The sequence below is a fragment of the Nocardia sp. NPDC004278 genome (assembly GCF_053602975.1).
Genome location: NZ_JBSGEQ010000048.1, coordinates 1 through 53,462, shown reverse-complemented (window position 1 = coordinate 53,462; position 53,462 = coordinate 1). Strand labels below are relative to the sequence as shown.

Annotated in this window: 45 protein-coding genes; 33 read left to right on the top strand and 12 right to left on the bottom strand. The window is 67.0% G+C overall.

Annotated elements, in window-relative coordinates:
• Nucleotides 1-29: 29 nt before the first annotated feature.
• Nucleotides 30-695, bottom strand: a complete 666-nt coding sequence (locus ACWEO2_RS39810) for a GNAT family N-acetyltransferase (RefSeq protein ID WP_452410092.1) — start codon at nucleotides 693-695, stop codon at nucleotides 30-32.
• 171 nt (nucleotides 696-866) lie between these two features.
• Here ACWEO2_RS39810 and ACWEO2_RS39805 point away from each other — a divergent pair, with 171 nt between their 5' ends.
• From ACWEO2_RS39805 to ACWEO2_RS39690, 24 genes are all read left to right on the top strand, one after another.
• Nucleotides 867-1,307: an SAV_6107 family HEPN domain-containing protein gene (locus ACWEO2_RS39805; protein WP_355187261.1), complete on the top strand. Its 441-nt coding sequence runs from the start codon at nucleotides 867-869 to the stop codon at nucleotides 1,305-1,307.
• A 122-nt stretch (nucleotides 1,308-1,429) separates the two neighbouring features.
• Nucleotides 1,430-1,852, top strand: coding sequence for a DUF3040 domain-containing protein (locus tag ACWEO2_RS39800; RefSeq protein ID WP_452410091.1), 423 nt, complete (start codon nucleotides 1,430-1,432; stop codon nucleotides 1,850-1,852).
• Nucleotides 1,853-2,300: 448 nt separating this feature from the next.
• Complete coding sequence (gene mraZ, locus ACWEO2_RS39795; protein ID WP_330253784.1) at nucleotides 2,301-2,732, top strand: division/cell wall cluster transcriptional repressor MraZ; 432 nt, start codon at nucleotides 2,301-2,303, stop codon at nucleotides 2,730-2,732.
• 216 nt (nucleotides 2,733-2,948) lie between these two features.
• Complete coding sequence (gene rsmH / locus ACWEO2_RS39790; RefSeq protein ID WP_452410090.1) at nucleotides 2,949-3,926, top strand: 16S rRNA (cytosine(1402)-N(4))-methyltransferase RsmH; 978 nt, start codon at nucleotides 2,949-2,951, stop codon at nucleotides 3,924-3,926.
• Nucleotides 3,923-4,726, top strand: a complete 804-nt coding sequence (locus ACWEO2_RS39785) for a hypothetical protein (protein ID WP_452410089.1) — start codon at nucleotides 3,923-3,925, stop codon at nucleotides 4,724-4,726. Before rsmH ends, ACWEO2_RS39785 begins: the two co-directional genes overlap by 4 nt.
• 2 nt (nucleotides 4,727-4,728) lie before the next feature.
• Nucleotides 4,729-6,636, top strand: a complete 1,908-nt coding sequence (locus tag ACWEO2_RS39780) for a peptidoglycan D,D-transpeptidase FtsI family protein (RefSeq protein ID WP_452410097.1) — start codon at nucleotides 4,729-4,731, stop codon at nucleotides 6,634-6,636.
• A gap of 114 nt (nucleotides 6,637-6,750) precedes the next feature.
• Complete coding sequence (locus ACWEO2_RS39775; protein ID WP_452410088.1) at nucleotides 6,751-8,496, top strand: Mur ligase family protein; 1,746 nt, start codon at nucleotides 6,751-6,753, stop codon at nucleotides 8,494-8,496.
• Nucleotides 8,493-10,082 carry a UDP-N-acetylmuramoyl-tripeptide--D-alanyl-D-alanine ligase gene (locus ACWEO2_RS39770; protein ID WP_452410087.1) on the top strand — a complete coding sequence of 530 codons (1,590 nt, stop codon included), beginning with the start codon at nucleotides 8,493-8,495 and terminating at the stop codon, nucleotides 10,080-10,082. The genes ACWEO2_RS39775 and ACWEO2_RS39770 overlap by 4 nt, the downstream gene beginning before the upstream one ends.
• Nucleotides 10,079-11,155 (top strand): phospho-N-acetylmuramoyl-pentapeptide-transferase, encoded by a 1,077-nt coding sequence (mraY, locus tag ACWEO2_RS39765; protein ID WP_354958028.1) that lies wholly within the window; start codon nucleotides 10,079-10,081, stop codon nucleotides 11,153-11,155. Before ACWEO2_RS39770 ends, mraY begins: the two co-directional genes overlap by 4 nt.
• A gap of 49 nt (nucleotides 11,156-11,204) precedes the next feature.
• Nucleotides 11,205-12,650, top strand: coding sequence for a UDP-N-acetylmuramoyl-L-alanine--D-glutamate ligase (murD, locus tag ACWEO2_RS39760; protein WP_452410086.1), 1,446 nt, complete (start codon nucleotides 11,205-11,207; stop codon nucleotides 12,648-12,650).
• Nucleotides 12,647-14,188: a putative lipid II flippase FtsW gene (ftsW, locus tag ACWEO2_RS39755; RefSeq protein ID WP_452410085.1), complete on the top strand. Its 1,542-nt coding sequence runs from the start codon at nucleotides 12,647-12,649 to the stop codon at nucleotides 14,186-14,188. Before murD ends, ftsW begins: the two co-directional genes overlap by 4 nt.
• Complete coding sequence (gene murG / locus ACWEO2_RS39750) at nucleotides 14,179-15,297, top strand: undecaprenyldiphospho-muramoylpentapeptide beta-N-acetylglucosaminyltransferase (protein ID WP_452410096.1); 1,119 nt, start codon at nucleotides 14,179-14,181, stop codon at nucleotides 15,295-15,297. The genes ftsW and murG overlap by 10 nt, the downstream gene beginning before the upstream one ends.
• 95 nt (nucleotides 15,298-15,392) lie before the next feature.
• A complete protein-coding gene (murC, locus tag ACWEO2_RS39745; RefSeq protein ID WP_355189000.1) occupies nucleotides 15,393-16,832 on the top strand; it encodes a UDP-N-acetylmuramate--L-alanine ligase in 1,440 nt (479 codons plus the stop codon).
• Between the two features lie 111 nt (nucleotides 16,833-16,943).
• Nucleotides 16,944-17,543 (top strand): cell division protein FtsQ/DivIB, encoded by a 600-nt coding sequence (locus ACWEO2_RS39740; protein ID WP_354958025.1) that lies wholly within the window; start codon nucleotides 16,944-16,946, stop codon nucleotides 17,541-17,543.
• Between the two features lie 365 nt (nucleotides 17,544-17,908).
• On the top strand, nucleotides 17,909-19,147 hold the full coding sequence (ftsZ, locus tag ACWEO2_RS39735) for a cell division protein FtsZ (protein WP_354958024.1): 1,239 nt from the start codon (nucleotides 17,909-17,911) through the stop codon (nucleotides 19,145-19,147).
• A gap of 192 nt (nucleotides 19,148-19,339) precedes the next feature.
• Nucleotides 19,340-20,050: a peptidoglycan editing factor PgeF gene (gene pgeF / locus ACWEO2_RS39730; protein WP_452410095.1), complete on the top strand. Its 711-nt coding sequence runs from the start codon at nucleotides 19,340-19,342 to the stop codon at nucleotides 20,048-20,050.
• 62 nt (nucleotides 20,051-20,112) lie between these two features.
• Nucleotides 20,113-20,832 carry a YggS family pyridoxal phosphate-dependent enzyme gene (locus ACWEO2_RS39725; protein WP_452410094.1) on the top strand — a complete coding sequence of 240 codons (720 nt, stop codon included), beginning with the start codon at nucleotides 20,113-20,115 and terminating at the stop codon, nucleotides 20,830-20,832.
• Nucleotides 20,833-20,967: 135 nt separating this feature from the next.
• Nucleotides 20,968-21,744: a cell division protein SepF gene (locus ACWEO2_RS39720; protein WP_452410084.1), complete on the top strand. Its 777-nt coding sequence runs from the start codon at nucleotides 20,968-20,970 to the stop codon at nucleotides 21,742-21,744.
• A 124-nt stretch (nucleotides 21,745-21,868) separates the two neighbouring features.
• A complete protein-coding gene (locus ACWEO2_RS39715; protein ID WP_452410083.1) occupies nucleotides 21,869-22,159 on the top strand; it encodes a YggT family protein in 291 nt (96 codons plus the stop codon).
• Nucleotides 22,160-22,239: 80 nt separating this feature from the next.
• Nucleotides 22,240-23,103, top strand: coding sequence for a DivIVA-like cell division protein Wag31 (gene wag31 / locus ACWEO2_RS39710; protein ID WP_452410082.1), 864 nt, complete (start codon nucleotides 22,240-22,242; stop codon nucleotides 23,101-23,103).
• An 89-nt stretch (nucleotides 23,104-23,192) separates the two neighbouring features.
• Entirely contained in the window at nucleotides 23,193-23,393 is a 201-nt protein-coding gene (locus ACWEO2_RS39705; RefSeq protein ID WP_433679515.1) for a hypothetical protein, read from the top strand.
• A gap of 295 nt (nucleotides 23,394-23,688) precedes the next feature.
• Nucleotides 23,689-26,853 carry an isoleucine--tRNA ligase gene (gene ileS, locus ACWEO2_RS39700; protein ID WP_452410081.1) on the top strand — a complete coding sequence of 1,055 codons (3,165 nt, stop codon included), beginning with the start codon at nucleotides 23,689-23,691 and terminating at the stop codon, nucleotides 26,851-26,853.
• A 306-nt stretch (nucleotides 26,854-27,159) separates the two neighbouring features.
• Complete coding sequence (locus tag ACWEO2_RS39695) at nucleotides 27,160-27,729, top strand: C40 family peptidase (protein WP_452410080.1); 570 nt, start codon at nucleotides 27,160-27,162, stop codon at nucleotides 27,727-27,729.
• Nucleotides 27,730-27,782: 53 nt separating this feature from the next.
• Nucleotides 27,783-28,742: a hypothetical protein gene (locus ACWEO2_RS39690; RefSeq protein ID WP_452410079.1), complete on the top strand. Its 960-nt coding sequence runs from the start codon at nucleotides 27,783-27,785 to the stop codon at nucleotides 28,740-28,742.
• A 292-nt stretch (nucleotides 28,743-29,034) separates the two neighbouring features.
• Here ACWEO2_RS39690 and ACWEO2_RS39685 read toward each other — a convergent pair whose 3' ends face one another.
• A complete protein-coding gene (locus tag ACWEO2_RS39685; protein ID WP_354958015.1) occupies nucleotides 29,035-29,910 on the bottom strand; it encodes a UTP--glucose-1-phosphate uridylyltransferase in 876 nt (291 codons plus the stop codon).
• Between the two features lie 359 nt (nucleotides 29,911-30,269).
• Here ACWEO2_RS39685 and ACWEO2_RS39680 point away from each other — a divergent pair, with 359 nt between their 5' ends.
• The 3 genes from ACWEO2_RS39680 to ACWEO2_RS39670 all read left to right on the top strand — a co-directional run bounded on the left by ACWEO2_RS39680 (nucleotide 30,270) and on the right by ACWEO2_RS39670 (nucleotide 35,836).
• Nucleotides 30,270-31,817 (top strand): DNA polymerase IV, encoded by a 1,548-nt coding sequence (locus tag ACWEO2_RS39680; protein ID WP_452410078.1) that lies wholly within the window; start codon nucleotides 30,270-30,272, stop codon nucleotides 31,815-31,817.
• Between the two features lie 96 nt (nucleotides 31,818-31,913).
• Nucleotides 31,914-32,417, top strand: coding sequence for a hypothetical protein (locus ACWEO2_RS39675; protein WP_452410077.1), 504 nt, complete (start codon nucleotides 31,914-31,916; stop codon nucleotides 32,415-32,417).
• Between the two features lie 173 nt (nucleotides 32,418-32,590).
• Entirely contained in the window at nucleotides 32,591-35,836 is a 3,246-nt protein-coding gene (locus tag ACWEO2_RS39670) for an arabinosyltransferase domain-containing protein (protein ID WP_452410093.1), read from the top strand.
• A 52-nt stretch (nucleotides 35,837-35,888) separates the two neighbouring features.
• Here ACWEO2_RS39670 and rarD read toward each other — a convergent pair whose 3' ends face one another.
• On the bottom strand, nucleotides 35,889-36,821 hold the full coding sequence (gene rarD, locus ACWEO2_RS39665; RefSeq protein ID WP_452410076.1) for an EamA family transporter RarD: 933 nt from the start codon (nucleotides 36,819-36,821) through the stop codon (nucleotides 35,889-35,891).
• A gap of 34 nt (nucleotides 36,822-36,855) precedes the next feature.
• Here rarD and ACWEO2_RS39660 point away from each other — a divergent pair, with 34 nt between their 5' ends.
• Entirely contained in the window at nucleotides 36,856-39,279 is a 2,424-nt protein-coding gene (locus ACWEO2_RS39660; RefSeq protein WP_452410075.1) for an HAD-IC family P-type ATPase, read from the top strand.
• A gap of 79 nt (nucleotides 39,280-39,358) precedes the next feature.
• Nucleotides 39,359-40,177: a PhzF family phenazine biosynthesis protein gene (locus ACWEO2_RS39655; RefSeq protein ID WP_452410074.1), complete on the top strand. Its 819-nt coding sequence runs from the start codon at nucleotides 39,359-39,361 to the stop codon at nucleotides 40,175-40,177.
• A 51-nt stretch (nucleotides 40,178-40,228) separates the two neighbouring features.
• Here the strand turns inward: ACWEO2_RS39655 and ACWEO2_RS39650 are convergent, their stop codons facing one another.
• The 3 genes from ACWEO2_RS39650 to lspA all read right to left on the bottom strand — a co-directional run bounded on the left by ACWEO2_RS39650 (nucleotide 40,229) and on the right by lspA (nucleotide 42,570).
• Nucleotides 40,229-40,894, bottom strand: a complete 666-nt coding sequence (locus tag ACWEO2_RS39650; protein WP_452410073.1) for a hypothetical protein — start codon at nucleotides 40,892-40,894, stop codon at nucleotides 40,229-40,231.
• On the bottom strand, nucleotides 40,887-41,813 hold the full coding sequence (locus ACWEO2_RS39645) for an RluA family pseudouridine synthase (RefSeq protein WP_452410072.1): 927 nt from the start codon (nucleotides 41,811-41,813) through the stop codon (nucleotides 40,887-40,889). Before ACWEO2_RS39645 ends, ACWEO2_RS39650 begins: the two co-directional genes overlap by 8 nt.
• A 64-nt stretch (nucleotides 41,814-41,877) precedes the next feature.
• Nucleotides 41,878-42,570: a signal peptidase II gene (gene lspA / locus ACWEO2_RS39640; protein ID WP_452410071.1), complete on the bottom strand. Its 693-nt coding sequence runs from the start codon at nucleotides 42,568-42,570 to the stop codon at nucleotides 41,878-41,880.
• 89 nt (nucleotides 42,571-42,659) lie between these two features.
• Here lspA and ACWEO2_RS39635 point away from each other — a divergent pair, with 89 nt between their 5' ends.
• A complete protein-coding gene (locus ACWEO2_RS39635; RefSeq protein WP_452410070.1) occupies nucleotides 42,660-43,613 on the top strand; it encodes a hypothetical protein in 954 nt (317 codons plus the stop codon).
• Between the two features lie 124 nt (nucleotides 43,614-43,737).
• Nucleotides 43,738-44,205, top strand: coding sequence for a VOC family protein (locus tag ACWEO2_RS39630; protein WP_354960139.1), 468 nt, complete (start codon nucleotides 43,738-43,740; stop codon nucleotides 44,203-44,205).
• A gap of 64 nt (nucleotides 44,206-44,269) precedes the next feature.
• Here the strand turns inward: ACWEO2_RS39630 and ACWEO2_RS39625 are convergent, their stop codons facing one another.
• The 4 genes from ACWEO2_RS39625 to ACWEO2_RS39610 all read right to left on the bottom strand — a co-directional run bounded on the left by ACWEO2_RS39625 (nucleotide 44,270) and on the right by ACWEO2_RS39610 (nucleotide 49,947).
• The gene (locus ACWEO2_RS39625; protein WP_452410069.1) at nucleotides 44,270-44,725 is read right to left on the bottom strand and encodes a Rieske (2Fe-2S) protein; all 456 of its coding nucleotides are present in this window, start codon (nucleotides 44,723-44,725) and stop codon (nucleotides 44,270-44,272) included.
• Nucleotides 44,726-44,746: 21 nt separating this feature from the next.
• Nucleotides 44,747-45,331, bottom strand: coding sequence for a DUF6529 family protein (locus ACWEO2_RS39620; protein ID WP_452410068.1), 585 nt, complete (start codon nucleotides 45,329-45,331; stop codon nucleotides 44,747-44,749).
• Nucleotides 45,321-45,977: a hypothetical protein gene (locus ACWEO2_RS39615; protein WP_452410067.1), complete on the bottom strand. Its 657-nt coding sequence runs from the start codon at nucleotides 45,975-45,977 to the stop codon at nucleotides 45,321-45,323. Before ACWEO2_RS39615 ends, ACWEO2_RS39620 begins: the two co-directional genes overlap by 11 nt.
• Before the next feature lie 385 nt (nucleotides 45,978-46,362).
• Nucleotides 46,363-49,947 carry a BTAD domain-containing putative transcriptional regulator gene (locus tag ACWEO2_RS39610; RefSeq protein ID WP_452410066.1) on the bottom strand — a complete coding sequence of 1,195 codons (3,585 nt, stop codon included), beginning with the start codon at nucleotides 49,945-49,947 and terminating at the stop codon, nucleotides 46,363-46,365.
• A gap of 110 nt (nucleotides 49,948-50,057) precedes the next feature.
• Here ACWEO2_RS39610 and ACWEO2_RS39605 point away from each other — a divergent pair, with 110 nt between their 5' ends.
• Nucleotides 50,058-50,957 carry an alpha/beta fold hydrolase gene (locus ACWEO2_RS39605; protein WP_452410065.1) on the top strand — a complete coding sequence of 300 codons (900 nt, stop codon included), beginning with the start codon at nucleotides 50,058-50,060 and terminating at the stop codon, nucleotides 50,955-50,957.
• A complete protein-coding gene (locus ACWEO2_RS39600) occupies nucleotides 50,954-51,574 on the top strand; it encodes an NADPH-dependent FMN reductase (RefSeq protein ID WP_452410064.1) in 621 nt (206 codons plus the stop codon). Before ACWEO2_RS39605 ends, ACWEO2_RS39600 begins: the two co-directional genes overlap by 4 nt.
• Here the strand turns inward: ACWEO2_RS39600 and ACWEO2_RS39595 are convergent.
• Nucleotides 51,571-52,515, bottom strand: coding sequence for an extracellular catalytic domain type 1 short-chain-length polyhydroxyalkanoate depolymerase (locus tag ACWEO2_RS39595; protein ID WP_452410063.1), 945 nt, complete (start codon nucleotides 52,513-52,515; stop codon nucleotides 51,571-51,573). The genes ACWEO2_RS39600 and ACWEO2_RS39595 overlap by 4 nt on opposite strands.
• A gap of 117 nt (nucleotides 52,516-52,632) precedes the next feature.
• The coding region (locus ACWEO2_RS39590; protein WP_452410062.1) for an AMP-binding enzyme at nucleotides 52,633-53,462 on the bottom strand (830 nt) is incomplete at its 5' end.

Genomic DNA, 53,462 nt, shown 5'->3' with positions numbered 1-53,462 from the left:
AACAACTTAGACCAGAGATATTCCTCATGTCAACTATCCCCATCGCAACTATCCTCGGCTACGCTCGGAGTCGTGGACACGACAGACCTCTTCGACCCGAGAATCGCGAACGGCCTGGTATCCCCCGCGAAGACGAAATTCCGGATCACATCGGTGAATCCGAGTCGTCGATACAGCCGCCAGGCGCGATTGGCCTCGCGTTCCACCTCCGGTGTGGACAGCAGCACCGCGCTCTCGGTGCGGTTCGCGAGCAGCCTCGTCAGCAGCGCACCGCCGATGCCCCGGCCCTGTGCCGAGGGATGCACGTGCAGCTCGGTCAGTTCGAAATAGTCCGAAAGCAGTTCGCGCGCAGAGTGTTCCGGCCAGCCCGAGCGGCGCATCCCGCTGTGCACCTGCTGATGCCACCACTGGTGGGCGGCGCCGCGATAGCCGTAGGCGATGGCCACGATCGGCGCGGTCCGCAGGTCGATCTGCCCGGAATCATCGGGGATGACGGCGGCAACGGCCTGCCAGCCGGGCCGGGTGGTGTGCTCGGTCCACATCGGCGCTCGATGGTGTTCGGTGCCGTGCGGATATTCCATCGCCGCGACGTACACCGCCAGTGCATCGTGCAGCCGGGAGCGTAGCGCCGTGATCGGGAGATCGATGACGACGGGTGCGTTGGCGGGGGTGTGTTTGGGCTTGACGGCGGTCATGGCTCTCGTCGGTCCGCGGAAAGTTGTCGGTGGGTGTCCCTATATTCAATCTCAATTCAAACGTTCGAATACCTGTTCGATCCGCGCGGTGCTGGGAACTCGGCGTTCGCGCACAGGATAGGCCAGGTGAGCGGCGCTGAACGACTCTGAACGAACTCGGAGGGACGGCTGATGTCTGGTCGGATCGAACACCCGGGGCAACCCGGCAAGGCAGGCAAGCTGCTGCAGCGGGCGGATGGCTTGCTGATGCAGGCGGCGGGGGAGCGCGACCCGCGCGAACGTTTCCGGACCGCGTATCTCGCCGCGTTGCGCGGTGCCGGTGCGGTGCTGGCGTATACCGGGGCGGACGGCGCGCCCCGGGCGCGTTCGCGCAACGCGTGGGTACTGCTGCAGCGCGCTGCGCCCGAATTCGTCATGTGGGCCGACTACTTCAGTGCCCATTCGGAGATCAGGGCGGCGCTGGAGGCGGGGTTGGATCGCAACATCGATGATCAGCAGGCCGACGAGTTCTATTCGCGGGTGGGCGCATTCCTACACGACGTCGAAGATCTGCTGAATGCCGGTGCTCGTTTGCGCCCCGCGCCGGGGTGGTCGGGCGGCATGACCGCTTAGTTATCGGCGAGTAGGTGGTACGGCACTGATCGAACTCGTATCATTGGTGGCAGATAGCCGACCTTGGCTATCTGTCGCCTACCCGGAGGCGACAGCCACGTCCTAGTGCCGGGGGAGGTACCGTGCCACTCTCCGAGCACGAGCAGCGCATGCTCGAACAGATCGAGAGCGCGCTCTATGCTGAGGATCCGAAGTTCGCGTCGTCCGTCCGCGGCGGACGCCTTCGCTCGACCTCGAGTCGCCGCAGACTCCAGGCCGCGGCCCTGTTCGTCCTTGGTCTGTTTCTACTGGTCGCTGGGATCGCCGCTCCGGTGAAGCTCGGCGACTTTCCGATCATCAGCCTGATCGGATTCATCGTGATGTTCGCCGCAGGCGTGCTGTTGCTGCTCGGCAGCTCCAAGGGCATCGCCAAGGGCGGCCGGTCGGGCAATGCCCAATCCGGTGGCGCGAGCGGCGGATCGAGCGGACGTGGGCGACAGCGCAAGTCCGGTGGTTTCTCCGAACGCATGGAGGATCGGTTCCGTCGCCGCTTCGATCAGGAGTAGCGCGCTCGTAGCCGACATCTACATATCGAATGCGCCGCCGCACCGAAAGGGTGCGGCGGCGCATTCGCATGCGTGAGCCATCCGGCTGCTGGGTGATCTTCGCGAGCGGTTCCCCACAACGCCCCACGATCTACCCCCACCATGCCCCACCATCCACCCGCGCGGCCGCCCGTGATCGGCCGGAATGGGGTGCACCAGGGCGTTTGCTGGTTGTTGTCGGGCGATCGTTTCGCCGTGTGGCGCGTGTCGCCAGAACACGGAAAAAGTTCTCCACCACCGTGATAGCTGGGATGACCTGCGTAATCGATGACGCGGGGAGCCAGATCACCCTGAGTTTCGATTGAAAGTGGGGGAAAGTGGGGTAATGTGGAGCGCGCACTAGAGGAAGGGCATACATCCGAGGTGATCGTGCTCCCCGCGCGGCGGGGTTCATCCAGGAGGTAGCGGGATGTTTCTCGGTACCTACACACCTCGGTTGGATGACAAGGGGCGACTGACGTTGCCTGCGAAGTTTCGAGACGATCTGGCGGGAGGGTTGATGGTCACGAAGGGTCAGGACCACAGCCTTGCCGTATATCCCAAGGAAGAGTTCACCGCGCTCGCTCGGCGAGCCGCGGCGGCTTCTCGAAGTAATCCGCAGGCGCGCGCGTTCGTCCGGGCACTCGCGGCCGGAACGGATGAACAGCGTCCGGACGCCCAAGGCCGGATCGTGTTGTCGGCCGATCATCGTCGCTACGCGAACCTTTCGCGGGACTGCGTGGTGATCGGATCGGTCGACTTCCTCGAAATATGGGATAAGCAGGCGTGGGAGTCCTACCTCGCCGAGCACGAGGAGGACTACGCCGAAGCGAGAGACGAGTCGCTGGGCGGCATCTTCTAGCCCTGAGCGAACGAGTGCCACGCGGCCTCTGCCCGGACGCGCGGACCCTGACGTACTTCCCCGACGCCAGGTGCCGAGGCTCCGGTCAGAGACCCCGCGGCATTCGTATTTTCCAAAGCAGCTGTCTAACAAGGCGACCCGTGAGCGGGCGTAACGAGCGACCCATTGGCACGGCTCGGTGCGCAACGACGCGAGGCACGATTCCGGGAGGACGAGGTGAACCGTGAACAGGACGGCCCTCGCCATGTTCCGGTTCTGCTCCAGCGGGCAGATGCGCTGCTCGGCCCGGCATTGTCCGAACCCGGCGCCGTCTATGTAGACGCGACACTGGGTTTGGGCGGCCACGCCGAACATTTCCTACGGACGTATCCGAACATTCGTCTTGTCGGGCTCGACCGGGATACCAACGCACTGGCGCTGGCGGGTGCACGACTTGCCCCGTTCGCGGATCGAATCACCTTGGTACACATCCGATATGACGGAATCGCCGTCGCGCTGACGCAGGCCGGACTGCCGACCACCGGTTCGGTGAGCGCCATCCTGATGGATCTCGGTGTTTCCTCGATGCAACTCGACGAGGCCGAGCGCGGATTCGCCTATTCCGTCGACGCGCCGCTGGATATGCGGATGGACCCGACCACCGGCATCACCGCCGCGGATGTGCTCAATACCTACAGCCACGGCGATTTGGCGCGCGTGTTGAAAACCTATGGCGAGGAACGCTTCGCGGGCAAGATCGCCGCCGCGGTGGTGCGCCGTCGGCAGCAGAAGCCGTTCACCACCAGTGCCGAACTCGTCGAATTGCTTTACGCGACAATTCCGGCCGCGACCAGGCGGACCGGCGGTCATCCGGCCAAGCGGACCTTCCAGGCGCTGCGGGTGGAGGTCAACGGCGAATTGGATTCGTTGCGGGCCGCATTGCCCGCCGCACTCGACTCGCTGCGGATCGGCGGCCGGATTGTGGTCATGTCGTATCAGTCGCTCGAGGATCGGGTGGTCAAACAGGAGCTGTCGGCGCGGACCACATCACGGACACCGGTCGACCTGCCGGTCGAATTGCCCGGTATGGGACCGGAATTCAGGCTACTGACCCGCGGGGCCGAGAAGGCGACGGAACAAGAGATCGAAGAGAACCCGAGGGCGGCTCCCGTGCGGATGCGCGCGGCAGAGCGAATCGAGGAGGGGACAGGATGAGTGTGCGCACGCGTACCGCTGAGGCGCCGGGCCGGATCGCCCGCCGAGTTCAGGCCGCCGAGCGGGTGAAATCGGGTGCTGCACAACGGGCCTACGCCAAGCGCCGGATGCGCGCGGAACAGTCGGGGGATCACCAGGAGCTGCCGAAGCAGCGCGCCTCGGCGATGGCCGGGCGAATTCCGTTCGTGGCGGCCATCATTGCGATGCTCGGCTGCGGCCTCGCGCTCACCCTGCTGCTCACCACCCGCTCGGCGGAGGACAGCTATCAGCTCGGCGACGCCAGGGCGACCAATCGCAAGCTGGCCGACGAACGGGCGGCACTGCAGCGGGAGGTGGAGGCCGCCGATTCCGCGCCCGAACTCGCAGCGCGGGCCCGCGAACTCGGCATGATCCCGGCCAAGGATCCGGCCCGCCTGGTGGTTGGACCGGACGGCGGCGTGACGGTGATCGGCAAGCCGACGCCCGCCCAGGGGGCGCCGGTGCCGCCGCTGAACCCCTCGCCGAGCGCGCCCACCACCACGCCGGCCAATAACGCGCAGGCGCGCGGCGAGCGGGTGATTCCGGTGACGCTCACGCCGCCGCCGCAGACTGCCCAGCCGACCACCGGTCAGCCCGCGAACACCGGTCAGGCGAATGCCGTTGCTGTGCCGGGGAGTTCGCAGCCGAGTCCGACACCGGCCACTCCGCTGCCGACGCCGAGCCCGGTCGCGCAAACCCCGGTGGAGACACCGCAGCCCGTGGCAACCCAGGCGGAAGCGGTGCAACCCGAGCAATCCGCCCCGGACGGGGGCGCCAGATGACCATGCGCCAGACCCGGCCCGCGTCGCGCCAGCGCCGCGGGCCCACGGCGTCCAAGGCGGGTTCAGCACGGGCGACCAGCGCCTCCAGACCACGGACGGCAGCAGACAACCGGCCGCTGCGCCTGCGCCTCGGTGTCGGCCGGGTGATCATGCTGGTCGCGCTGGCGGTCGTGGCACTCCAATTGCTCTGGGTGCAGAGTATTTCCGCGCCGAGCCTGTCCGCGCAGGCGGCCGACCAGCGCACCACCCGCAAGATCGATACGGCGACTCGCGGCCCGATCACCGACCGCAATGGCAAGTCCCTTGCCTTCACGCTGAGCGCGCAGGCGCTGAACTTCCAGCCGGTGGTGGTGCGCAAACAACTCGCCGATGCGAAGGCCAAATCGGCCAAGGCACCGGATCCGGAGGACCGGCTGAAGGCCATCGCGAAGGCCATTCACGACAAACTCGGCAAGGACGCGCCCGCCGAAGCCGCACTGCTCGACAAGATGAAGAGCGACACCCCCTTCGTCTACCTCGCCCGCAATGTCGATCCGCGCATCGCCTCCGATATCACCGTGCTCTATCCCGAGGTGGGCGCCGAACGCCAGGATGTGCGCGAATATCCGGGCGGATCACTGGCCGCCAATGTGCTCGGCACCACCGGCTGGGACGGACACGGCCAAATGGGGTTGGAATCGTCGCTGGACTCGCTGCTGGCGGGCACCGACGGCTCGCACACCTACGACCGCGGATCCGATGGTGCGGTCATTCCCGGCAGCTGGCGCGATAAGCAGCCCGCGGTGAACGGCTATGGCGTCGAGTTGACCCTGGATTCGGATCTGCAGTACTACGTGCAGCAGCAGGTCCAGCAGGCCAAGGAGATGTCCGGTGCGAACGCCGCGTCGGCCGTCGTGCTCGACGCAAAGACCGGCCAGGTGCTGGCGATGTCGAATGACAACACCTTCAACCCCGCACTGGGACCACAGCATTGGGGCAATGCCGAGATGCAGAACCCCTCCGTGCAGGATCCGTTCGAACCCGGCTCGGTCAACAAGATCGTGACCGCGGCCGCGGCCATCGAATACGGATTGACCAACCCGGATGAGGTGGTGCAGGTTCCGGGTGAGATCCGAATGGCGGGTGTCACCGTGCATGATGCCTGGGAGCACGGCACCGCGTCGTATACCACCACCGGCATATTCGGTAAGTCCTCCAATGTCGGCACGCTGATGCTGGCACAGCGGGTCGGAGAGGACCGGTTCGCGGATATGGTCAACCGGTTCGGTCTCGGTCAGCGCACCGGTGTCGGGCTGCCGGGCGAGAGTCCGGGGCAGGTACCGGCGCGCGACCAGTGGTCCGGCGGTACCTTCGCGAATCTGCCCATCGGACAGGGCCTTTCGATGACCACCCTGCAGATGACCGGGATGTATCAGGCCATCGCCAATGGCGGCGTGCGGATTCCGCCGCGCATCGTCAAGGCCAAGACCGCGCCGGACGGCACCCGTACCGAGGAGCCGCAGCCCGAAGGCGTGCGGGTGGTCAGCGCGCAGACCGCGGCGACGCTGCGCACCATGTTCCAGGCGGTCGTGCAGCGCGATCCGATGGGCGTGCAGATGGGCACCGGTTCGCCAGCGGCGATCGATGGCTACCAGGTGGCGGGTAAGACCGGCACCGCGCAGAAGGTCGACCCGAGCTGCCACTGCTATTCGACCTCGTCGTTCTACATCACCTTCGCCGGCATGGCGCCCGCGGACAATCCGCGCTATGTCATCGGCCTGATGCTCGACGCGCCGATTCGCAGCTCCGACGGCAGCGGCGGCGGGTCGGTGGCGCCCCTGTTCCACAACATCGCCTCCTGGGCGTTGCAGCGTGACCGGATCCCGCCCTCGCCCGAGCCTTCCCGACGATTCGTTCTGCAGGCTTCATAAGATTGGAGCCACGTTGTCCGGCCGTGAGCCGACGTCGGTAACCTGACTCGACGTTCCCTGCCTTCCCAATGATCAACTCAGCCCTTATCCGTGTCGATTCCCGAGAGGAGCCCTGTGCCCGCGCAGTCCAGCCAGCACGCGCTCCGGCCGACCCACCCGAGGTCGACGTCGTTGTCCACCGTGCTGGCACTGACCGGTGCCAGCTCGTCGCGCGCGGATCTCTCGCAGATCCAGGTCACCGGCATCGAGCAGCGCTCGAATGCGGTGCTGCCCGGTGATCTGTTCGCCGCGCTGCCCGGCGCGCAGTCACACGGGGCCCGGTTCGCGCGCGACGCCGTCGAGCGGGGCGCCGTCGCAGTGTTCACCGATCCGGCGGGTGCCGAACTGATCGGCGAACTCGAGGTACCGGTGCTGGTCCGTGAGCAGCCGAGGTTGGTGCTCGGCGAGCTGTCGGGCGAGCTCTACGGCAATCCGTCGCAACGGCTGCGCATAGTCGGCATTACCGGCACCTCCGGCAAGACCACCACCGCATATCTGGTGGAGGCCGGATTGGCGGCCGCGGGCCTTTCCACGGCGCTGATCGGCACCATCGAGACCAGAATCGGCGGTCGCCGGGTGCCGAGCGCGTTGACCACGCCCGAGGCGCCGCAGCTGCACGCGATATTCGCGCTGATGGTCGAGCAGGGTGTGGACGCGGTGGTGATGGAGGTCTCCAGTCACGCGCTCGCGCTGGGCCGGGTGGACGGGGTGCGCTTCACGGTGGGCGCGTTCACCAATCTCTCGCAGGACCACCTGGACTTCCATGCCGACTTCGAGGACTACTTCGCCGCCAAGCGCAGGCTTTTCGAAGCGGCGTCGCCGGTCGCTGCGCGCACCGCTGTCATCTGCGTCGATGATGAGTGGGGACAGCGCCTGGCTGCGGACCTCGCGGACCCGATCACCGTATCCACCACCGGTTCCGGCACCTGGCAGCTCACCGGCGAGGTAATCGCGCACGGCGGCGAGCAGGAGTTCAGCGTCGCCGGACCGGATACGAATGTCGATGTGCGCCTGCGACTTCCGGGCCGCTACAACGTCGCCAACGGACTGCTGGCGGTCGCGGTGTGCGCGGCCGCGGGAGCCGATCCCGCCGTCGCCGCACCCGCGCTGGCCACCGTCGACGTGCCGGGCCGGATGCAGCGGGTCGAGCGGGGGCAGGATTTCCTGGCGATCGTCGACTACGCGCATAAACCCGCCGCGGTGGAGTCGGTGATCGCAACGTTGCGCGAACATCTCACCGCGGCGGGCGCGACGGGCCCAGAGGCACCCGGTGCGGGCCGTCACGGCGATACCCCGCAAGCAGGAATGCACGCGCACGCAGGGCACCGCGAGCGCGGCACCTCGGATACCGCCGGTACTGCCGGTCGGTTGGCCGTGGTCGTCGGCGCGGGTGGTGACCGGGATGCGGGCAAACGAGCTCTGATGGGTGCCGCCGGTGCGCGTGGGGCCGATCTGTTGATCATCACCGATGACAATCCGCGCACCGAGGATCCGGCGGCGATCCGCGCCGCAGTGCGCGCGGGCGCGCTCGCGGTTGTGCAGGCCGAACGCGGTGAGTTGCGCGAAATCGGGGACCGGGCCGCGGCCATCGCCGCCGCCGTCGACTGGGCTGGTCCCGGTGACGTGGTGCTGGTGGCGGGTAAGGGCCATGAGGCCGGGCAGGAGATCCAGGGTGTGAAGCATCCGTTCGATGACCGCGAGGTGCTCGCGGCGGCGTTGGAACGACGGCAGCGGGGCCTGCGTGGCGACGAGACGACGCAGGACGGCAACACTGAGCAGAGTCCGCAGGGGTCGGACGCGGAGGACTTGACGGTTTCATGATCGAGATGACACTGCGGGAGATCGCGGAGGCCGTCGGTGGCACGCTGCACGACGCCCCCGACCCGGCGGCGACGGTAACGGGTTCGGTCGAATTCGATTCGCGCCGAATCGGTGCCGGTGATCTGTTCCTGGCCCTGCCCGGCGAGTACGCCGACGGCCACGACTATGCGAAGGCGGCGATCGACGCTGGTGCGGTCGCGGTGCTCGCGGCCCGTCCGGTGGGCGTGCCCGCCATCGTGGTGACCCCGAGTCCGGGCACCGTGCCCGCGAAATCCGTTGCGCTGGCCGGTGATTCGGATGGGTCGGGGGCCGCGGTGCTGGCCGCGCTCGCTACGCTCGCCCGAGTGAGTGTCGAACGTCTTGCCGCCGCGGGAGCGACGCGCCCGGAGGCGGTAGCGGAGCCTGACCACGGAGGGCACCGCGCGGGCGGCCGATCGGACACCGCGGCAGGTGGACTCACCGTCGTAGGGGTGACCGGCTCTTCGGGCAAAACCTCGACCAAGGATCTGCTCGCGGCCGTACTCGCGCCGCTGGGGCCGGTCGTCGCCCCGCCCGGATCGTTCAACAATGAACTCGGCCATCCGTGGACCGCGCTGCGCGCCGATGCCGACACCCGCTTCCTGGTACTGGAACTGTCCGCACGCGGCCCCGGACATATCGCCGCACTTGCGCGGGTCGCACCGCCGAAGATCGGCGTTGTGCTCAATGTCGGCACCGCCCATCTCGGCGAATTCGGCAGCCGCGAGGCCATTGCGCAAACCAAGGGCGAACTCGTCGAGGCGCTGCCGCCGACCGGACTCGCCGTGCTCAACGCCGACGATCCGCAGGTGGCCGCGATGGCCGCGCGCACGAATGCCCGCGTGGTAACGGTCGGCCAGGCGGCGAACGCCGAAATCCGGGCCACCGACGTCCAACTAGACGCCGAGGCCCGCGCGGGTTTCACGCTGCACACCGGCAAGGGCAGCATTGCGGTGCAATTGGCCGTACACGGCGAGCACCAGGTCGGCAACGCACTGGCCGCGGCGGCGGTCGCGCTCGAATGCGGCGCCGACCTCGAAACCGTTGCGCGGGCGCTGGCCGGTGCGCACGCCGCATCGGCGCGTCGCATGGATGTGCGGACCACCGCCGACGGCATCACCGTGGTCAACGATTCCTATAACGCCAATCCGGATTCGGTGCGCGCTGCCCTCAAGGCCCTGGTGACCATGTCCCGCGCGGGCGGCACTCCGCGCCGCAGCTGGGCCGTGCTCGGCGAAATGGGCGAACTGGGCGAGGAATCTGTCATCGAACACGACCGGATCGGCCGCCTCGCAGTGCGTCTGGATGTCTCCCGACTGATCGTGGTCGGCACCGGAAGGCCATCCCACGCGATGCATCAGGGTGCGGTAATGGAAGGCTCTTGGGGCGAGGAGTCGATCCTCGTGCCCGATATCGGCGCGGCCATCGCGCTGCTCGACAGCGAGGTCGAGTCGGGCGATGTGGTGCTGGTCAAAGCGTCCAAGGCGGTCGGCCTGTGGGCGGTCGCCGAACATTTGACCGGCGCGGAGCGTGCGGGAACTAGGGGTAGCACGGAGGCGCTTGGATGAGGCAGATTCTGTTCGCGGCGGGGATCGCGCTTGCGGTCTCCATCCTGTTGACGCCGCTGTTGATACGGATCTTCGCCAGGCAGGGCTTCGGCCAGGAGATCCGGGTCGACGGTCCGGCCAGTCATCAGGCCAAGCGCGGCACCCCGACCATGGGTGGTGTGGCCATCCTGGTCGGCATGTGGGCGGGTTACCTCGGCTCACATCTGATCGGCATCGGCTACGACGCCGACGGGCCGTCCGCATCGGGCATTCTGGTGCTCGGGCTGACCACCGCACTCGGTGTGGTCGGCTTCCTCGACGACTTCATCAAGCTGCGCAAGCAGCGCAATCTGGGGCTGTCGGCCGCGGGCAAGTACATCGGTCAGATCAGCGCCGCGGTCATTTTCGGCGTGCTCGCCCTGCAGTTCCGCGGCGGCAACGGGTTGACTCCGGCGAGTAAGCATCTGTCCTACGTCCGCGATATCACCACGGTATCGATGGGCGTGATCATCTTCCTGTGCTGGGTCTGCCTGCTGGTCGTCGCCTGGTCGAATGCGGTGAACCTGACCGACGGCCTGGATGGTCTGGCGGCGGGTTCGATGAGCCTGGTGCTCGGCGCCTACGTGATCATCACGTTCTGGCAGTACCGCAATGCCTGCGCGACGATTCCGGAGGCGGGCTGCTACAACGTGCGCGATCCGCTGGATCTGGCGCTGGTATGTGCCTCGGCCGCCGCTGCGTGTGTGGGCTTCCTGTGGTGGAATGCCGCACCGGCCAAGATCTTCATGGGCGATACCGGTTCGCTGGCCCTCGGCGGCATGCTCGCCGGACTCTCGATCACCACCCGGACGGAATTGCTGATGGTTGTGATCGGCGCGCTGTTCGTCGCCGAGACCGCCTCGGTGGTGCTGCAGGTCGCGGTGTACCGCACTACCCGCAACCGGCTATTCAAGATGGCGCCGTTCCACCATCACTTCGAACTCAGCAAATGGGCCGAGACTACGGTGATCATCCGGTTCTGGCTACTGGCGGCCATGGCGTCGGCGGTCGGACTCGGCCTGTTCTATAGCGAATATCTCTCAGCGGTCGGGTGAAGTAGCGATGGTCGAACATTCTCCGAGGGCCCTGCGGACACCGGGGCCCATGCTCGAATTCCTGCGCGGCCGTGACGTTCTGGTGGCCGGATGGGGTGTCTCGGGTCGCTCGCTGATCGAACCGCTGCGCGATATCGGCGCGCACCCGGTGGTCACCGACGGCGGCGCGGCCGCACTGGCAGAGGCGGCCGGGCTCGGCCTCGACATCGCGACCTGTGCCGAACTGGAATCCGCGGACTGGAGCCGGTTCGCGCTGGTCATCACCAGTCCGGGCTGGCGACCGGATTCACCGGTGCTGGCCGCGGCGGTGACCGAGGGCACCCCGGTCTGGGGCGATGTCGAATTCGCCTGGTGGGTCGATCAGGCCAGAATCTACGGTCCGGTCCGTAAATGGCTGGTGGTGACCGGAACCAATGGCAAGACCACCACCACCTCGATGGTGCATTCGATCCTGCGCGCGGCGGGAGTCGCCAGTGTCGCCTGCGGCAATATCGGGCTGCCGATTCTGGACGCGTTGCGGCGCAATCCCGGTCCGCAGGTGCTCGCGGTCGAACTGTCCTCGTTCCAATTGCATTGGGCGCCTTCGGTGCGGCCCGAGGCCGGTGTGGTGCTGAATGTGGCCGAGGACCATCTGGACTGGCACGGCGGCCTCGATGCCTATGCCGCCGCCAAGTCCAGGGCGCTGTACGGCCGCGTCGGTGTCGTCGGACTCGACGATCCGGTGGCCGCCTCGCTGGCCCGGCGCAGTAGGGCGCGCCGGACGGTCGGCTTCCGGATCGGCGTGCCCGCCGACGGCGAACTCGGTGTCGTGGACGGCAAACTGCTCGACCGCGCCTTCACCAAGGCCGCGATCCTCGCCGAAGTCGGCGATATCAGCCCCAAGGGACCCGCCGGTGTCGCCAACGCGCTCGCGGCCGCCGCGCTGACCAGGGCCATCGATATCGCACCGCAGTTCGTGCGCGAAGGTCTCATCGAGCACAAGGTCGGTCCGCATCGGTCCGCATTCGTCCGTGAGCTGGCCGGGGTCGAATTCATCGATGACTCCAAGGCCACCAACCCGCATGCCGCACGCTCATCGATTCTCGGCCACCCGCAGGTGGTCTGGATTGCCGGTGGGCAATTGAAGGGTGCCTCGGTCGAGGATCTGGTCGAGGAGATCGCCGACCGGCTCGCCGCCGCCGTACTGCTCGGCGCCGACGCGCCGGTGATCGCGGCCGCTTTGGCGCGACACGCGCCTGAGGTACCGGTCATCGAGGTCCACGCGGGAGACCATGCAGGCATGGGTGACGCTGGGACCGATGATGCCGCGAGCGCCGACGCCGTTATGGTGCGTGCCGTTCGCGCCGCGGCCGGGCTCGCCCGTCGCGGTGACACCGTGCTATTGGCCCCGGCCGCGGCCTCCTTGGATATGTTCGCCGACTACACCCACCGCGGTCGCAGCTTCGCCGCCGCGGTGGCCGCCCTGGAAGACGGTGACATCGGGCGGCAACTATGACCGAGACCCCGCGGCGGAGACGGCAGCGGAGCGTGACCACGGAGGGTTCCGGGAGCGCCGCCGATCGGACACCGCGGCGGAATCGGCTGGCCGCCACCAAATTCGGCGCCTGGCTGGCGCGCCCGCTAGCGTCCTTCCATCTCGTCGTCACGATCGCGACGCTGCTCACCGTGCTCGGCTTGGTCATGGTGCTCTCGGCGTCGAGCGTCGAGGCGTATGTCGTTGGTGGCTCGGCGTATTCGCTGTTCATCCAGCAGGCCATGTTCGCCGCGATCGGTGCGGTGCTGTTCTATCTCGCGCTGCGGATTTCGCTGCGGCGGTTACGGCAGTGGTCGTTTCCGCTGTTCGCGATCTCGGTGCTGGCGCTCGTGCTGGTCCTGATCCCGGGCATCGGCTCGCAGGTACAGGGCGCGCGGCGCTGGTTCTTCCTCGGCCCGATCTCGGTGCAGCCCTCGGAGATCGTCAAGGTGACCCTGGTGGTATGGGGTGCGCATCTGCTCGCCTCGCGTCGCTCCGAACAGGCGAGCCTCAAGGAAATCCTGGTGCCGCTGGTACCCGCCGGTCTGCTGGTGTGCCTGCTCGTGGTGCTCGAGCCGAATCTGTCGACCACGATCGCGCTCGGCATCGTGCTGGCCGCGCTGCTGTGGTTCGGCGGGCTGCCGGTGCGACTGTTCGTCACCATCGCGATCTCGGGTGTTATCGCCGCGGGCGTACTCGCGCTGTCCGCGGGCTACCGCTCGGACCGCATGCGCGCGTTCTTCAATCCGGGCGACGATCCGCAGGGCATAAATTACCAAGCGCGCCAAGCGTTGTACTCACTGGCCGATGGCGGAATCTGGGGCCGTGGTCTCGGGCAGAGCCGGGCCAAATGGCAGTACCTGCCGAATGCGCATAACGACTTCATCTTCGCCATCATCGGCGAGGAACTCGGCTTCCTCGGCTGCGCACTGGTTTTGGGGCTGTTCGCGCTGTTCGTCTACACCGGCCTGCGGATTGCGAGCCGCTCGGTCGATCCGTTCCTGCGGCTGCTCACCGCGACCGCGACGACCTGGATCACCGGTCAGGCGCTGATCAATATCGGCTATGTGGTCAACTTGCTCCCGGTGACCGGGCTGCAGCTGCCGCTGGTCTCGGCGGGCGGCTCGTCGCTGGCGATTACGCTGTTCATGTTCGGCATCATCGCCAATGCGGCCAGACATGAGCCCGAGGCGATCGCGGCGCTGCAGGCCGGACAGGACGGCCGATTCAGCCGACTGCTGCGGCTGCCCAAGCCGGAGGTGTACTCACCGGCGAAGGCGGATGCGGCGCGGGCGCGCACGGCCGCGGCCAAGGCCAAGGCCGCCGAACAGCGGGCGCGGGCCGAGCGGGCCAAGGCCGAGCGGGCGCGGGCGGCACTGCCGCCGAGCCGACGGCCGCAAGCCGACCCGGGGCGCCGCCGCGTGCCGGAGAGCCGGGGGACGAGTTCCCTGCGGGCGACCAGGGCGTGGGAGCCGAGCTATCCGATAAACCATGCGAGAGATCGGGGAAGATCCAGGTGAGTGACCCACTGTCGGTGATCGTCGCTGGCGGTGGCACCGCGGGCCATATCGAGCCCGCGCTGGCCGTCGCCGACGCACTGAAGCGACTCGACGATTCGATCCGGGTCACCGCACTCGGCACCGAACGCGGACTCGAGACCAAACTGGTGCCCGAGCGCGGCTATCCGCTCGAGTTGATCCCGCCGGTTCCGTTGCCGCGCAAGCCGACCGCGGATCTGCTGCGCCTGCCCGGTCGGGTGCGCGCCTCGGTGGCCAGGACCCGAGCGGTCATCGATGCGGTCGGGGCCGATGTGATCGTCGGCTTCGGCGGCTATGTCGCGCTGCCCGCCTACCTCGCCGCGGGCCGGGGCTTGTCGGGGCGCAGGCGCGCGGTGCCGGTGGTGGTGCACGAGGCGAATGCCAAGGCGGGCATCGCCAATAAGGTCGGCGCCAGGCGCGCCGCCCGAGTGTTCGCCGCCGTACCCGATTCCGGGCTCGTCAACGCCGAGGTCATCGGCATTCCGGTGCGCGGCTCCATTACGGCACTGGACCGGGCCGCACTGCGGGCCGAGGCCCGCGCGCACTTCGGCCTGCCCGCCGAGGGGCCGGTGCTGCTGGTCTTCGGCGGATCCCAGGGCGCGGTGTCATTGAACAACGCGGTCTCCGGCGCGGCGGCACAGCTGGCCGCCGCGGGTGTTTCGGTATTGCATGCGCACGGCCCCAAGAACACCCTCGAAGTGCAGGAATCGGGTGAAGGAGGGGTGCGCTATCTCGCCGTGCCGTATCTTTCCCGAATGGACTTGGCCTATGCCGCCGCGGACGCGGTCGTCTGCCGCTCCGGCGCGATGACCGTCGCCGAAGTGTCGGCGGTCGGCCTGCCCGCGTTCTATGTGCCGCTGCCGCACGGCAACGGTGAGCAGGAACTCAATGCCAGGCCGATCGTCCGCCAAGGGGGTGGCAGAATCGTCCCCGATGCCGAGCTGACCCCGAAATACGTGATCGACGAGGTGATACCGCTGCTGACCGACCGCGCACGGCTGATCCAGATGGGCCTGTCCGCCGCAGGCGCCGGGCATCGCGATGCCGCCGACGAGCTGGCGCGCATTGTCGTGGAGGTGAGCGGCCGGTGACCACGGGTGCCGAGGCCACCGAATCCGGGGCGATCGAGTCCGGTGCCGCCGACGAGGCGCGCTCGGCTTTGCCGCCCGAATTGGCGCGCGTGCACATGGTCGGGATCGGCGGTGCCGGAATGTCCGGAATCGCCCGCATCCTGCTCTCGCGCGGCGGCTCGGTCTCCGGTTCGGACGCCAAGGAGAGCCGCGGTGTACTCGCGTTGCGGGCCCGCGGCGCCCAGGTGCGCATCGGTCACGACGCCAGCGCCCTCGATCTGCTGCCCGGTGGCCCGACCGCGGTGGTCACCACCTACGCCGCCATCCCGAAGACCAATCCCGAACTGGTCGAGGCGAATCGGCGCGATATTCCGGTGCTGCTGCGCCCCGCCGTGCTCGCATCCCTGATGCAGGGGCACCGAACCCTGCTGGTCTCCGGTACGCACGGCAAGACCTCCACCACCTCGATGCTGATCGTGTCGTTGCAGCACTGTGGATTCGATCCGTCCTTCGCCGTCGGCGGTGAACTCAATGAGGCGGGCACCAATGCCCACCACGGCACCGGTGAGATCTTCGTCGCCGAGGCCGATGAGAGCGATGGGTCATTGCTGCAATACGACCCGGATGTCGCGGTGGTCACCAATATCGAATCCGATCACCTGGACTTCTTCGGTACCGATGAGGCCTATGTCCAGGTCTTCGACGATTTCGCCGATCGCCTCGCCCCGGGCGGCCTGCTGGTGGTGTGTCTGGACGATCCCGGTTCCCGCGCGCTGGCCGAGCGGATCGGTCCGCGCTTGGCGCAGAAGAATGTCCGGGTGCTCGGCTACGGCTCGGGTGAACTGCCCGACGCGCCGGTGCCGGTCGGGGTGCGACTGCACAGCTGGGAGCCGCGCGATGTCGGCGGACTCGCGCAATTCCAACTCGCCGACGAGGCGGCCCCGCGCACGCTGCGACTGTCGGTACCCGGTCGGCATATGGCACTCAACGCGCTGGCGGCGCTGCTCGCTGCGCGTGCCGCGGGTGCCGATGTGGACGAAATCGTCCAGGGGCTGGAGGGTTTCGGCGGTGTGCATCGCCGATTCCAATTCGCGGGCCGGGAAAACGGCGTGCGGGTCTTCGACGATTACGCCCACCACCCGACCGAGGTGCGCGCGGTGCTCGGCGCCGCCGCCGAGTTGGTGCAGCAGGAGGCCCGCGACGGCGCCCGCTCTCGGCAGGGCCGGGTCATCGTGGTGTTCCAGCCGCACCTCTACAGTCGCACCGCCACCTTCGCCCAGGATTTCGGTGCGGCGTTGAGCCTGGCCGACGAAGTCGTTGTGCTGGATGTCTATGGCGCGCGGGAGAAGCCGCTGCCGGGCGTCAACGGCGCACTGGTCGCCCAGGCCGTCACCAAACCTGTGCACTACCAGCCGGATATGTCGCGGGTCGGCCGCCAGGTCGCCGGACTCGCACTGCCCGGTGATGTCGTGATCACCATGGGCGCCGGCGATGTGACGATGCTGGGCAGCCAGATCCTCGACGGCCTGCGAGCGCGTCCGCAATACGGCCGGTGACCGTCGGTGCGAATCGCGGGTGACTGGTTCGAACAGTGGGCCCGGCTGAGTCGTTCCGGCCGCTTCCGACTGGGGAGTTTGCTCGCCGTGTGCGTCGTTACAGTTCTCGCGGTGCTGGCTTGGTTCACCCCGGTGCTGTCGGTGAGCACCGTGGAGATCGACGGATTGGTCACGGTGCCCGAACAACAGGTGCGCGACAAACTCGAGATCCCCTCTGGGCGCTCGATGTTGCGCATCGATACCGATGCGATGGCCCAGCGGGTGGTGAGCATTCCGAAGGTGCGCAGCGCGCGGGTGCAACGGGTATTTCCGTCCAAGGTCAAGGTGACGGTAGTGGAGCGCACGCCCGTATTGTTCTGGGACAGCCCGCAGGGCGCGCATCTGATGGATGCGGACAGTGTCGAGTTCGCAATCGACGAACCGCCGATCGGTGTGCCGAAGCTCGATACCGCCGATCCCGGCGGCGGCGATCCGGTGACCCGCGCGGCGGTCTCGGTATTGTCGGTGCTGCCTGCGGCGCTGGTCATTCAGGTGGACGAGGTTGTCGCGCGGTCGATTTCGAATATTTCACTGAACCTGCGCGATGGTCGCACGGTACTGTGGGGTGGAACCAATGACGCGGAACGCAAGGCGGCAGTGGTAATGCCGTTGTTGACCCGCGATGGAACGGTGTTCGATGTTTCGAGTCCGAATCTGGTCACGGTAAAGTGATCGATACCCATTGTGCCCAGGGGATTTTCGATGGAACTGTGACCGCAGTGGGAACAGGCCAGCGAGACCGGGGGTTCGGGGGCAACCGTCCACGATACGACGTGTCGTGCGGCGAGACGAGAGGGATCACACAAGATTCTGTCAGTCGTTTCGGCGCGCCTGCACGCCTATCGCGGCGGCTGCGAATAGCGTTCCGCAGCAGTCGGATACTTGACATAACGCTAACCCTATGGTTGAGGTTTAGGGTTTGCTCGGGCAGTGGCGCACCTCGCGAAACTGCCGGAGCAAAACAACCGGGGTTTCCACGGGCTGAATGTCGAGAATCCGAAAACGACAGACTTTAGATCGAAGGAAGGCGAGAGCCCATGACGCCCCCGCACAACTACCTTGCTGTGATCAAGGTCGTCGGTATCGGCGGCGGCGGCGTGAATGCCGTCAACCGGATGATCGAACAGGGACTCAAGGGAGTCGAGTTCATCGCGGTCAACACCGACGCGCAGGCGCTGCTGATGAGCGATGCCGACGTCAAACTCGACGTCGGCCGTGAGCTCACGCGCGGTCTCGGCGCCGGTGCCGACCCGGAGGTCGGCCGCAAGGCCGCCGAGGATCACAAGGACGAGATCGAAGAGGTGCTCAAGGGCGCCGACATGGTCTTCGTCACCGCGGGCGAGGGCGGTGGCACCGGTACCGGTGGCGCGCCCGTCGTGGCCAGCATCGCGCGCAAGCTCGGCGCCCTCACCATCGGCGTGGTGACCAGGCCGTTCTCCTTCGAGGGCAAGCGGCGGGGCAACCAGGCCGAAGTGGGCATCAACCTGCTGCGCGAATCCTGCGACACGCTCATCGTCATTCCGAACGATCGGCTGCTGCAGCTCGGTGACGCCGCGGTCAGCCTGATGGATGCCTTCCGTTCCGCGGACGAGGTACTGCTCAACGGTGTGCAGGGCATTACCGATCTGATCACCACCCCCGGTCTGATCAACGTCGACTTCGCCGATGTGAAGAGCGTGATGTCCGGTGCGGGTAGCGCTTTGATGGGTATCGGCTCGGCGCGCGGTGAGGGCCGTTCGGTCAAGGCCGCCGAGTCGGCGATCAATTCGCCACTGCTCGAGGCATCGATGGATGGTGCGCACGGCGTGCTGCTCTCGATCGCGGGCGGTTCGGATCTGGGTCTGTTCGAAATCAATGAGGCCGCCTCGCTGGTGCAGGAGGCCGCGCATATCGAGGCCAATATCATCTTCGGTACCGTCATCGACGATTCGCTCGGCGATGAGGTTCGCGTCACGGTGATCGCCGCCGGTTTCGACGGCGGCGGCCCGGCCCGGCGCACCTTCGAGGCGGGCCGCGGCGCGATCGGGTCGGGCCGGGCCGGTGAGATCGGTCCAAGCAGCAGGACCAGCGAGATTGCCGCGTCCGCGCGTACCGAAACCGCTTCCGCCGCAGGTCAAACCAGCTCCACCCGGGGCGCGGCGCCGAGCTACCGTGATACCGAGCGACCCCGGACACTGGCCGAGCCGACGGTGGCACACAACTCGCGCTCGCATATCGAACCGCCCGATTCCGATGACGATGACGACGTCGATGTGCCTTCGTTCATGCGTCGGTAGGTCATGAGCAATCGATAGGCCGGACTGGCACACTGGGCGGTATGCCCACGCAACAGATCTCGTACGTACATGGGTAACTCGTCGGGCACGACCAGCACCCAGCCAAGCACACGACCGTCGGCCCGCGACGGCGCCCTCGACGCGCCCGACGACCGGCAAAAGTTCCAGGGAGGCGGGGGAGCAGCGCCGACTTTGACCGTTCGACGGGTGACCACTACGAGGGCGGGCGGTTTCTCGGCGCCGCCGTACGATTCGTTCAATCTCGGGGATCACGTGGGGGACGACCCGGCGACCGTGCAACGGAACCGGGATCGGCTGGCCGAGGGGATCGGCCTCACGCCGGATCGGCTCGTGTGGATGGAACAGATCCACGGGCGCAATGTCGAAATCATCGATGGGCCACGGGATGCGCCGGTGCCGGCCACCGACGCACTGGTGACCGCGGTGCCCGGTCTGGCGCTGGTGGTGCTCACCGCGGACTGTGTACCGGTTCTGCTATCCGATGATGAGGCGGGCGTGATCGCGGCGGTGCACGCCGGTCGGATCGGGGCGCGCATCGGCATTGTGCCGCGGGTACTGGATGCGATGGTTTCGGTCGGCGCTCGCCTCGAGCGCATCGGTGCCTTCCTCGGTCCGGCCGCATCGGGCAGACAGTACGAGGTGCCCGCCGCGATGCGCGCCGATGTCGAGGCGCATCTGCCCGGCAGCGCCACCACAACCGTGCGCGGCACTCCCGGCCTCGACCTGCGCGCCGGAATTCGGCGCCAACTCACCGAGGCCGGAATCGGCGGGGTCGCCGTCGACCCGCGGTGCACAATCGAGGACAAGACCTTGTTCAGTCATCGCCGCGGCGCGCCGACCGGCCGCATGGCCGGGGTGATCTGGATGCAGGCGGACGCATGAGCGAGCGCAGCGAGCGAACGATCGACGCATCCGCGGCGCCGGAATCCGTTGCGGCCGAGAAGATGGATGGTCGGACCGCCGAATTGGCGGCGAACCTCGCCGAACTGAACAAGCGGATCGGAGCGGCTTGTCATGCGGCCGGGCGTGATCCGGGTTCGGTGCGGATGCTGCCGGTGACGAAGTTCTTTCCCGCCAGTGACGTCGCGATCCTGTACCGCTTGGGCTGCAGGGAATTCGGCGAGTCCAGGGAGCAGGAGGCCACCGCCAAGGTCGCGGAGCTGGCCGCGCTGGCAGATGCGCGCTGGCACATGATCGGTCGACTGCAGCGCAACAAGGCGCGCACCGTCGCGCGCTGGGCGCACACCGTGCACTCGGTTGACAGCGAACGTCTGGCAACGGCCCTTGACACCGCGGCACGGGCCGCACTGGACGCCGGAGAGCGCAGTGAACCTGTTCGAGTTCTGGTCCAGGTGAGCCTGGACGAGAATCCCGGCCGCGGTGGCGTCGCCCCCGAAGATCTTGTGGCACTGACGGATCGGGTGGGCGCCGCGGCGGGACTGCAGCTCGCGGGCCTGATGGCGATCCCCCCGCTCGACGCCACGCCGGACGATGCTTTTGCACGCCTGGCAACTTTGCACGAGGTGGTACGCGCGAATCATCCCGACGCCATCGAACTGTCCGCCGGAATGTCGAGCGATCTGGAATCGGCGATCGAACACGGTTCGACCTGTGTGCGTGTCGGTACCGCCTTGATGGGCGCCCGACCGATAACCTCGGCGTAGCAAAGAAACCTCATCAGTCACATTTGACACATATGCTGGGACTGGAGAGGGCTGAGCAAGACTTCAACACCCGGCCGCCACCGGGGCCGAAGGAAGGTCGACCGAAATGAGCGAACGCGACAGCGAGGTGCAGGCATGAGCACGCTGCACAAGTTCAAGGCGTACTTCGGCATGGTTCCGCTCGAGGAATACGAAGACGATTACGTCGCCGAACCTGCCCCTCGCGGCGCGGACGAGCGTGGCTCCCGTCGGCCCCGGCCCCGTGACTACCCCGAGCGCGCCGGATACGGCGCGGACCGCTATGCCGACGACCGATACGACGATGAGCCGGATTACCCTGAGCCCGCGTACAAGTCGCCGTACAAGGCGGGCTATCCGATGTCTCGGCGCGACGATTACGTCGACGAGCCCTATGTGGACGACCGCTATGACGCGCGGCCGCGTCCCACCAGGATCGATACCGCACCGGCCGCCAGCCGATTCCGTGCGGGCGGTAATGCGCCGATGCTGCGGGGAGCCACCAGAGGTGCGCTCGCCGTCGATCCCGAGGCCGAGGAGCGGCGCATGGAGGAGCGCGTGCGCCCCGAGCCCGCTCCCGCACGTCGGCCGGGGATCTTCGAGGACGGAGGTCCCTTGTCCAAGATCACGACGCTGCGCCCGCGCGACTACAGCGAGGCCCGCATCATCGGTGAGCGTTTCCGCGAGGGCAATCCGGTGATCATGGACCTGGTCGATCTGAGCAACGCCGATGCGAAGCGCCTGGTCGACTTCGCCGCTGGTCTGGCCTTCGCGCTGCGTGGATCATTCGACAAGGTCGCGACCAAAGTGTTCCTGCTCTCACCGGCCGATGTCGATGTCTCCGCCGAAGAACGTCGCAGGATCGCCGAAACCGGCTTCTACAACCAGAAATAGCGTTGTGCTTCGGGGGTTCTGTTAGACCCGTTGCGTATGGGGCGGACCTATTCAAGCGGCTGACGAGCAGTCACCAGCGGTGTGGTCATTTTGCGCGACGCGGATTTTGGGGCAGAGTGAGGCGGTGGCCTTGTTCGCGGTGTTGTACTTCGTACTGTTCATCTTCTGGCTGTTGTTGATCAGCCGTGTGATCGTCGAGTTCATCCGTAGCTTTGCCCGGGACTGGCGCCCTAGTGGCTTCGTCGCCGTGATCCTCGAGGTGATCTTCACCATCACCGACCCGCCGGTGAAACTCCTGAGGCGGTTGATACCACCGGTGTCATTGGGAGGAATTCGACTCGATCTGTCGATTATGGTCCTGCTTTTCGTCGTCTTCATCTCGATGACGTTTGTGGGCAGCCACGCCGGCGGGTAGCCCCAGTGTGACAGAATGAACCGAGAAGATAGCTTGCTAGATCTGCTAGATCTCCAAAAGACGCGTGAAGGGATCCTTCCATGCCGCTGACCCCAGCCGATGTGCACAACGTCGCGTTCAGCAAACCGCCGATCGGGAAGCGCGGCTACAACGAGGATGAGGTAGACGCGTTCCTGGATCTCGTGGAGCAGGAGCTCTCGCGCCTTATCGAGGAGAACGCTGACCTGCGGCAGCGGGTTGCCGAGCTGGATGCGGAACTGGCCGACGCCAAGAAGAATCGCCCCCCGGTACAACCGAACCCGGTGAAATCGCCGGTGCAGCAGGTGCCGCCGCCGCAGCCCGAGCCCATCAAGCCCCCGGTGCAGCAGGCTCCGCCGCCGCCACCGATGCCTGTCGCTGCGCCGGTAGCCAAGGATGCGCCGAGTGCCGATGCGAACCTGCAGGCGGCCAAGGTGCTCAGCCTCGCCCAGGAGATGGCGGACCGGCTGACCACTGACGCGAAGACTGAAGCGGAGAATCTGCTCTCCAATGCGCGTGCCAATTCCGAGCGTCTGGTGGGCGATGCCAGGACTCGTTCGGAAGCGATGATCGCCGATGCCCGCCAGAAGTCGGACGCGATGCTCTCCGATGCGCAGGCCCGCTCGGACAACCAGCTACGGCAGGCAAAAGAGAAGGCCGACGCGCTGCAGGCCGACGCCGAGCGCAAGCACGCCGAGATCATGGCCACCATCACCCAGCAGCGCAGCGTGCTGGAGAGCCGGATCGAGCAGCTCAAGACCTTCGAGCGGGAATACCGCGTGCGGCTGAAGTCGTACCTGGAGTCGCAGCTCGAGGAGTTGGAGAACCGTGGCTCGGCTGTTCCGGTCGATGGCGGCGAGGCCTTCGTCGACGCCAATACCGCGAACAATCTCGCTCCCGCGTCGTTCGCCAAGGGCGGCAAGTAATCTCGTATTGGAGAGAGATCTCCGCTGTAGTTGCTGTTCGAGTAGCTAGAGCTACCTGCCGAACCGCCTGGCATGCCTAGGGGGTCATCATGCTCGTCTTGACGCTCGTCCTTGCCGCGATCGGATTCGCCCTGCTAGTGGCCGCGCTGACCACCGGGTCGGTGCTGTGGGCCTGGGGTTGCATCCTCATCTGTGTCATTGGCGCTGTGCTGTTGCTGGTGAGTGCGCTCTCCATGCGGAGTTCCGACAGCGACGCCGCGCCGCCACCCGGTCGGCATGCGAAACGGTGAAGTGTGGCCACAACCTAATGGTTTGACCGCACTGGTTAGAATCAAACATGTATGCGGCGTCGATCCGGCCATCACCGGGGAGCCTTCGGAAGAACGGTGCGCCGCGCGCGCCCAGTAGAACCGAACGGGAGAGCCCGTTACAGCTCAAAACGAGAGGTCCTGGTGGTTGCGCGGATCGTGCGCGGCTCCCGGGCAAGCGGGGTGGTACCGCGGTTTCGACGCAACGGGCGTCGTCATCGTCCCCGTGCTGACAGATACGCGCCACGGCGCGGCGGCACGAGGAGACGCATCCGCGATGGCGGACGAACCTTCCAGCAGCGCATACCCGCGCGTCGATCTGGGTGTTGGCAGCGGGGCATCCTTCCCGGACCTGGAGCGTCGTGTGCTCGACGGCTGGGCCACCGACGACACCTTCCGCGCCAGCATCGAGAACCGCTCGGGCGCCGGAGAGTTCGTCTTCTACGACGGGCCGCCGTTTGCCAACGGATTGCCACATTACGGACATCTGCTCACCGGGTATGTCAAGGATCTTGTTCCACGTTTCCAGACGATGCGCGGGAAGCGGGTCGATCGGCGTTTCGGCTGGGACTGTCACGGACTGCCCGCGGAAATCGAAGCGGAAAAGCAGCTCGGTATAACGGACAAATCACAGATCGATGCGATGGGGCTCGCGGAATTCAATGCGGCCTGTAAATCCTCGGTGCTGCGTTACACGGGTGAATGGCGTGACTATGTGACGCGTCAGGCTCGCTGGGTCGACTTCGACAACGACTACAAGACGCTTGATCTCGACTTCATGGAGTCGGTGATGTGGGCGTTCAAGTCGCTGCACGAGAAGGGCCTGATCTACCAGGGCTTCCGGGTGCTGCCCTACAGCTGGTACGAGCAGACGCCGCTGTCGAATCAGGAAACCCGCCTCGACGACGCTTACAAGATGCGTCAGGACCCGGCCGTCACCGTCGATATGGTGCTGCGGGTACCGGCCGACCATCCGCTGCACGCCCTCGACGGCGCCAACGCGCTGATCTGGACCACCACGCCGTGGACGCTGCCGTCGAACCTGGCGATCGCGGTGCATCCGGATGTGCGCTACACGCATGTGCGCGCCGCCGACGGCAAGCGCTATCTGCTGGCCGCGGAACGGGTATCGCACTATGCCCGCGAATTCGGCGGCGCTGAATCGGCTGGTCGCTCCGCAGACTCCGCTGCGGTCGAGCTGCTCGGCGAGTACGACGGTGCCGCCCTCGCGGATCTGTCGTATGCCCCGCCGTTCGACTTCTTCGTCGGTCATCCGAACGCGCACCGCGTGCTGACCGCCGATTATGTGACCACCGACTCCGGCACCGGCATCGTGCACCTCGCACCGGCCTTCGGTGAGGAGGATATGGACGTCGCATCGGCCAACGGCATCGAGCTGGTACAGCCGCTGGATCCGGGCGGCAAGTTCACCTCGATGGTGCCGCCGTACGAGGGCATGATGGTCTTCGACGCGAACCCGGTGATCATCAAGGACCTCAAGGCCGCGGGCAAGCTGCTGCGGCACGAGACGATCGAGCACTCCTACCCGCACAGCTGGCGTTCCGGTCAACCGCTGATCTACATGGCGGTGCCGTCCTGGTTCGTCGCGGTGACCAAATTCCGCGACCGGATGGTCGAGCTGAACAAGCAGATCACCTGGGTGCCCGAGCACATCCGCGACGGTCAGTTCGGCAAGTGGCTCGAGGGCGCGCGGGACTGGAATATCAGCCGCAACCGCTACTGGGGCAGCCCGATCCCGGTGTGGGTGTCCGATGATCCGGCCTATCCGCGCACCGACGTATACGGCTCGCTCGATGAGCTGGAGCGCGACTTCGGCGTGCGCCCGACCGATCTGCACCGGCCGATGATCGACGAGCTGACCAGGCCCAATCCGGACGATCCGACGGGTCGGTCGACCATGCGCCGGGTGCCGGAGGTCCTGGACTGCTGGTTCGAGTCCGGCTCGATGCCCTACGCCCAGGTGCACTACCCGTTCGAGAACAAGGAGTGGTTCGACAACCACTTCCCCGGCGACTTCATCGTCGAATACAACGGGCAGACCCGCGGCTGGTTCTATACCCTGCACGTGCTCTCGACCGCGCTGTTCGACAGCCCGGCCTTCAAAACCGTTGCCGCGCACGGCATCGTGCTCGGTGACGATGGGCTGAAGATGAGCAAGTCCAAGGGCAACTACCCGGATGTGAACGAGGTGTTCAACCGGGACGGCTCCGATGCGATGCGCTGGTTCCTGATGAGTTCGCCGATCCTGCGCGGCGGCAATCTCATCGTCACCGAGCGCGGTATTCGCGAGGGGGTCGGCCACGCGCTGCGCCCGCTGTGGAACGCATGGACCTTCCTGCAGCTCTACGCCTCGAAACCCGGCGTGTGGCGCACGGATTCGCCGCATGTGCTGGACCGCTACATCCTGGCCAAACTCGCCGCGACCCGGGATGCGATGACCGAAGCGCTCGACGTCTACGACATCGCCGGTGCCTGTGAGGAGTTGCGCTCGTTCGCCGACGCGCTGACCAATTGGTATGTGCGCCGGTCGCGTTCGCGCTTCTGGGAAGAGGACCGGGATGCGGTCGACACGCTGCATACGGTGCTCGAGGTCGTCACCCGGCTGGCTGCGCCGCTGCTGCCGCTGATCTCCGAGGTGATCTGGCGCGGGCTCACCGGCGAGCGGTCGGTGCACCTGGCCGATTGGCCCAAGGAGGGCGAGCTGCCGGAGGATTCGGATCTGGTGGCTGCGATGGACGAGGTCCGGGTGGTCTGCTCGACGGTGCTGAGTCTGCGCAAGGCACAGAACCTGCGGGTGCGCCTGCCGCTGGCCGAGGTCACCATTGCTGCGCCCGACGCCGAGCGGATGCGGCCCTTTGCCGACATCATCGCCGACGAGGTGAACGTCAAGAAGGTCGACCTGACCACCGATGTTGCCGTGCACGGCCGCTTCGAACTGGTCGTGAACGCCCGTGCCGCCGGCCCGCGCCTGGGCAAGGATGTGCAGACGGTGATCAAGGCGGTGAAGGCGGGCGAATGGTCCGAGAACGCCGACGGTGTGGTCACCGCGGCGGGCATCGAGCTGCTGCCCGAGGAGTACACCCAGCGCTTGGTCGCGGCCGAACCCGAATCCACGGCGGCGCTGCCCGGCAATGCCGGTCTGGTCGTCCTCGATTCGCAGGTGACCGAGGAACTCGAGGCCGAGGGCTGGGCCCGCGATGTGATCCGCGATCTGCAGGAGACGCGAAAGTCGCTGGGGCTCGACGTTTCCGACCGCATCACGGTGGTGCTCGCGGTACCCGATGACAAGCAGGCGTGGGCGCAGGTGCACCGGGATCTCATCGCGGGTGAAATCCTCGCCACCGAGCTGAGTTTCGGTGATCCGGGCGCGGATGCCGCCGATATCGTCGGTGGCGTGCGGGTGTCGATCGCCAGGGTCTGACGCGGCGGAGTTCGGGGCGAGGCCATTGGCCTCGCCTCGAATCATGTGAGATAGATCACATGCTGAGAAATAGCTAATTCGCTGTCGTGGTTGCACAATGCCCGGCACAATCGGGCATGTTGCTGCTGATGCGCAGGCTCACTACTGTGACGGCAGTAAACGTTCGTGCTTGAACTGCTCTACCTGAAATACCTTGCGCCGCACGTGGATACGTGCTGGGAGCAGGTGCTGTGATGTGCGGTTCCCACCCCCGATGTCGAGGTCGGTACCGCGCGGTAGCCGGGTCGACGGAAGGGGCGAGCACACATGATCAGCGAATCCAGAAAGGCGTTGCGCCGGATAGCCATTGGTTTTCTGGTATCGACCGTCATCGCGCTGGCCCTGGCCGGGCCGGTGCACGGCGATACCGGCAGCGCCTCCGGTTCGGGCGGCGCCGGTTCGAGCGGCACCGGTTCGGGTGGCACCGGTTCGGGTGGCTCGGGCTCGGCGTCCGGCAGTTCCAGCGGCTCCGCGGCACTACCGCTGCCGAGTGTTGCCGGACTCGGCGCCTTGGCCGCCGCGTACACCCAGATCGGCAAGCCCTATCAATGGGGCGGCACCGGACCATTCGCGTGGGACTGTTCGGGTCTGGTGCAGTGGTCGTTCGCGCAGGTGGGAGTGCGGCTGCCGCGCACCACCTGGCAACAGGCCAGGGTTGGCGCCGCGGTCCCGTTGTCAGCGCTGTCGATGGGTGATGTCGTCATCCTGAACGAGGACGCGTCCCACGTCGGCATCTACGCGGGGCGCGGCCAGATCCTCGACGCCCACGATTGGGGGATCCCGGTCGGCCTGCATCCGCTCGCCGACTTCCACATCTACACGATCCGTCGTTTCTGAGCCCAATCGGCTACGTTTCCACCGAGCAGCGCGGTTGCGCGGAGACGGAAACGATGGGGAACGAGATGGCGATCGGTGTGCGTAGAGGATCGGCAGTGCGGGCGGCGGGTGCCGTCGCCGGGGCGCTACTGCTCGTCGTGGCGGTATCCGGCTGCGGCGACGATAAGAAGGACGCGGCGGCCTCGGCGCCCGGTGTGCTGGACGGCTTTTCGAAGCCGGAGAGTGTAGTGGTCGCCGGGGACAAGTGGTTCGTATCGAATATCGGTGCGACGCAGGAGCCGATGACCAAGGACGGCGACGGCTTCCTCTCGCGGCTGGACTCGACCGGAAAGGTAGTCGAGCGCAAGGCGATTCCGCGTGCCGGGGATCCGCCGCTGAACGCGCCCAAGGGGATGGTCTACGCGGACAACAAGGTGTTCGTCGCCGATATCGATCGCGTCGTCGGCTATGACGTCGACACGCTGGGACAGGTCTTCGAGGCACCGCTCGGCGGCGATGCCGCGGCGCTGCTCGATGACATTGCGGTGCTCGACGATAAGACCCTGCTGGTCACCGATACGGTGCGCGGTGCGGTGTACAAGCTCGATATCGAGAGCAAGAAGTTCGGCACGCTGACCACGTCGATTCCGGGCGCCAACGGCATCGCGCTCGACAAGTCGACCAAGACCGCCTATGTCGCCGGACTCGGCGCGCACTTCGAGGGCGGCGATCTGTACAAGTTCGGTATCGAGCACGCTCCGGCCGCCGTGGGCAAGGTCGGTACGGTGCACGGCGTATTCGATGGCATCGCACTGCTGCCCAACGGCGATCTCGCGGTATCGGACTGGGTGTCCGCCGATAAGCCGGTGCCCGGCACGATCAAGATCTATCACACCGATGGCACCGAGGTCGCGACCGTCAAGTTGCCCCAGGATCTGCACGGACCGGCCGATTTCGCCCTGGATGGGGCCGGGAAGAACCTGATCGTGCCCGCGGTGGCCGACGATAAGGTCGCCATCGTCGCGCTGCCCTGAGCACGATTGAAGCGGCGTCCGATCGAACCGGTGTCCGATTGAAGCGGTGTCCGATTGAAGCGGCGTCCGATTGAAGCGGCGTCCGATTGAACCCGTGTCCGATTGAAGCGGCGTCCGATAGAAGCGGCGCTCGATCGAAGCGGCGTCCGACCGAACCTGCGTCCGACCGAACCGCGTCCGATTGAAGCGGCGTCCGATCGAACCGGCGTCCGACCGAACCGGCGTCCGATCGAAGCGGCGTCCGATAGAAGCGGCGTCCGACCGAAGCGGCGCTCGATCGAAGCGGTCCGGTTCAGTCGACGAGCTGGCGCAGCAGCGGCCCGTACTGCGGATGGGCCAGGGCCGAGGCGAATTGGGCGACCAGGTAGTCGGCCGGGTTACCGGTGTCGTACCAGCGGCCCTGGATGACCTGCCCGAAGACCGGGCTGTCGGCGGCGTGCACATTGATCGCATCGGTGAGGTAGACCTCGCCGGTGCGGTGTTCGTACCACTGCTCGGTCTGTCTGCGCAGCTCGGAGATGATGCCGGGGGTGACGACATAGCCGCCGATCGCGGCGAAGTTCGAGGGGGCGTCCTCGGGCTTCGGCTTCTCCCGCAGACCGGTGATGCGCAGCAAGCCGTTGCCGTGGTCGTCGGCGACGACCGGGACACCGTAGCGCTGGGATTCGGACGGATCCATCGGCATCAGTGCGAGCACCGGGGCGCCCGTCGCCTCGTAGGCGTCGATCAGCTGCTGCGCCCGCGGTACCCGGGCGACGAAGACGTCGTCGGGCCACAGCACCAGCATCGGCTCGTCGCCGAGATTGCGGGCGGCGTTGAGCACGGGGGTGCCGTTGCCGTAGGGACCGTGCTGGTCCAGGTAGGTGATGTGACCGAGCCTGGACAGTTCGCCGACCTCTTCGACTGCGTCGGCGTATGCGTCCTTGCCGTCGGCCCGCAGTTGGGCGACCAGCGCCGGATTCGGGCGGAAGTGGTCCTGGATCAAGGACTTTCCGCCGCTGACCACGATCGTGATATCGGTGATTCCGGATGCGACCAGCTCGCGGACGGTGTGCTCGATGACCGGCTTATCGCCGACCGGCAGCATCTCCTTGGGGATGGCCTTGGTCAGCGGCAGCAGGCGCGAGCCGATTCCGGCGGCCGGGATCACGGCCTTGCGGATCTTCATGATCCGATCATCACATACCAGGCGGGCTCCGAACGGCCGATCCCCAGGCTTCGGCTGTAGCGGCCCAGGTGGCAACACATTGGAATCGTGCCAGGTCACGGCCTGTCGGGCAGCGCTGAGGGCCGCGCTCGCCCGGCCGCCCCGCCGTCGAGGTCAGCAGCAATTTCGCAGTAATTACGCGGCGGACGCATACCTGGCGCCCAGGTTGCCCGCCCGTGCACATAGGTTGGGTGCGCCGCGCACGAGTTCACCGGTGGATCCGGGCGCGGCACGCGATTCGAGGCGCGGCACCGTCGGCCGGTCGCCGCGGCTGGCGTTGGTGGGCCGACCTGTCGGTGGGGCGGCGTACATTTCCGTGCGTGAGCACTGATAACACCGTGCGGGCCGCGGCCTTGCATACGGCCCGGCGGTGGGTGCTGCACATCGATATGGATGCCTTCTTCGCCTCGGTCGAGCAGCTGACTCGGCCGACGCTGCGTGGCCGCCCGGTGCTGGTCGGTGGTACCGGCGGGCGCGGTGTGGTCGCGGGGGCCAGCTATGAGGCGCGGGTATTCGGTGCGCGCTCGGCGATGCCGATGCATCAGGCGCGGCGGCTGGTCGGGGTGACGGCGGTGGTGGTGCCGCCGCGTGGCGCGGTCTACAGCGTGGTGAGCGCACAGGTTTTCGACGCGCTGCGCAGCCGCATTCCCGTGCTGGAGACGCTGTCGTTCGACGAGGCGTTCGGCGAACCCGCCGAATTGGCGGGGACGAGTGTCGAACGGGTGCGCGAATTCTGTGAGGAGCTGCGCGCGCTGGTGCGCGAGCGGACCGGGCTGGTCGCCTCGGTGGGTGCCGGGACCGGCAAGCAGCTCGCCAAAATCGCGTCCGGAATGGCCAAACCCGATGGGGTGCGGGTGGTTTCGCCGGGTGAGCAGCAGCAGCTGCTCGCCGGCCTGCCGGTACGCAAACTGTGGGGGATCGGGCCGGTGGCCGACAGCCGGTTGCGCTCCCTCGGCATCGAGACGGTGGGCGCATTCGCCGCTCTGCCGGAATCCGAGGCGGTCTCGATCCTGGGCGGCAGCATCGGCGCGGCGCTGCACCGGCTGGCCCGCGGCATCGATGACCGCCCGGTCGCCGAGCGTGCCGAGGCCAAGCAGATCAGCGCCGAGAACACCTATGAGACCGATATCGTCACGATGGCCCAGCTGCGCCCGGCCATCGAGGCGATGGCGGCGGCCGCGCACCGTCGCCTGGAAAAGGACGGACGGGCCGCGCGCACCGTGGTGCTGAAGCTGAAGAAATCCGATATGAGCATTGTGACCAGGTCGTTCACCCTGCCGTACGCGACGACCGAGCTGGCAACGCTGACCACGGCGGCGCAGCGTTCGGCCATCGATCCGGCCGAGCTCGGGCCGATTCGGCTGGTCGGTGTTGGCTATGGCGGGCTGTCGACCGTGCGGCAGGAGTCGCTGTTCCCGGAGCTGGATCAGGCGCCGATGGCGGATGCTGGCGTCTGGGAAGGCGATGCCGCGCACTCCGATCGCTGGGGCGGATCGTCCGAGGCCGAACGCGGCCCATCGGCCGTCGTAGTGGCGCTCGATACAGGATCGCCGGTTGGGCGGGCGGGCGTCGGGACGGAGCACGCCGAGACCGCATTCGGGGCGGCGTCGGCGCAGCAGGTTTCTGTGGCCGCGCAGTCGAGCGTCGGTGCAGCTCAGGGCGATTCGTCAACGCGGGAGGCGACGCTGTGGTATCCAGGACTCGATGTCACCCATCCCGAATTCGGGCATGGGTGGGTGCAGGGCGCCGGACTCGGTGTGGTCACCGTTCGGTTCGAGACCAGTTCGACAGGGCCCGGTCCGGCGCGTACCTTTGCCGCCGACGACATCAGTCTGTCCCGGGCGGATCCGCTCGGCAGTCTCCGCTGACAGGTAGCCTGGGTCAGTCGTGCAGCGTCGCCGGTCCGGGTGACGGCTGCCGTTGGTGGAACGACATGTACCTACTCGAACGCAAAGGACGAGCAGTTGAAGCTTCGTAAGACTGGACGCATCGCCATCGCCGCTCTGGCCGTTGTCGCCGCACTCGGAATGACCGCCTGCAGCGATGACAAGGACAGCAAGCCGGCCGCGAAGACGAGCACCAGTGTCAAGGCCTCGGCCAGCGCGAGCGCGAACACCAACCTGCCGCCGGTCCCCTCCGCCGCGGAGCTGAACACCCAACTGCAGCGCGCACTCGATCCGTCGGTGCCGAATTCGGAGAAGCTGGACGGCGTGCAGGGCGCGCAGGCCGACCCGGAACTGCCGAACCGCCTGGCCGAGGCCGCCAAGAGCGCCAACATCACGGTGGCGGTCACCGACGTGACCAGCTTCGGCGATAGCGTCAACGCCAAGGCCAAGGTCGTGCTCAACGGCCAGGAGAACGTCGTCGACGTGCCGTTCGTCGCCGAGGACGGCAAGTGGAAGATCCAGAAGGCGTGGGCCTGCGCCATGCTGACCAACCTCGGCCAGCAGTCGGCGGCCTGCAGCTAGCCGTAGCTACTGCGTGCAGGTCGCTCGAAACGACCAGCCATGCTCGCGGCTGACCCCGGGCAGCACCCCGGCGTCGGCCGCGGCTGTGCGCATGCTGAGAATCAATGCTGTACACCAGCAAGAACTTTCGTTTGGAATAGTTACCGTTAGGATCAGGCCCCGTGGCTGACACGATGGTGTGGGCGGGGCAGCCGTCCGTCGAGGAATCCGAACCCGGGACGGCGCAATCGAACAGACGTGGGGGCTGGACCGGGCCGATCGCGCTGATCGCAGGCCTGTTGGGCGCATTGTTCGCGGTGGCAGTGCCGCTGCTGCCGGTGCGCGTGGACGCGGCGACGCTGAGCTGGCCGCAGTCCGGTTCCGCGCGCAGTATCGAGGCGCCGCTGATCTCCTATGCGCCACTGACTTTCGACGCGACCCTGCCGTGTACGGCGATCAACCAGCTCAGCGCCAAGGGCGGCACGCTGGTGGCGACCGGACCCAATGGCGCACCGGATCTCGAGCGATACGGATTCGTCGCGCGTGTACAGGCCGCGGCGGATGCCCCGGCGCGGCTGGATGTGGTGCTGCGCAACCAGGCATTGCTCAGTCTGCCGGTGGCCGAGTTGGTTCCGGGCTGTGAACTCACCGTGCATGCCGACAACACCACGGCCACAGCCACTTTGGTCGGATTCGAGACGCCCGGGTTCCCGGCAGTGCTCAATGGCGACTATCGGCCGCAGATGGTCGGCATCTTCAGTGATCTGGCCGCGGCCGACGGTGCGCACGTCAGCGCTGAACTCGACACCCGATTCTCGTCCACGCCCACGCCGCTCAAGCGCGCGGCGATCTGGCTGGCGGTGCTGTGCACGATTGTTTCGCTGGTTGCGCTGTACCGACTCGATCGGCGCGATGGTCGACGGGTGCGCCGCTTCCTGCCGCAGCGCTGGTGGACCTTCTCGCTGCTCGACGCCGTGGTGCTCGGCACCATGCTGGTCTGGTACTTCATCGGGTCGACGACCTCCGATGACGGCTACCAGTTCGGTATGGCGCGCGCCTCGGGCGTCGCGGGCTATATGGCCAACTACTTCGCCTACTTCGGGGTGCCCGAAAATCCGGTCGGCACACCGTATTACGACCTGATCCGGATCATGACGCAGATCAGCACCGCCAGCCCGTGGGTGCGGCTGCCCGCGCTGTGCTGCGGTGTGCTGATGTGGCTGCTGCTCAGCCGCGAGGTGGCGCCGCGACTCGGCGTCGCGGTGCGGCGCAACCGCGTCGCGATGTGGACCGGTGCGCTGGGCTTCCTCACCATCTGGCTGGCCTATGACAACGGACTGCGTCCGGAACCGCCGGTGGCGCTGGGACTTCTGCTCACCTGGTGTCTGGTCGAGCGCGCCATCGCGACCCGGCGGTTGCTGCCCGCCGGATTCGCGATCCTGGTCGCGGCCTTCGCCTGTACCGCGGGGCCCTCCGGCGTCATCTGTATCGCGGCGCTGCTGGCCGGATTGCGGCCGGTCGCCCGAATCATCATGGCCCGCATCGACACTCGGGGTTCGGCGCGCGTACTCGGTTACGCGATGCTGCTCGCACCGCTGCTCGCCGCCGGTGCGGTCGCGCTGGCGATCATGTTCGCCGATCAGCCGCTGGCGGCGATGTTCGAGATGAAGCGCATCCATCACATCGTCGGCCCGGATGTCGAGTGGTTCAACGACTATCTGCGCTACCAGTACCTGTTCCAGGGTGAGACCGACGGCTCCGTCGGCCGCCGGATCGGCGTGCTCGCGATGTTCGCCGGGCTCATCGCATGCGTACTCGTGTTGCTGCGCAAGGGCGGTCGCATCCCGCTGACCGCCGCTGGCCCGACCCGGCGCATTCTCGGTGTCACCGTCGGCGCGCTGCTGCTGATCATGGTCACGCCCACCAAGTGGACCCATCACTTCGGTGTCTACGCGGGGGTGGCCGGAGCCGTTGCGATGGTGACCGCCATGGCGGTCGCACCGCGGGTGCTGCGCGCGCCGCGCTACCGCGCCCTATTCGCCGCGGCGGTCGCGTTCCTGCTCGCGCTGGTGTTCTCCGGTCCCAATAAGTGGTGGTATGTCTCGTCCTACGGAATTCCGTGGTGGGATAAGCCGCCGGTGATCGCCGGGCTGGAGCTGAACAAGCTGTTCCTGCTCGCCACCGCCGCATTGCTCGCGGTGGCCGCATGGTGGCATGTGCACGCACCGGAACCTGGTACGCCGCACAAGGTTTCGCGATTCGCGTGGCGGGTGTCGGTGCTGCCGCCGCTGACCATCGCGCTGGCGCTGCTCGTGGTCTGGGATGTCGGCTCCTTCGCCAAGGCGGCCGTGGCCCAGGGTCCGGCCTTCTCGCTGGCGCGCTCGAATATCGAGGCGCTGACCGGGAAGACGGCCGGTTTGGCCGGACACGTACTGGTCGAATCCGATCCCAATGCGGGCATGTTGGAGCCGCTGACCGGCGACGTGGTGAGCACGCTATCGGGCACCGGGACCGGATTCACCGGTGCGGGCGTTGCGGCCGATCTGCGTCCCGATGACGATTCGAGTCCGACCGGCAGTATCGCCGATGCGCTGAGCAGCAAGTCGGCCTCGGAGAACACCGCTGGAACCGCCTCTCCCGCACTGCCTTTCGGACTGAATCCGGCGACCACGCCGGTGCTGGGCAGCTACGGCTCCGGTGACTTGGGCCCCGCCGACCTGACCACCGGCTGGTACCGGCTTCCCGACCCCGGCGACCGCACCGGCATTATCGCGCTGACCGCGGCGGGCCGGATCAGGTCGGTCGATGCCGACGGCATCGTCACGCCGGGGCAGACCCTCGAAATCGAATACGGCGCAACCGATTCCGCGACCACTGCGCAGCCGATGGGCAAGGTCACCCCGATCGATATCGGACCAGCGCCATCCTGGCGCAATCTGCGCGTTCCGTTCACCGAAATCCCCACTGGCGCAGACGTTATCCGCATTGTCGCGATCGACCGCGACCGCAACCCCAAGCAGTGGCTGGCCGTCACCCCGCCCCGCGTTCCGCAGACCACAACGCTGAACGAGGTTGTCGGCTCGCAGGTCCCGGTCCTCACCGACTGGATGGTCGGCCTGCAATTCCCCAACCAGCGCCCCTACGACCACCGCGACAATATCGCCGAAGTCCCTGCCTACCGCATCCTCCCGGACCGTCCCGGCGCCGAGATCACCACGCTATGGCAGAGCCATGACGGCGGCGGGCCGCTCGGCTGGTCCAATATGCTGCTGCGTCCACGCACCCTCGCCACCTATCTCGACCAGGACTGGCGGCGGGATTGGGGCGAACTGCAACAGCTGACCCGCATCGACCCCAAGGCCGATACCGCCGAACCCGAGATCACCCAGCAGGATCACTCCGGGCTGTGGACCCCCGGTCACATCAACACCGCCTACTGACCAGCGCCGCTGAACCTGTCGGCACCACGAAACCAGGACTGGGAATAGCCGGTCAGTCGCGATCTGCGAAAGTCGACGGTTCGGGTTCGGCGGCCCCGGCGCCCGGCCGCCCGCGCCGCCGCCCGCGCACCAGCGCATCGGCGGTGAAGATCGCCAGTGCCGCCCAGATGAGCGCGAATCCGGCCCACCGCGACGCGGGCATGGACTCATGCGCGACGGCCACGCCCCAGGCCATCTGGAGCGCCGGAGTGAGGTATTGCAGCAGTCCCATGGTCGAGAGCGGAACCCGTTGAGCGGCAACGGCGAACAGCAGCAATGGCAACAGGGTGACCGGACCGGTCGAGATCATCAATCCGGAATGCCCTATGCCGCTGGCGAATTCACTGCGACCGGTCACCGCGAACACGATCACGAAGGCCAATGCGAACGGCGCGGCCACCAACCCCTCGGCAGCGATGCCGTGCAGCGCGTCCAGCGGCATCACCTTTTTCACCAGCCCATAGGTGGCGAATGAGCAGGCCAGTGCCAGCGCGATGAGCGGCGGCCTGCCGTAGTCGACGGTGAGCACCGCGACCGCCAGCGCACCGAGTCCGAGCGCCGCCCACTGCGCCCTGGCCAGGCGCTCACGGAAGATCAGCACACCGAATGCCACCGTCACCAGTGGATTGATGAAATAGCCGAGCGCGCACTCCACCACATGTCCGGAGGTGACGCCGTAGACATACACGCCCCAGTTGATCGACAGCGCGGCGATGGCCACCGCGGCCATCCGCCAGGTCCGCGCGCCGATTCGACGCAGCCCACCCAGCTGGCCGGTCACCGCGAGCACGACCAGCACCAGTACCACGGTCCACAGGATTCGCTGCGCCACCACCTCGGCCGGGTTGGCGAAGGCCAGTAGCCCGAAGTATGCGGGGAACATGCCCCATATCAAAAAGGCGCCGGTACCGAACACTGCGCCGGGGACTGTTCCGCTTCGCTGCATCCTGCCGACGGTAGTTCTCGGTAGCCTTGCGGTCATGTCGATAACCGTGTCAAAGACGGCCGTCACCGGGCTGACCGCGGCGGAGGTCGAGCAGCGTCGCCGCGACGGGCGCACCAACGATGTGCCGGATCGGGCGAGCCGATCCGTGCGCGATATCGTCCGTGCCAACGTCTTCACCAGGATCAACGCCATCCTGGGCGTGCTGTTCATCCTGGTGCTCGCGACCGGTTCGATCATCGACGGCATGTTCGGTCTGCTGATCATCGCCAATAGCGCGGTCGGCATCATCCAGGAGATCCGCGCCAAGCGCACCCTGGACCAGCTGGCCATTGTCGGCCAGGCCAAGCCGACCGTGCGCCGCGACGGCAAGGCGCAGGAGGTCATGCCGAATGAGGTCGTACTCGACGATCTGATCGAGCTCGGTCCCGGCGACCAGATCGTCGTCGATGGCGCCGTCGAGGAATCCGCACTGCTCGAGGTCGACGAATCGCTGCTCACCGGTGAGGCCGATCCGGTGGACAAGCCGGTCGGCGCGGCGGTGATGTCGGGCAGCTACGTCGTCTCCGGTTCCGGCGCCTACCGCGCGACCAAGGTCGGCAAGGACGCCTACGCGGCCAAACTGGCCGCGGAGGCCAGCAAGTTCACGCTGGTGAAGTCCGAGCTGCGCAGCGGTATCGACACCATCCTCAAGGTCATCACCTACCTGCTGATCCCGGCCGGTCTGCTCAGTATCTACAACCAGCTGTTCTCCAGTAAGGAGTCCTGGCAGCCCGCGGTGACCGGCATGGTCGCAGCACTGGTGCCGATGGTGCCCGAGGGGCTGGTGTTGATGACCTCGGTCGCGTTCGCGGTCGGTGTCGTGCGACTCGGCCGGCGCCAATGTCTGGTCCAGGAATTGCCCGCCATCGAGGGGCTGGCCCGGGTGGACGTGGTCTGCGCGGACAAGACCGGCACACTCACCGAGAACGGGATGCGCCTGTCGGATATCAAGACGCTCGGCTCATTCGACGACGCCGAGGTGCGCCGGGCCCTGGCGGCCATGGCGGCCGACGATCCGCGCCCGAATGCGAGCGTGCAGGCGATCGGCGAGGAGCTGACCGATAAGCCGGATTGGCAGCATACCGCGGTCGCGCCGTTCTCCTCGGCGAAGAAGTGGAGCGGTTTCTCCTATGGCGAGCACGGCGACTGGCTGCTCGGTGCGCCCGATGTGCTGCTCGATCCGAGCTCCGAAGATGCCCGCATCGCAGAGGAACTCGGCTCCTCGGGTCTGCGCATTCTGCTGCTGGCGCGCAGCGACCGTCCCGTCGATGCCGCCGATGCTCCCGGCACCGTTGATCCCGCCGCGCTCGTCGTACTCGAGCAGAAGGTGCGTCCCGATGCCCGAGAAACCCTGGATTACTTTGCCAGCCAACAGGTTTCGATCAAGGTCATATCCGGAGACAATGCCGTCTCGGTCGGCGCGGTGGCGTCCTCGCTGGATCTGCCCGGCGGCGATCATCCGGTCGACGCCCGCGAATTGCCCGAGGACCGGGACGCGCTCGCCGATGTGCTGGAGCACGAGACCACCTTCGGCCGGGTGCGTCCGGATCAGAAGCGGGCCATGGTGGCCGCCTTGCAATCACGCGATCACACCGTCGCTATGACCGGTGACGGTGTGAACGACGTACTGGCGCTGAAGGATTCCGATATCGGCGTGGCGATGGGCTCGGGCAGTCCGGCCACCCGCGCGGTCGCGCAGATCGTCCTGCTGGACAACAAATTCGCCACGCTGCCGTATGTCGTCGGTGAGGGCCGTCGGGTGATCGGCAATATCGAGCGGGTCTCGAATCTGTTCCTCACCAAGACCGTGTACTCGGTACTGCTCGCCTTCCTGGTCGGTATCGCCGGTATCGGCTCGCAGATCTTCGATTACGATCCGATCGGATATCCGTTCCTGCCGCGGCATGTCACGATCGCGGCCTGGTTCACCATCGGCATCCCGGCCTTCATCCTGTCGTTGGCTCCGAACAATGAACGCGCCCGCTCCGGATTCGTCTCACGCGTTATGCGTTTGGCGATTCCGTCCGGTGTGGTGATCGGCGTCGCCACCTTCGTCGCCTACCTGATCGCCTACGCGGGGCCGCATGCCACCCCGGAGCAGAAGGAGCAGGCCGGCACCACGGCGCTGATCACACTGATCATGATCGCGGTGTGGGTGCTCGCCATCGTCGCGCGGCCGTATGTGTGGTGGAAGGTGGTGCTGATCGGCGCCTCGATCCTCGCCTATGTGCTGTTGTTCACAATTCCGTTCACCAGGCATTTCTTCAAACTCGACCCGTCGAATGTCGGGCTCACCACCGCGGCGTTCATCTGCGGGGCGGTCGGCATCGTGCTCGTCGAGGCCGCGTGGTGGATCGCCGCCGCTGGTCGCGGCGAGAAGCACTCGCTACTTCCGAGCTCACCGGGCGGGGGTGCCTGAACAACTGGACGGGTGACGCGCCGCGCTGCGAGATACCTTGTGCGAAGCGATCATTCGGGGTTGGAGTACCTTCTCGACTATGGAGGTATTGCTGCACCAGATCGACGCGTTCGCCGACGCACCGTTCTCCGGCAACCCGGCCGCGGTCATGCCGCTGCCCACCTGGCTGCCGGACGAGCTGCTGCAACAGCTGGCCGAGGCGAACAACCTCGCCGAGACCGCCTTCTACACCTTCCAATTACCCGTCGAGGCGGGCGGGCCACCGGGGGAATGGCCCGCCTGCCACCTGCGCTGGTTCACCCCGACGATGGAGGTGGACATGTGCGGCCACGCCACCTTGGCCACGGCCGCGCAGATCCTCGAGGACATTCACCCGGGCGAGGATCGGGTGAGCTTCTTCACGCGCAGCGGCTGGCTGCATGTCGACCGCACCGATGATGACGAATACGTACTCGACCTGCCCGCCTTGGAATCCAAGGAGGTCACGCCCGATCCCGCACTGGTGGACGCGCTCGGTGTGCGCCCGGTGCGCGCATACACCGGATTCGACGAGGTGATCGTGCTCGGCTCCGAACGTGAGGTGCGCGCGGCGCGGCCGAATTTCGCGGCCTTCCCGCCGCTCGCCTTCGACGCCGTGATCACCGCGCCCGGCGACACCGTCGACTTCGTCTCCCGGGTCTTCGGACCGGACCTCGGTGTGGTCGAGGATCCGGTCACGGGATCCGCACATGCCCAGCTGGTTCCGCTGTGGAGCCGCGAATTCGGTCGCACCCGACTCAGTGCGCGTCAGCTGTCCCGGCGCGGCGGCAGCCTGCGCTGTGAACTTGCCGGCGACCGGGTGCTGCTCATCGGACGGTGCCGTCGGTACCTGGATGGTGTTGTGACACTGCCGGATTGAAGTCGGCGGAGTCGATCGCATCGCCAACCGCACCGATAAGTGACACCGTGACTACTGATCCGGTACCGCGCCGTCGTCCGGACCGGGCAGGGCGAGGTCCTGGTACTCGGGCAGTAGCGGGACGATGGCGAAGCTGGTGGCGACCGCGTCTGCGGGTAGCGCCTGGACGGCGCGGATCCCGTTCTGGGCGGCCAGATTTCGGAGTTCGGAGAGTCGGCCGCGAACCACGAGACCGACGGTGCATGCGCATCCGGCGCGCAGCCGGGCCACCGATACCGCGGTGATGCGGCTGGTGCGCTCGTCGGCGGGGTGTTCGGCCAGCAACTGCCAGGCGGCGTTATCGGCGGAGGCGACCGCGACGGAATTGCCAGCGGGGAGTTGGACCGTGACGATCGGGGTGTGCACGCGAGGGATCGACACATGGTGGCTGGCCGCAGCGATGCGCAGGCCGCCACTGTGTGCCGGAATCTGGTTGGGGGTGAGCGGGTCGGTGAACGAGACCAGTGCCCAATGATCACTGGTGTCCGGGCCGGAGAGCGAATCCCGGGCCCGCGCAAGATAATCCGCGACCGGCTCGCCCCGTTCGGGGCCGAGCCGGTCGGTGGAGATGCCCGATGGACGTGGCGGGTTCAGCGCGCCGAGCAGCACGATGAGCACCGCGAACCCGACCGCCGCAATGGCGATCGCGATGCGGCGCAAGAGCATCGAGTCAGGCATTGCGCAGCACGTCGAGCGCGTGCTTCAGATCGTCCGGATATTCGCTGGTGATCTCGAGGTAGTGGCCGTCGACCGGATGGTTGAACCCGAGCGAACGCGCGTGCAGCCATTGCCGTTCCAGGCCGAGCCGCTCCGCCAACCGCGGATCCGCACCATAGGTGAGATCACCACAGCATGGATGCCGGATCGCGGAGAAGTGCACCCGGATCTGGTGGGTACGACCGGTTTCCAGATGAATATCGAGCAGACTCGCCGCCTGAAAGGCCTCGACGGTGTCGTAGTGGGTAATGCTCGGTCGCCCGTCCGCGGTCACCGCGAACTTCCAGGCGTCACCGCGGGCCCGGCCGATCGGCGCGTCGATGGTGCCGCTGCTCGGATCCGGATGTCCCTGCACCAGTGCGTGATACCGCTTATCGACGGTGCGCTGCTTGAATGCCCGCTTGAGCACCGTATAGGCGTGCTCGGACTGCGCGACCACCATCACACCGGAGGTGCCGACATCGAGCCGGTGCACGATGCCCTGCCGTTCGTGCGCACCCGAGGTCGAGATGCGGTAGCCCGCCGCGGCCAGTCCGCCGACCACCGTCGGACCGGTCCAGCCGACGCCGGTATGCGCCGCGACGCCGACGGGTTTGTCCACCGCGACGATGTCATCGTCGGCGTAGAGGATTTTCATCCCCGCCACCGGGACCGCCTCGATGGTGAGTTCGCGCTTGGGTTCTGGAAACTCGACCTCGAGCCAGGCGCCCGCGACCAGTCGATCCGATTTGCCCGCGGCGACGCCGTCGAGCTGCACGGAACCCTCCTCGGCCAGGGTGGCAACGGCGGTGCGGGACAGGCCGAGCAGTCGGGACAGGCCGGCGTCCACGCGCATGCCGTCGAGCCCGTCGGGTACGGGCATGGTCCGCGTTTCCCTCATGCCTCCACCTCGCTGGCGCTCGGTTCCGGCATCAGCGATGCCCGCTGTGACATGATTCGCTCGCTCATGCCGCCGTCCCCTTGCTGCTGGCCGTGCCGTTGGCGCCATTGTCCGACGGTTCGTCCTCGGAGGTCGTGGCGGTCTCGGTCGCGGCCTCCTCGGTGCGGCCGTGTCCGGTGCGTGAGCCGTCGGGCTCGAAACCGAAGACCGTCAGCACCACCAAAAGGATCGCGCCGCAGACGATCGAGGAGTCGGCCAGGTTGAACACCGGCCACCAGCCGACCGCGATGAAGTCCACCACATGGCCCTGCAGCGGACCCGGCGCACGGAACAACCGGTCGACCAGATTGCCGAGCGCGCCGCCGAGCACCATGCCGAGGCCGATCGCCCACCACAGCGAGCGCAGCGTGCGGCCGATGCGGATCACGCCGATCACCACGGCCGCGGCGACCAGGGTCAGCAGCCAGGTCATGCCGGTCGCCATGGAGAACGCTGCGCCCGGGTTGCGCACCAGCGACAGCCGCGCGAAATCGCCGATGATCGGCACCGGATCGCCCGGGGTGAGCTTCGCGACCACGATGGTCTTGGTGAGCAGGTCCAGACCGAGCAATACCGCGGCGATGATCAGTAGCGTGGGTAGCCGCAGCGGTGCGACGGCCTTCCCGGAATCGGCGGTTGGCGTCGGTGTTTCTGTCTCGTCGCTGGGCGGCACCGCCCCATCGGCGGTGTTGTCCTCGGACGGCCGGTCATCACTCACGTGGACCATCATCTCTCGAGCGACGACCTGCCCTGCGCACGCGGTCACCTACATGTCCCAGCTGACACTCAGGAAGCGGTCGTACTCTGATGCTCGTGACGGCATTGTCTTCCCCCCACATACCCCGAATGGCGCGCTCGGGTGTGTTGTTGATGGTGCTCGCGGTCGGACTGTCCGCGTTCGGCGTCGGCTGTAGTGACGGCTCCGATGCGCGCGTGGAAACCGACAGCACCGAGCCGCTCGGCATCGGAAAGGAAGTGACCGTGCCGATCTCGGCCGCGGTCGCCACCGTCGTCTCGATGGGAGAGGAGCCGCGGTCGCTGCTGCGTCCCGGCTATCCGGTGGGCACGGTGCAGCAGGTGACGCTGCGCACCGATCATCACATCGAGCAGCAGATCAATGATCAGCCGCCGAGCGACTTCTCCTCGCCAGCGCTGACGATTCCGATGACGGCGCAGACCGATGCCGATGGTGTCGAGCTGACCCTCGGCACCATCTCCACCCCGGATCCGTCGCTGGCCAAGGCGCTCACGGCCGCCGGTGGATCGCACGCCGGATTCGATATGAGCGACCTCGGTGCGATCACGGCACTGCGGCTCGCCCCGTCACCGGACACCTCCAATGCCGCCCGCGCGGCCCTGGAACAGGCCTTCTATCAGGCGGTCTACCGTTCGATCACCTTCCCCGACCAGCCCGTCGGCGAGGGCGCGGTGTGGACGGTGCGCCAAGAGGTCGACGGGGGTGTCGCGCTCGACCAGGTGACCACCGCGACGCTGACCAAGCGCGACGGCGACCGGCTGACCATCGAACTCGAGGTGACCCAGCAGCCGAAATCGCCGGTATGGACGCTGCCCAATAACGCGGGCACGCTCGACATCAAGGACTACGTCATGCAGGGCGCGGGCACGATCACCGTCGACCTCGGCTTGCCACTGCCGGTGGCCGGATCCATCACCGTCGGCGGGCACCAGGCCTACCGCGATCCGCGCAGCGCGAGCATGCTGCAGCAGACGATCAATACGCAGGTCACCTGGAACGAATGAGCGCGGCCTCCGGTTTGCGCAGCAGCCGCAGGTCGTGGGGTCAAAGCGCCGATCCAGGCCTCTTTGTCGGATTCGAGGAATAGGCTCGCACCTGTCCGACAAACGCCTCGATCGGAGGTATTCGATGTCCGATGTCAAACCGATCCCCGACGGATATCCGGTGGTCTCGCCCGGGCTGGCGATTGATGGCGCGGCCGCCGCCATAGATTTCTACAAGCGCATCTTCGGCGCATCGGAGCGGATGCGCATGCCGGGACCGGAGGGCAAGGTCGCGCACTGCGAACTCATGTTCGGCAATTCGCTCGTCATGGTCGGCGATCCGGCTCCCGATATGGACTTCCTCGACCCGAAGACGGTCGGCGGCACACCGGTCAACCTGTACGTCTACGTCCAGGACGCCGATGCCGCCTTCGCCGCGGCCCTCGCCGCGGGCGCCAAGGAACTCACCCCCATGACCACCCAGTTCTACGGTGATCGCAGTGGTGCGTTCGAGGATCCGTGGGGTCACCGGTGGACCGTGGCCACCCATGTCGAAGATGTTCCGCCGGACGAGATGGACCGGCGGATGGCCGAACTGTTCGGCGGCGTCTGACTTGTGCCCGGCTGGTAGGCCGCGCGGACATATGCCGCGCGGCCGGATTCGATGTGCGGGGGACCTACCCGAGCGCGATCGAGTCGCCCTCGACGTGGACCGATTTCGGGGCGAGTGGCCGGGTGGCCGGACCGTTGACCACCGAGCCGTCGAGGCCGAATTTGCTGCCGTGGCAGGCGCAGTTGATGGTGCCGCCGGAAACACTGGCGACCTTGCAGCCCGCATGCGTACAGGTCGAGTCCAAGCCGACGAATGAACCGGCACTGGGTTGGGTCACCACCACATCGCCCTTGATCACACCACCGCCGACCGGCACCTCGGAGGTGCTCGCGATCGCATTCGGTTGCCCGGCGGGTGCTTTCTGTCCGGGCGGTCCCGCGGCGGGTGCGGATGCTCGGGCCTGGGGGGTGCTTTCCTTGCCGTAGGTGGTGCACGCGGTGAGCGCGGCCGCGGCGGCCGCGGCGCTCGCACCCGCGATCACGACGGTGCGGCGGTTGAGATTGGGATCATTGCTGGTCATAGCGAACTCCGATCAGAAGATTCAGAACTTGATGCCGTTGTGCTGGAAGAACCACAGGGCCGAGGTGAGCCACAGCCCGGTCAGTCCGGTCAGCACCAGACCGCCCGCGGCCGGAATCACCCAGCCGGGCAGGCCCTTTCGGGTCAGCAGCAGCATCTTCGCGACGAACGCGCCGTAGCAGAAGCAGCCGAGCAGGGAATGGATGAGCACGCGGTTCTCGTAGTCTTGAAAACCCAATGCGTACAGGCAGTGCACGGCGACCGGAACGGTGACGAGTATGGCCAGGCGGCCGGACCACACATGGGCGGCGCCGATCCACGACGGGGTCTTGGCGAAGAGCGCGTCGAGTTTGCCGTACATGGCCAGCGCCGAAAGGAATTGGAACAGCGCGAGCGCGGTGGCGAGGGTGGCCAGCCAGGTCTTCACCGCAACCGGACTGGAGAATCCGGCCACATTGATCGAAAAGAACCGTGGCTCATGCTGTTTCGCGTATACGCCGAGCAGTACCGATACCGCCGCGCCGACGAGCAGCGGTAGGACGATGGCCGCCACCGATGCCCGGCTCGGATTCGCCCGGGTCGTTGGCGCTTCCCGATCAGCCGACACTGTCACCACCACTTATTTTGTTCGGCGAGATCTTCTTGCCATTGACGACGGCCGTCGCATCGGGCGCGAGGGTGACTGCCGGTGCGGTGGAGCCGTCCGGATTGCGCTGCACGCCGGTGACCCCGCCGTTGGCGTCGACGATCCAGCTCTGGCGAGTCCCGGCCTCGCTGTAGATATAGAGCCCGGCGGGCGGTTGTACCGGGGTAGCGGTGTAGTTCCACTGCTTGCCGCCGATCCAGAGGGTGCCCTGCACCGACTTGCCGTCGAAGGCGCCGGTCAATTTGGCGTCGTCCTTGCCGGTGAGCTGCAATGACCCGTTCGTCGTGCTGCCACGCAGCCAGGATTCGATCGCTTTGCCGTCACAGGCGTAGGCGATGGCCTTATCGCCCGCGACGGTGATCTCGAGCGTGACGGTGCCGCCGGAGGCTTGCGGGATCTTGCCCACGTAGTCGGCCTTGGCCGGGAAGGGCGTGGCCGCGGGGGGCGTGGTGCTAGGCGGTGCCTGCGTTGTGGGTGCGGTGGTGGTTGCCACCGTGTTCGTCTTCGCCGTTGACGGTTCGGTGTCCTTGGACATATTGATGACCAAGAGGGTGAGGCCGAGTACGGCCACTGCCGCCAGCGTGAGCCACGGTCCCAGTCGTTTCATAGGGTCTCCTCGATGAGCGGCCGCAGGTGCCGCTGTTCGAATTGTCTACGTGGCAGACCCACCCAGCGGTTCAAACCGGCATTCGCGGCAACCGTTGAGCGGCGTGTCACCGAGCGTGTCGGTTCTTACCGATCGGTCAGTGAGGTGAGCCTGCTACCAGGGCGAATCCGTTGCGGTCAGATCTGTCGGAATCAGCCGACCGCGACTGCCGAGCGGTACCAGCATCGGCGGTCGGAGCGTGGAAACCGCGGCGTGCGGAGGTCCGGTGGATCCGGCCACAATCGCCGATGTGGTTGCGCGCCTGGTGGATCGGTCGCTGGTACACACGTCCGGACGGCGGTACCGACTGCTGGAATCGGTGGCGGCGTTCAGTGAGCAGAGGATGTCACCGGCCGGGCTGAGGTGTCGCTGTCATGCTGGTGATCGCGGCGGCGAGGTCTCTCGCTTGCGCTGGAGTCAGGTCGGCACCGGCGGCGTGGGCTGCGGTAAAGGCTGAATCACCCAGGGCAGCAATGATTTTGGCGGTGGGTCGGTCGATGTCGTGGCGTTCGGCGGGCAGGATAGGGATGCCGTTGGTGATGCGGATCGCCTCGGCGGTGCCAAGGAGGGTTGCGGCGGTTTCGTATTCGCCCAGTTCGGCGGCCGCGGCGGCCAGGGCGGCGATAGCGAAGGTGGTGTCGCGGGGAGCGGCGATGCGCTGGGCGCCGTCGAGGGCGGACAGGTGCAGGTCGAGGGCGGCGCTCGGGTCGCGTTGTTCGAGGACATAGCCGAGTTCGACCTGAAGCATGGGCAGGAACAGGGGTGTTTCCGCCTCGTCGGCGGGGGTCGACTCCAGCAGTTCGCGCAGGATGCGTTCGGCGAGGTCCGGATTGCCGTCGCGACGGGCCGCGAAGGCCGCAACGATGGAGGCGAACAGGCGACCGGGAGCGTAACCGTGTTCGGCGGCGACGCGCAACGCCTGGTCGGCGAGGGCCGCGGCGCGGTCGAATTCGGTGTGCTGCATGCAGATCCAGCCGAGCCAGCACAGATGGGTGCAGACCTGCCCCCACAGCTCCAGCTCCTGCGCCAAACCCAGTGCGTCGGTGTGGATTTCCATCGCGCCGCGCAGATCACCGGTCAATTCGGCCAGCCCGCCGAGCCATTCGGCCGCCTGCAGGCGACCCCAGCGGTCATCGATTTCGGCGAAGATGTGGGCGGCTGCGCCGGCGTGCCGCGCCAAGGCGGGCAGGTCGACGCGGCTGTGCGCCGCCTTGGCCAGCGCCACATGCGCGGTCGCGACGGCCCACCGGTCACCGAGCTGTGCACCGACCGGGAGCGCCTGTTCGATGACCGCCTCCAGCTCGGGGAGATCACCGGATTCCAAGGCGGAGAAGGCAACGAACAATGCCGCCCGCGCCCGCCCCACCGGATTGTCGACGCTATCGAAGGCGGCGAACACCTCCGCCCGCCGAGCCGCCCCATCGGCGAATTCACCCTGCTGGAACGCGAACCCGAGATCCCACGCCAGTGCGCGGGCCCGCAATTCGGCCGAACTGCTCTGGGGTGAACCGCCCTTGACCGGATTCCTCTGCACTGAACTGCTCGGCGCCGAATTCCTCTGGCCGGAGTCGGTCAACGCCAGGGCAGCGGCCAACCAGCGGCGCGCTTCCCCGAATCGGCCGCGCAGGAGCCAGTACCATGCGAGGGCATTGACCAGGCGCAAGGCGTGTTCCGCGTCCGCCACGCGCACGAACCCATCCAGTGCGGTGCGCAGATTCGCGCTTTCGCTGTCGAGTCGGCGTAGCCAGCGTTGCTGGTCCGCGCCGTAGAGTTCGGGTTCGGCCTGCTCGGCGAGGTGCAGGTAGTACAGGTGGTGCGCGCGGTACACCGCCTCGAGTTCACCCGCCTCCGCGAGCCGGTCCACACTGAACGCCGCCACCGATTCGAGCAGTCGGTACCGCCGTCCGGACGTGTGTACCAGCGACCGATCCACCAGGCGCGCAACCACATCGGCGATTGTGGCCGGATCCAGCCGGACCGGTGGGAACGCGCTGTGACCGCCATCCGCCGCAGTGTCGACATCGATCCGGCCGAGGGCGATGGCGCCCGCGTCGCGGATGGCCGAGTCCGGCCCGGTCGCCTCGTGTTCGGCGGGGCGGGTGCTGGCCGCGCGATCGTCGTTCGGCGAAGGAGGGGCGAGACCGGCGTCGGTACCGCCGCCATTCGCCCAACCGAGACCGGTTGCCAGGGTCCCGTCGGCGCGCGATCGGATGCCACCAGCGGGGAATGCTGCGGTGCGGCCGTGCGCGGTGGCCGTTGGGTTTGCGGCGCATACGGTTTCGGCGGCATCGAGGGTGCAGCTGCCCGTGTGCACCGCCAAGCGGCGCAGCACCGTGCGTTCGGTGTCGTCGAGCAGCCCCCAGCTCCAGTCGATCATGGCGGTGAGTGTCTGCTGTCGCGGCGGGGCACCGCGATGCCCGGTGGCCAGCAGGCGGAAACGGTCGTCGAGGCGGGCCACCATTTCATGCACGCCGAGGGCGCGGACTCGGGTTGCGGCCAGTTCCAAGGCCAGTGGAATGCCGTCGAGTCGACGGCACAGGATGGCAACGGATTCGGCGGTGTCGGCGTCGAGGGTGAAACCGCGGTCGCTCGCTCGGGCACGTGTGACGAAAAGCTCTACAGCACTGGACTTTTCGACTTCGGCGAGACCGACGTCGGCAGCGGGTACGGCCAATGGTTCGACCGCGACGATATCCTCACCGGGCAGCCGCAATTGTTCGCGGCTGGTCGCCAGGATGTGCAGCTTCGGTGCCGCGCCGAGTAGCAGTTCGGCGAGGTCGGCCGCATGGTCGACGACGTGTTCGCAATTGTCCAGGACCAGCAGCAATTCCTGATCGGCCAATACCTCGCACAGCAGGTCCGTCGGATCGGCGCCATCGGTGGCGCGGATACCGAGCACCTGCGATACCGCCTCGGCCAGCCAGGAGGTGGCGTCGGTCGAGGTCGGCTGCAATGGCGCGAGCTCGATCAGCCAAGTGCCGTGTGGGAAGCGCTCTTTCAGCCCGGCGGCGGTCGCCAGCGCCAAGCGGGTCTTGCCGACGCCGCCCGGTCCGGTCAGCGTCACCAGCCTGGTCTCGGATACCGCCTCGCGCAGCCGCGCCACCTCCTCGTCCCGCCCGATCAATGCGGTGCGCTGGGCCGGGATATTGGAGCTGCGCCGCCGGACCACGTGCTCCGGTCGCGGCGCGGCGACCTCCAGCTCCTGACCGAGGATCGAGCGCTGCAGCGCAACGAGTTCCGGGCTCGGATCCAGACCGAGTTCATCATCGAGATGGCGGCGCAGATCCTCGTAGCTCGCCAGAGCCTCGGCCTGGCGTCCGGCACCGTAGAGCGCACGCAGTAGTGCGGCCCGAAGTCGTTCGCGCAGTGGATGTTCGCGCACGAATACCGCGAGATCGCCAGCGACCTCACGATATTCACCGAGCGAGAGCCGTGCCTCGGCCAACTCCTCGACCGCGACCAGGCGCTGCTCCTCGAGCTGTGCGATGACCGGTCCGGCGAATTCGGCATCGCGGAAGTCGGCGAATGCGGGTCCACGCCATAATCCCAGCGCCTCGGTGAGTGCCGCGACGCGGGCGGTCGTATCGGTGGCGGCACGCGCCGTGGCGATCAGCGAGCGGAACCGCAGCGCGTCCACCTCGGCACCGACCAGCCGGTACCCGGGCGGCGGTGACACCACCAGATCGCGTCCGCCGGGTTCGGCATCCTCGAACGCCCTGCGCAATTGTGACGCCTTCGCGGCCAGCGTGCCCGCCGGATTGCCCGGCGGATCCGCGGCCCAGATGTCATCGACGAGCCGGTCCGCCGACACCGGCTGACCACCCGCGACCAGCAGATCCGCCAGCAGTGCACGCACCTTCGCACCCGGAATCGGCACCACGGTGCCAGCATCGGTCCACACCGTCAACGGACCGAGCACACCGAAACGCATGTGCGCAGCTTAGCGGGGGCGCCGCCGTCCGGAATCGGACCGTAAACAAACCGGAAGGCCACGCGCCCAGAGTCGGTGACAACGCAGGAACACCGACCAGGGAGCCCGATATGAAACTCACCACCGCGATCGCCACGACCATCGCAGCCACCGTGACCGCACTGCTCACCGGCTGCGGATCTGAGAGCGCGAAGGCTCCGGCTCCCGGCGCCTATGTCGACGTCAACGGCCTGCACATGTACTACGAGGTGCACGGCTCCGCCACCGATCAGCCCCCGCTGGTCCTGCTGCACGGCGCGCTCTCGGGCATCGGCACCGATTTCGGCCAGCTGATCCCGGAACTGTCCAGGACCCGGCGCGTCATCGCGATCGAACAGCAGGCGCACGGCCATACCGCCGATATCGACCGCCCGCTGCGCTATGAGCAGATGGCCGAGGATACCGTCGCCCTGCTGCACAGCATCGGCGTGCAGCGCGCCGATATCTTCGGCTACAGCATGGGCGGTGGCGTCGCACTGCAGATCGCGCTCACCCATCCGGACCTGGTGCGCAAGCAGATCATCGCCGCAGCCAGCCTCGATGTGAACGGCATCAAACCCGGTCTGATGGAGGGCATTGCCGACATTCAGCCCGAAATGCTTTACGGCACACCGTTCCACAATGACTACCTCGCGAATGCGCCTCGCCCCGATGACTTCCCGCGCTTGGTCGCCAAGGTCGGCGAACAGGATAAGAACGCGACGCCGACCTTCCCGGTCGAGGCCGTCCGCCGGATCACATCGCCGACATTGACGATGGTCGGTGACGCCGACATCATCCGGCCCGAGCATGCCGTCGAAATGTTCCGTGTCTTCGGCGGTGGCGCGATGGGCGACACTCCGGCGGGCCTGCCGAACGCACAGCTGGCGATCCTGCCCGGCACCTCGCACGTCACCCTGGTACACCAGCCCGACCTGCTGCTGTCCATCATTCCGGCATTCCTCGCCGCGCCGATCAAGGCCGCACCGTGACCGAGCGCGCGATCGAGGCGCTACCTCGTGCGCAGTCCGGGGTAGCGCATCAGCGCCTGCGCATCGCGATGATCATCGGCTCCACCCGCACCGGCCGCTTCGGTCCGACCGTTGCCGAATGGGTCGCGGGCCGTATCCACCACCGCCGCGACCTCGAACTGGACACCATTGACCTCGCCACCGCCGGACTGCCCGATCAGCTGACCGAGCCGACTCCCGCGTCGGTGCGCGAACTCGGGCAGCGCCTGGCCGCTGCGGACGCCTTTATCGTCATCACCCCTGAATACAACGGCAGCTTCCCGGCCGCGCTGAAGAACGCGATCGACTGGTTCGATGTGGAATGGGCGGCCAAACCGGTCACCGTCGTCAGCTACGGCCGCGACTCCGACGGCAGCCGCGCCACCGCCCACCTGCGGCAGATATTCGGAGAACTCAATGCCGTCCCGATCCGCCGCACCGTCCCGGTCGCGCGGGCATGGCAGCGCTTCGCCGCCGACGGCAGCTGGCCCCGCCGCGATCCCGAACTCGATGCGGCGGTGGGTGTCACGTTGGACCAACTCACCTGGTGGGCAACGGCTTTGCGGGCAGCCCGCCGGCGGGACGCCTTCGTCGTCTAGCAGGCCTGGTGCGGTGCGGGCATGCGGTGGGCGAGCAGAAAACGCATCAGGTTGCGCTGGACCTCGATGCCCCCGTCGTCCTGAACGATGCGCGCCCCGATCACGTGCTCGGAGAGCAGCGGTGTGGTGAATTGTGCCAGTTCACATCCGCGCGGACTGTTGTAGTGCTCGGCGGTGAGTGGGATCGGGAGACCCGGTCCGGCGGCGAGAGCCTCCTGACGCGTCGGCATGGTCGGCACCGAACCCGGATCCGCGAGGTTATCGGCCTCGCGCCACTGCGCGAGGTTGCTGCGGCCGATCACGTAGTTGCTGATCTCGTCGAAGAGGGACTGTAGAAAATACGTCGGCATCGTGCGGGCGCGAGTACCCATCGCGTCGATGATCAGCTGGCCACCGAGCTCGGATCGATAGGGCGCACCGGCCATCGGCGCGATCGCCGCATAGAGGTCCGGGTAGGTGGCGCCCAAATTGGTGGTCATCGCACCACCCGCGGAGTACCCGCCGAGATAGACGCGCGAGCGATCGAGTTGGAATTCATCGATGAGCGTGCTGGTGATGCCCGCGATGATGGACGGCTCGCCCTGGCCGCGTTCGCGGTTCTCGGCTTTGTCCCAGTTCCAGCAGAATTCGTTATTGGCCGCCCGGTCCTGGATCGGATAGGCGAGTACGAAACCCATTTCGTCGGCGACCCGGGTGAGCGAGAGGCCGGTCGGCTGGCCGTCGGTGAGCGGGTCGCTGCAGCCGTGCAGGTACACCATCAGCGGCCTACCCGCACTGCTGCCCGGCGGCACATGCAGGTAGTAGCAGCGGGTGCCCGCGGCATTGGTATAGCAGCGTTTATCGATCTGGGCTTGTGCGCGCGGTGCACCGAGCAGCAGCGAAGTGGTGGCGATCAGAAAGGCGCCGACGACAGCGCAGAGACGGGTCGCGGCAATTCGCACGTCGGGAATACTAGCCGGGCGCTGAACTTCTGCGGCAAATCGTGTGTCCGCCGACGCGGCGGGGCGGACCCGGTCCCCCTCATCATTGCGGTGGCCGGGTCCGCCCGGGAGCGTCGCCTAACTGCGCGCGATGGCCTCGAAGACCTTCGGATCGACCAGGGTCGACGTATCGCCGAGTTCGCGACCCTCTGCGATATCGCGGAGTAGGCGGCGCATGATCTTGCCGCTGCGGGTTTTCGGGAGTTCCGGGACGATATGGATTTCCCTGGGGCGGGCAATGGGGCTGATCTCCTGGGAGACAGCGGCTTTCAGCTCACCGATCAGCACATCGCCGGAATTGTGCGCACCCGCGGTGAGGATGACGAAGGCGACGATGGCCTGGCCGGTGGTGGCGTCGTTCGCACCGACCACCGCGGCCTCCGCGACCGACGCATGTCCGACGAGCGCGGATTCCACCTCGGCGGTGGAGATCCGGTGTCCGGAGACATTCATGACATCGTCGACGCGGCCCAGTACCCAGAGATCGCCGTCGTCGTCGAGCTTGGCGCCGTCACCGGCGAAATACCAACCGCGCGCGGCGAATCGGTCCCAGTAGGTCTCGCGGAACCGATCCATATCGCCCCAGATACCGCGCAGCATCGAGGGCCACGGCTGATCCAGTACCAGCAGTCCGGAACGGCCGTGTTCGAGTTCGACGCCGTCGTCATCGACGATCTTCGCGGAGATACCGGGCAGCGGTGTCATGGCCGCACCCGGTTTGGCGGCGGTGACACCGGGCAGCGGGGAGATCATGATGGCGCCGGTCTCGGTCTGCCACCAGGTATCCACAATCGGAGTCCGGTTGCCGCCCAGCACCTCTCGGTACCAGCGCCAGGCCTCCGGATTGATCGGCTCGCCGACGCTGCCGAGCAGCCGGATGCTGGACAGATCGTGGGCGCCGGGAATCT

Coding starts and splice junctions, on each gene's coding strand:
- ACWEO2_RS39650 (WP_452410073.1), bottom strand. CDS start 40,894: ATGCCTGACTCGATGCTCTTGCGCCGCATCGCGATCGCCATTGCGGCG.
- ACWEO2_RS39690 (WP_452410079.1), top strand. CDS start 27,783: ATGGGGAACGAGATGGCGATCGGTGTGCGTAGAGGATCGGCAGTGCGG.
- mraY (WP_354958028.1), top strand. CDS start 10,079: ATGAGGCAGATTCTGTTCGCGGCGGGGATCGCGCTTGCGGTCTCCATC.
- ACWEO2_RS39625 (WP_452410069.1), bottom strand. CDS start 44,725: ATGACCAGCAATGATCCCAATCTCAACCGCCGCACCGTCGTGATCGCG.
- ACWEO2_RS39705 (WP_433679515.1), top strand. CDS start 23,193: ATGCTCGTCTTGACGCTCGTCCTTGCCGCGATCGGATTCGCCCTGCTA.
- ftsW (WP_452410085.1), top strand. CDS start 12,647: ATGACCGAGACCCCGCGGCGGAGACGGCAGCGGAGCGTGACCACGGAG.
- murD (WP_452410086.1), top strand. CDS start 11,205: ATGCTCGAATTCCTGCGCGGCCGTGACGTTCTGGTGGCCGGATGGGGT.
- ACWEO2_RS39610 (WP_452410066.1), bottom strand. CDS start 49,947: ATGCGTTTCGGTGTGCTCGGTCCGTTGACGGTGTGGACCGATGCTGGC.
- mraZ (WP_330253784.1), top strand. CDS start 2,301: ATGTTTCTCGGTACCTACACACCTCGGTTGGATGACAAGGGGCGACTG.
- ACWEO2_RS39810 (WP_452410092.1), bottom strand. CDS start 695: ATGACCGCCGTCAAGCCCAAACACACCCCCGCCAACGCACCCGTCGTC.
- murC (WP_355189000.1), top strand. CDS start 15,393: ATGGTCGGGATCGGCGGTGCCGGAATGTCCGGAATCGCCCGCATCCTG.
- ACWEO2_RS39770 (WP_452410087.1), top strand. CDS start 8,493: ATGATCGAGATGACACTGCGGGAGATCGCGGAGGCCGTCGGTGGCACG.
- ACWEO2_RS39655 (WP_452410074.1), top strand. CDS start 39,359: ATGGAGGTATTGCTGCACCAGATCGACGCGTTCGCCGACGCACCGTTC.
- ACWEO2_RS39630 (WP_354960139.1), top strand. CDS start 43,738: ATGTCCGATGTCAAACCGATCCCCGACGGATATCCGGTGGTCTCGCCC.
- ACWEO2_RS39785 (WP_452410089.1), top strand. CDS start 3,923: ATGAGTGTGCGCACGCGTACCGCTGAGGCGCCGGGCCGGATCGCCCGC.
- ACWEO2_RS39805 (WP_355187261.1), top strand. CDS start 867: ATGTCTGGTCGGATCGAACACCCGGGGCAACCCGGCAAGGCAGGCAAG.
- ftsZ (WP_354958024.1), top strand. CDS start 17,909: ATGACGCCCCCGCACAACTACCTTGCTGTGATCAAGGTCGTCGGTATC.
- ACWEO2_RS39695 (WP_452410080.1), top strand. CDS start 27,160: ATGATCAGCGAATCCAGAAAGGCGTTGCGCCGGATAGCCATTGGTTTT.
- ACWEO2_RS39685 (WP_354958015.1), bottom strand. CDS start 29,910: ATGAAGATCCGCAAGGCCGTGATCCCGGCCGCCGGAATCGGCTCGCGC.
- ACWEO2_RS39635 (WP_452410070.1), top strand. CDS start 42,660: ATGCTCGTGACGGCATTGTCTTCCCCCCACATACCCCGAATGGCGCGC.
- ileS (WP_452410081.1), top strand. CDS start 23,689: ATGGCGGACGAACCTTCCAGCAGCGCATACCCGCGCGTCGATCTGGGT.
- ACWEO2_RS39605 (WP_452410065.1), top strand. CDS start 50,058: ATGAAACTCACCACCGCGATCGCCACGACCATCGCAGCCACCGTGACC.
- ACWEO2_RS39670 (WP_452410093.1), top strand. CDS start 32,591: ATGGTGTGGGCGGGGCAGCCGTCCGTCGAGGAATCCGAACCCGGGACG.
- ACWEO2_RS39645 (WP_452410072.1), bottom strand. CDS start 41,813: ATGAGGGAAACGCGGACCATGCCCGTACCCGACGGGCTCGACGGCATG.
- wag31 (WP_452410082.1), top strand. CDS start 22,240: ATGCCGCTGACCCCAGCCGATGTGCACAACGTCGCGTTCAGCAAACCG.
- ACWEO2_RS39725 (WP_452410094.1), top strand. CDS start 20,113: ATGGATGGTCGGACCGCCGAATTGGCGGCGAACCTCGCCGAACTGAAC.
- ACWEO2_RS39720 (WP_452410084.1), top strand. CDS start 20,968: ATGAGCACGCTGCACAAGTTCAAGGCGTACTTCGGCATGGTTCCGCTC.
- ACWEO2_RS39615 (WP_452410067.1), bottom strand. CDS start 45,977: ATGAAACGACTGGGACCGTGGCTCACGCTGGCGGCAGTGGCCGTACTC.
- ACWEO2_RS39660 (WP_452410075.1), top strand. CDS start 36,856: ATGTCGATAACCGTGTCAAAGACGGCCGTCACCGGGCTGACCGCGGCG.
- rarD (WP_452410076.1), bottom strand. CDS start 36,821: ATGCAGCGAAGCGGAACAGTCCCCGGCGCAGTGTTCGGTACCGGCGCC.
- ACWEO2_RS39780 (WP_452410097.1), top strand. CDS start 4,729: ATGCGCCAGACCCGGCCCGCGTCGCGCCAGCGCCGCGGGCCCACGGCG.